The following is a 57671-nucleotide window of genomic DNA, read 5'->3' as shown; positions in this document are numbered from 1 at the left end:
TTAGGCACAGTTTTCCCGATCTGGTGGAAAGGCTGTTTCTCGAAAATCCGGTCCCAAATTATAATGGTACCTCATTGGAATGTGCCATTCGGTTCTATTTAGCGGATCTGGGAGCACATGAGTGGAGGCGCGATGCCTTCCGTACGCTGCTGCTGCACCTTTACGCTAAAAAATGCTACGCTGTGCTGCGTAACCCGGCCTTTATACATATCGTGGCTAATATCGCTGCATTTGGGAACAAAATGATAAGGCCTGTTGAAGAATGGAAAAAGGACAGCCTTACTGCCGAAGGGCAATTGGCATCGGTGATACGGCACTGCTTTGCAAAGTATGATGTGCCGGAGTTTATGGAATATGCCTTTGCCGATACGAACCGGATACACATGTATTGCTACATAAAGCTGGGCCGTGGTGACAGCGTACAGTCTTAGGGTATTATCCCTGATGGCTTTACGGCAAAAATGGCGCACGCGTTCCGGAACACGCCAAAGCATTTTACCATAGTGCAGGCGATACGGCGGGCACAAGCCATAGGCTGTCATGCAACACCTGCAAGGGCCGAAGCCGTAGCATGGGCGCATGAGCTGGAACGGTTCCAAAACCCGGTATTCGCGCTTGCTGTGATACGATTCGTATCTAAAGTGGAACAACACATAGCTTTTGACGAGCTGCAACGGGTGCTGGAATACCTGAACGCCATGTATGTGGCTGATAACGCGTACGATCTTAAGGGACGGACGTGGGTATCTATAGCTAAAAGGGCTGCTGAATACCATGCCGAACTTGCCAAAAGACGGGCGGCGGAACAGTTCAGCGACTGGGAGCTATGCACTGTTAAAGACTATGAGGTTGAAAAGGAAAGCGGTATCTTTAGGATGATGCAGCTGGGTACATCACAGGCATTGTATGATGAAGGCGCGGAACAGTCGCACTGCGTAGCCGACTATGCCTATGATTGTACCATTGGCAGCGTTGCGATATTCTCACTACGGAAGTACATTCCCGGCGAAGAGGGCTGCGACATCCTGGCAACGATAGAAGTAGCTATCGAAACCATGGCAATAGTACAGGCTAAGGCGAAATTCAATGATGAGCCTTCGGAAGAAGCGTTCGCCGTAATAATGGAATGGGCTAAAGCTGAAGGCCTGGCAAACCGGATCTGTTATGAAGAATATGATGATCCTGTACAGCCCGTGGAGCCGCTGCAGTACCAGGAAGGCCATTTGGTACCCGGGCGTGCAGCAGCACCGCCACCGCCACTACATGAGGAGCCGGTTTACTATAACAGGCAGCATTACACCTCCTCATCAGATGACGACAGCTGGAAATAAATTATCTTTTTTATAATAAAGATGATCATCTTAATGGCAAAGTGCAGCAGTACATCATAGCTGCTGCACTCACTAATTAAAATTTAAAAAATTATGGCAAAATTAAAACTAAGAGGCAAAGACCTCATCGAAATAGGATATCCGCAAAACAAGTCTATCAGCATTGCTATCGACATTATGCAGAAGCATTTTAAAAAGGAAACGAAGCCCAGGGCGCTCGCGATGCTGAAGGAAGTGTTGGATGATCCTTCAAAATACAAAGGTGACGGAACGTTCGGGAAAATTTCCGAAGCGCTGCTCGAAGCCAACAAGACAGAGGCACGCCAGCTGAACACGACACGTGCGCCCTTCACCATATTTGGCGAGAACGAAATTGAGGCAGGCGCCAAAGAGCAGCTCTTCACAGCACTAAAGCTCCCGATCTCGAAAGCCGGTGCATTAATGCCGGATGGACATTCGGGCTATGGGCTGCCTATTGGCGGTGTGCTGGCAACAGAGAATGCCGTGATACCCTACGGCGTTGGTGTAGACATAGGGTGCCGTATGTGCCTGAGTATTTTCGACATCAGCCCATCGTTCATTGAAGGGCATAAGGATAAGTATGCAGGCATACTCGAAACGCACACAAAATTCGGTCCTAGCGAAGTCCACCGAAGCCCCAATGACCACGAGATATTTGAGCGCGATGCGTTCAGGGAAATTCCGCTACTGAAAAAGCTCAAAACCAAAGCATTCCAGCAATTGGGTAGCTCCGGTGGAGGCAACCACTTTGTGGAGTTCGGCATTGTGGAAGTATTGGGAGAGGAAAATGAGTTCAATGTACCGCCTGGACAGTATGTGGGGGTGCTGTCGCACAGCGGGTCACGCGGTCTTGGCGCCAATGTGGCAAAGCAGTATACCGAGCTCGCCATGAAGCGAACGCCGTTGCCTAAAGAAGCGCGGCACCTGGGCTGGCTGGACCTTGATACCCACGACGGTCAGGAGTACTGGATCGCGATGAACCTCGCCGGCGATTATGCATCGGCGTGCCACCACGATATCCATAAGCGCATTGCAAAGGCTTTGGGCGAAAGGCCGCTGGCCATGATCGAGAACCACCACAATTTTGCGTGGAAGGAGATCGTAGATGGTCAGGAACTTATCGTGCACCGCAAAGGGGCAACACCAGCACAAAAGAACGTGCTGGGCATCATACCGGGTTCAATGACCGCGCCGGGCTATATCGTGCGGGGGAAGGGCAACCCGCTGTCGCTGAGTTCGGCGTCGCATGGTGCAGGCAGGCAAATGTCGCGTACTGTGGCCAAGCGTTCCATCACTCAAAGCGAGCTCAAAAAAGTGCTGAAAGATAATGGTGTAACGCTTCTTGGCGCAGGCCTCGACGAAGCCCCCATGGCCTATAAGGACATCAAAAAAGTCATGGCGCACCAAACAGAGCTGGTGGATGTGGTAGGTACTTTCCTCCCTAAGATCGTGAGGATGGACAGGGGATAGCTGTAGCACCTGCAAGGTTTTCAAAACCTTGAAAGTGTTTTTAACGAATTATAAATCAATCAACCTGCAAGGTCTCAAAGACCTTGCAGATTAATAAAGATCAATAACATGGGAATTTCTACCTACGAAGTGATGTACATCCAGGCAAAGGACAATTACCCTTACAATGTGGATGAATGCATCGAAAAGCTGCACTATGTGATCGCTGCCGACAGCGAACATACTGGTGCGCAGTTCCTGATGGGTAAAATATATGAGGAGCAGCTCGAGGACTACAAGCAGGCCGAGTATTATTACAGGATGGCGCTGTACGTTGACAACAGCTACCTGCCGGCGTATTACCAATATGCCGAAATGCTCATCAACCTTAACAGGATAGACGAGGCACTGAAGATTATTGCTCGGGAAAACTGTACCCGGTGCGGATATGGCGATGCTCGGATGCTTATCGGGATCTTTGTATGAAAAGTACGAAATGTACAGTACCGCGATCGATCGCTATACCGATGCTAAGAAAGCTGCCATGAATACCTACTACATGGAAAGCATGGACGACCACATAAAAAGGGTGAAAGACAAGCAGCGCCTGGATAAAAGATCCAGAAAGAAGGAAGCCAAAGCAAAGAAAGAGAAAAAGGCTTCATAAATATTCCAAACGCCAAAGGTTTTCAAACCTTTGGCGTTTATATTTTAATTCGCGTTCCTTATTTACCGGGGGATCAGGCGGCCTAATTCCTCCCCTTTTCATCAGGATACAGTTCATGTACCGGGTCGCTTTGCCAGTACTCTTTTGTATCGGCATCCAGTATGGTCAGCGGGCCTTTAAAAGCCGCACCGGTATCTACATTCCAAATATTGGCCTTTTGTACGGGCACGGTCTCCCCAATCCGGGTTACAGGCGTATGGCCGATAAAGATCTCTTTGTAATGCGTAAACCGCTTAGGGTACAGCGGGTCGTCATGTCCTATATTTGTATCCAGGCACAAGGCTGTTTCCCAAAGTGTCCTGTCCCAATAGAACATACGCGAAAAATATTCATTCTTAACCCCGTTCAGGTTGGTAAATCCGGCATGCACAAAAAGGCGGTTGTTATCATCGAGATAATAATCGGCAAGGCTTTCGAGAAAAAGGATGTGTACCTGCTTTTTATCATTGTCCAGCTTGTTGTAGCTATCCATGGTCATGCGACCGCCGTGGCTAAACCACTCTTCGCTATATTCGCCCGTTTTTAGCCATCGCATCAGCAGGTCGTCGTGGTTGCCACGTATGAAGATGCAGTCCTGTTCCGACTTCAGCCGCATAAGGTAGTCGATCACTTCGGGCGACTGCCCCCAGCCATCCACATAATCCCCCAGAAATATCAGGCGATCGGAACTGGTAACTTTCGCCCTATCCAAAATTTGCCTTATTGCCTTATAGCTTCCGTGAACGTCGCCAATAACTAAATTCCTGCCCATAGAAATAAATAAACTGAATTGTAAATTTAAACTTTTACGCACTAGTAAAGGTTTGAAATTTTGTGTATTTAAAAAATATTAACTTTAGAGCAAAACCAACGCTATGAAAAATAACTACTTACTGCTATCACTATTGTCCGCACTAACCGGCTACGGTCAGTTTCCACAGGGCTTTGAGAATAATGGTGACCAACTTTCGCCGGGATGGTCACAGTTAAACATTGCCGGTCCTCAGGCCTGGTGGAGAATATCTGAGGCAGGTAATACTCAGGAGCCTCCTTACGAAGGCAGCCGTGCGGCCTATCTCGCACCCGAAGATGTTGCAACAGGCACATCGGAAGACTGGCTGGTGACACTTCAATTCATTGTGCCGGAAAATGCCCAGTTCACTTTCTACTCAAGGCTTTTGCAGGAAGGTGACCAGGGGACAACCTACAGGCTGATGCTGCACCTGGGCAATACTCCCTCTGACCCTGCATCCTATATTCAATTGCAACATTGGACAGAATTACAAATTAATCCGGAACAATTGCAATATACGCCAGTTACAGTACCAATTCCGGCAATGTATAGCGGTATGCAGGCATACATTGCCTTTGTAATGAATGGCGATAATGGTGATGGTTGGCTTGTGGATGATGTGGGTATACAGGGAATTATGGGGAGTCAGGAAGTAAATATAAAAAGCAGCCTTTCATTTTACCCCAATCCTGTAAAAGACCGCCTTTTCATTACCGGAACTGATGAGGTGCTATCCCTGCATGTGGTTGACAGCAATGGCCGGGAGTGCATTACTAATTCAGGGAAAGGATTTATTGACATGAGCGGACTGGCAGCGGGATTGTATATCGTAAAGGCTGTTACGGCTAAAGGTACAGTGATCCGTAAAGTGCTTAAAGAGTAGTATCCTCGTCGCTAACGCTGTCGTATTTCATTTTACGTAAAACCCGCATGGCTTCCTTAAAAGACACATACACTTCCTGGTCGGGATAGGCTTTCAGGAGTGGCTTGGCTTCCCCGAGCCTGCGCTTGGCCTCGGTAAATCCGTTCAGGTGGCATATCATCAGGGTCGAAGGCAGGTTACGAAGGTCTTTCTGCTCACTTCCCGATAGTGGCACACCCTTCTCCAGCTTTGCCAGCAGCGCGACATTCGAATTATAAATGTGGAACATCATCTTCCGGTTGTATTGCGGCGGGTCGAACAATAGCGTGGTATCTATGGTATAATACCCATTTTCCCTGAAATTGATGCTTACTTCCTCCAGCGGGTAATAGCTTGTTTTGTCGTTCAGGCCGAGGGCCACATATTCGGTGATCGAAAAAGTATCGTCGGTATAGTCAATGCTTACTTCATCTAAAGCCGAGTAGAACAACTTGACCTGTTCGTTAATAAGCTCAATGTCCACACGCGAAAAATACGTTTTTCCCTTAACTACTTTTTTGTTTCCTGCCCAGCAGACGATGAACAGCTCCTGGAACACTTTATATTTGGCGGTCATGTCCTTATGGCGATTAGTAATGAAGTCCATCACGCCCTCCAGCGTATGCTCGATGCTGTTGCGAGAGCCATTCTCTATTTGGGCCACCACATCGGCATTGGCAAAGCTTTCATCATGCACATTTTCCATTTCTGCCGGAATGGAATTACTGCCCCTTCGCACAAACACCGCCCCTGCCGGGATAGTATACACTGCCTTTTTAAAATATGATGTGTTAGGATCCTGCTTGGGTTTTATCGTTACCAGCCCTACGACCTTGTCTTTCGCCAGGCTGGGGAATGGTACGTTTTCATATTGTATTGCCGGCGGGTTTTCGAGATAGGCATTGACCAGGTTCTGGATACGGCTATCGTCGTAGAAGTCGGTACCCGTTATGGCATTGTCCTGATCTTCCACCCCCACAACGATGTAGGAGTTGTTCGAGGGATTGGAATTGGACAGTGCGCAGATGTGCTTCACGAATTTTCCTTTGCCCTCCTTGGTATGCAGGTTCAGCTGGCGCTTCTTATCATAAAAGCTGCTCTCATCGTTGTGGGCCAGCAGGTTTTTTATAAGGAGGCGTTTATTTATCATGAAATTTCAGATTTCAAAATGTAGATCTCAGATTTTACGGGTAACCATTGTAGCACTGGCTTGTGCGGTGGGTAAAACAAGCATGTCCGCGATATTAACATGATATGGCCTTGTTACAACGAAGAGGATTATATCCGCAATATCTTCTGCTTTTAGCGGTTCCATGCCTTTATACACGTTTTCTGCCCTTTGCGTATCCCCTTTAAAGCGTACTTCGGAGAATTCGGTATTTACCATTCCGGGGTTTATCGCCCCTACGCGGATGCCGTACTGGTTAAGGTCCATGCGCATTCCCTGGTTGATGGCATCTACCGCATGTTTGGTGGCAGCGTATACATTGCCATTAGGATAGACTTCTTTCCCTGCAATTGACCCAATATTAATGATATGCCCCGCCCTGCGTTCCACCATACCGGGAATCACTTCTTTAGAAACATACAGCAGCCCTTTAATGTTGATGTCGATCATGGCATCCCAGTCGTCCACATCGCCGTTCTCAATCGGGTCGAGGCCGTGGGCATTGCCGGCATTGTTTATAAGGATATCGATATTTGCAAAGTCATCTGGGATGGATGCTATGGCGGCTTCCACGTCTTTTCGGTCGCGCACATCGAAATTAAGCGTATGCACTTTCGTCAGCGCCGAGAACTCGTCCTGCAATTCGGCCAGGCGGTCTTCCCTTCGCCCGCACAGTATGATCCTGAAATGATTTTTGGCCATCAGCCTTGCCGTCGCCCTGCCTATGCCGCTTGTTGCCCCTGTTATTAATGCTGTCTTCATTGTTATTTCAGATTTCAGATTTTTTGATTTGCTTCGCCAGTTCGGGCGTTGACCTCGGGTCAGATTGAGCTTCACTCAAACGTCAGATATTTCATCCCTGCGAAATTCCCCCTTTGGGAGTTAGGGGGCTGATTTAGAGGGCTTACGGAACCTTCGTCCCCATACTTTCCGTCCATATCGCGAACCAGTCCTCTAGGTCCAGTTGCAACTGCGTAGCTTTCATTTGTTGCTTTAACCTGTCAGTATTAGTAGAGCCAGTAACAGGAATTATTCCTGCCGGGTGCTGCATGATCCAGGCCAGCAAGATCACATCGGCGGTAGCTTCATATTTTTCCACCAGTTCCAAAAGCAGCAGCTTCAGGCGTTCCGACCGCTCTGTTTCCGCTTTGAATACCGAACCAATCGGGCTCCAGGCCAGCGGCTTTATCCCATTTACCTGCATCTGATCCAGGCTGCCGTCGAGCATCGGTTCAAAATGCGTGGCAGAAAACTCGATCTGGTTGCAGAACACCTCTGTGCGCGAACGGATGAGGTCGGTTTGGCTGCTGGTAAAGTTCGACACCCCGAACTCTTTTATCTTGCCTTCGCGTTTCAGCTTTTCCACAGCTTCGGCTATTTCATCCGGTTGCATGAGCGGGCTTGGGCGGTGCAGTAAAAGTATGTCAAGATGATCGGTCCGCAGGAATTTCAGCGAATTCTCGGCACTCCAAATAATGTAATCCTTCGAATAGTCATAATGCTTCACCTTGTTCTCACGGTCGCCCAATGTGTGCTGAATGCCACATTTGGATATCAGCTGTATGGTTTCGCGTGGTATGCCGCTTTCGGCGAATGCCCTGCCAAAATCTGCTTCCGTAGTATAGCCTCCGTAAATGTCGGCATGGTCAAAAGTGGTAATGCCATAACCGATGCATTCGTGCATCAGCTGTATCATTTGGGTAGTGTTGAAGTTGGCCAGCCACACGCCCCAGTTCATCGTTCCCGCAATTATAGGGGACAGGTTTACGCTCATCAGGATAGAATGTTATTTAAAGAGCCATAAAAATAGGAAAAATAGTATCGGCAATAGGATGGCCTGTGTACTTTCCTGTTAATGTTTAACAACTCGTTAACAAACCTAAAATATATTAAAAGTCTATTTGTTTCGTTAGCTTTACATCATTAAATTCACACCTCCAAAAAATTTCAGGACATGGATGAAAATAACGCAGCTTTAGACATAAGGGCTATCAACGAGAAAATAGAACGTGAAAGTGCCTTTGTCGACCTGCTCACAATGGAAATGAACAAGGTCATAGTAGGCCAGAAATATATGATCGAACGCTTGCTGATAGGGCTACTCGGGCAGGGGCACATATTGCTCGAAGGCGTACCCGGCCTTGCCAAAACGCTTGCCATTAATACGCTTTCGCAGGCAATACACGGTAGCTTCAGCCGCATACAGTTCACGCCCGACCTGCTTCCTGCCGATGTGGTGGGAACCATGATCTACAACATTAAGCAAAACGAGTTTACCATAAAGAAGGGCCCGATATTCGCCAACTTCGTCCTTGCGGACGAGATCAACCGTGCCCCTGCCAAAGTACAGAGCGCACTGCTGGAGGCCATGCAGGAAAAACAGGTGACCATTGGCGAAGAAACCTTCAGGCTGCAGCAGCCATTTTTGGTAATGGCCACGCAAAACCCGGTGGAACAGGAAGGGACCTACCCATTGCCGGAAGCGCAGGTGGACCGTTTCATGCTCAAAGCCGTTATCGATTACCCTAAAATGGATGAAGAGCGCCTGGTGATACGCCAGAACCTGAAAGGGGCATTTGAAAAAGTGAACCAGGTGGTTTCGATAGAGCAGATATTGCGCGCGCAGCAAACAGTTCGCGAAGTATATATGGACGAGAAGATCGAGAAATACATACTCGATATCGTGTTCGCTACCCGTTACCCCGAAAAATACAAGCTGGAAAAGATCAAGCCCTGGATCAGCTTTGGTTCCTCGCCAAGGGGAAGCATCAACCTTGCCGTGGCTGCCAAGTGCTACGCGTTCATCAAGCGACGTGGCTTCGTGATCCCCGAAGATGTTCGCGCTGTAGTATATGACGTATTGCGCCACAGGATAGGCATCACTTATGAGGCCGAAGCCGAGAACATCACCTCAATAGACATCATCAATAAGATCATTAATGAGGTTGAGGTACCATAGACCGTCATAAGGTCAAATGTCATAAGGTCTAAAAGCCTCGGCCACAACTTTATGACTTTACAAACTTTAGACTTTACGACTACCTATGGATACAAAAGAGATATTAAAAAAAGTCCGCAAAATAGAGATAAAGACCCGGAGGCTGAGCGATCACATCTTTTCGGGAGAATATCACACGTCGTTTAAGGGGCGGGGCATGACCTTTAGCGAGGTGCGCCAGTACCAGTTTGGGGATGATGTGCGTGCTATCGACTGGAACGTGACCGCACGCTATAACGAGCCTTACATAAAGGTTTTTGAGGAGGAACGCGAGCTGACGATGATGCTGATGGTGGATGTGAGCGGGTCGGAGAGCTTCGGGTCACAAACCCAATTCAAGAGGGACCTGGTGACGGAAATTGCCGCGACCATGGCATTCTCGGCTACGCAGAATAATGATAAAATAGGGCTGATACTCTTTTCGGATAAAATAGAACTGTATGTGCCGCCCAAAAAAGGGAAGTCGCATGTGCTGCGCATCATACGCGAGCTGATCGAATTTAAGCCGGAGAGCCAAAAGACCGACCTTTCTCAGGCGCTGAAGTTCCTCTCGGGCGTGCAGAAGAAAAAGGCCATCGTATTCCTGATATCCGACTTTATGGATGCCGGATATGAGCATACGCTGAAGATCGCTTCTAAAAAGCACGACATTACAGGCGTGAGGGTTCATGACATCCGCGAGGAAAAAATGCCCGACATCGGTTTTGTGGAAATGGCGGATGCCGAAACGGGCGAAGTGGTATCGGTAGATACCGGGTCAAAAGCCGTGCGGGTGCAGTATGAAAAACATTATGCCGAAAGGGTTCACTATTTTAGGGAAACCTTTAGCAGGTGCGGTGCCGGGACGGTGAGCGCACAGGTAGGGGGATCGTATGTGACCAAACTGCTGGGTTATTTTAAAAGCAGGGGTTAAAGGATATGGGAATACACAAAATAAAAATATACATAGGCATTTTACTGCTGGCAGCCACTACGGCTTTTGCGCAGCAGCCCGCCGTTCAGGCCAGTATCGACTCGACCAAGATAAGGATCGGGTCGCAGTTCAACCTTACGCTGAAGGCTACGGCCAATAAAGGCGCGAAGGTAAGCTTCCCGGCAGGTAAGAATTTCGGGCAGCTGGAAGTATTGGAAGCCTATCCGACCGATACCATAGAGAAGGATGGCCTGTATGAGCTGGTAAAAAAATACGGATTAACGCAGTTCGATTCCGGGAGGTACGAGATCCCGAAATTACCGGTCATCATCAATAACAAAACGTTCCAGACCACGCCGCTTACCATTGAGGTAAACAACATTGTAGTGGACACCCTGAAGCAGAAGCTGTACGACATCAAGCCCGTTATTGCGGCCGGATCGCGCAGCTGGCTATGGCTGTACATCCTGGGTGGCATTGTCGTTTTGGGCGGCATTGGCTATTTAGTTTTCCGTTATTACAAAAAGATCAAGCCCGTAAAAGAGGTAAAGCAGGAATATGTTTCGCCAAAGGAAAAGGCGCGCATCAGCTTTAACCGACTCGAAAGGGCCGACCTGCTGTCGAAAGGCGAAGTGAAGGAATACTACAGCGAACTGGCGAACATTGCCCGTACCTATCTGGAAGAGACCATCCGCATCCCGGCGATGGAAAGCACCACGACCGAACTCATTGATGCCATGCGCGAAGCCATTGCCCGCAAGGACATGCGTATTGATGAGTCGATTTACGAAGAACTGGAAAAAGTGCTCCGCAATGCCGACATGGCCAAATTTGCCCTTTCGCGTGCGGCCGACCACATCATCACGCAGGACAGGAGCAGGATTGAGAATACCATCAATGTCATCGACAAAAACCTCCCTGTTGAGGTGGAGCCAACAGAGCCATCGGAGGAAGAAAAAGCCAGACAGGCAGAGATACTATTGCAAAAGAAAAAGAGGCAGCGGGTACTTGCCATTAGTGGCGGAATAGTGGGACTGATCATAGGTATATCCATTTACATTGGCATTACCAGAGGGTTCGACTTCCTGAAGGATAACATCATTGGCCACCCTACCAAAGAACTGCTCGATGCGGAATGGGTAAAGAGTGAATATGGCATACCGCCAGTGACCATTGAAACGCCAAAGGTACTGAAGCGGAATAATGAAGTGTACAAATACATTTCGAAAGAAGCGGCGCAGAACATCAGCGAAATGCAGCTGTTCGAGTATGGCTCATTGTTTGATAACTTCCATATTGGGGTCGCGACGACCGTGTACAAGCAGCCTGTGGACATTGACCTCTTTAAACTGTTTGATGCTACCGCGAAAGATTGGGAATCGAGGGGAGCGACCGGCATCCTCCAAAAACAGGAAGGCTTTAAGACCGGAAAAGGTACGGAAGGCCTGCGTGCTTACGGAACCATGACCCTGCCGGACCCTATTACCAAGGAAAAGAAAAGGGCTGCGTATGAGATAATGTATTTCAAGCAGCAGCAGGGCCTTCAGCAGGTGATCATCATCCACGAAGAAAATGACCGCTATGCCAAAGATATTACAGAGCGCATCAAAAGATCCATAGAGTTTACCCAGGAAAAAGAGGAGGGGCAGCAAGGCCCTGACGGCCAACAGGGTGACGGGCAAGATGACGTCCAGCAATCGGATAACCAACAGCAACCATGAGCGAGATAACATTTCTACATCCCGGGTTTTTTTGGCTGCTGCTATTGCTTCCGTTAGCTGCGGGCTGGCATTTCCTGAAAAGGAAGCAACAGTCGGCTACACTGCGCATCAGTTCGGTGCAGGGCTTTAAGGCCGCGCCGTCGCTCAAGGCAAAACTAAAGCCGGCATTGTTCATCATCAGGCTTTTAGCGATGGCATGCATGATCGTGGCGCTGGCCCGTCCGCGCACTGCCGATGTGAGCAGTAAGGCGGGATCGGTAAACGGGATCGACATTGTGCTTGCCGCCGATGTTTCGAGCAGTATGCTCGCAAAAGACCTGAAGCCCAATCGCTTTGATGCCCTGAAAAAGACCGCTGCCGAATTTGTGGAGGCACGTACAAACGACCGCATAGGGCTGGTATTGTATGCTGCCGAGGCCTATACCAAAATACCCGTTACCAGCGACAAGCAGTTGGTAAAGCAGGCAATAGAGTCGATAGAGTTTGGCAACCTAATGATAAAGGACGGTACAGCCATAGGCACCGGACTGGCAACCGCCGTAAACCGCCTAAAGGAGAGCAAAGCTAAGAGCCGCATCATTATCCTGTTAACGGATGGTGTGAACAATGGCGGGTCTATAGAACCGAAAACTGCCGCTTCCATCGCCAAAGAATACGGGCTTAAAGTGTACACCATCGGTATTGGTACTAACGGCAATGCCGAATTTCCGTGGCAGGTTGACCCTTTTAGCGGGGAGATCATCTACAAAATGGCGCCCGTGAAGATCGACGAGCAGCTGCTGGAGGACATTGCCAAAGAAACGGGGGGCAGGTATTTCCGTGCGACCGACAACAACAGGCTGGCTGAGATCTATAAGGAGATCGACAAATTGGAAACCAGTGAGATCCCTGAGTTGAAATATTTTAATTACGAGGAAAAATTCCGCATTTTTGTGTGGGCCGCGCTTGGGCTGTTAGTCCTTGAAGCGGTACTGCGCCGGACATTATACCGAAGCTTTATTTAACATGTACGTATTCGATCAACCCCTATATTTCTATCTTCTGGCCATCATCCCGGTGCTGGCAGGGCTGTATGCGTACGACCTGTACTGGAAAAAGAAAAAACAGCGCGAATTCGGTAGCCCTGAGATCGTAGAAAGGCTTTCTCCGGAACGTTCGGCATTCAAATCGGGACTAAAGTTCATCATCATGCTATTGGTGATAACAGGACTGGTACTGGCGTTGGTCAACCCAAGGGCCGGTATGCGGAAGGAAATAGTAAAGACCCAGGGTGCCGACATCGTATTTGCGATAGATGTATCGCTGAGTATGCTTGCCGAGGACGTTGCACCAAACCGCCTCGAAAAAAGCAAGCAGATCGTATCGCAGATCATGAAGCAGCTGGGCGCCGACAGGGTGGGAATAATCGGCTATGCCGGAAGCGCTTTCCCCGTACTGCCGATAACCAATGACTATAGCGTGGCAAAAATGCTGCTGGAAGGCATGGATACTGACATGGTATCGTCGCAGGGCACAGCCATTAACGAGGCGCTGATGATGTCGGCCTCCTATTTTGACGACCCTAAGGCGGGCAAGATGGTAATATTGCTTTCTGATGGTGAGGACCACGGGCAGGACAGTTTTAGCGCTGCCGAGGACCTGGCAGAAAAAGGCATCAAAATGGTTACAGTGGGTATTGGAACTGAAAAGGGTGGCAACATCCCATTAAAGCGCAACGGCGTGACAGAGAGCTTTAAACGCGATAGTGAAGGGCAGATCGTGACCACGAAACTCTTTCCCGCACCATTAAAGGATTTGGCGAAAGCGACAGGCGGCGGCTATGTATCTGGCAACGATAGCCGCGAGGTGGCCGACTATGTGGCCAAGGCGTTGGAGAACATAGACAAAAAAGGATTTGCGTCGAGGCAGATATCGGATTATGATTCGCAATACCAATGGCTCCTGGGCGCGGCACTATTGTTGCTGGTGCTGGACATGTTCCTTTTAGAGCGCAAAACAGCATGGGTAAAGGAACTAAACCTTTTTAACGAGAAAGAATCATGAAGGGACTGATGATGGCGCTGCTGCTTTTTATCGGGGTTGCTGCTTTCGCGCAAAAGCCCGACAATGACATGGCGCGCGGCAACGAGGAATATAAGAACAAGGCGTACCGCAATGCGGAGGCCGATTACAGGATATCGATATCGAAAGAACCGGCTAAGGCATCGGCAGATTATAACCTGGGCAATGCCATATATGAGCAAAAACAGTACAGCGAGGCCCTAATAGCCTATGCGCGGGCGGTAGATAAGGCTGTGACCAAGCCGGATAAGCACAAGGCCTGGCACAATATGGGCAATGTGTTCATGAAAGCGAAGGATTATCAAAAGGCCGTGGAGGCGTATAAAAATGCGCTGCGCAACGACCCGCTGGACGATGAAACGCGCTACAACTATGCCCTCGCTAAAGAGATGCTGGACAAGAACCCTCCTAAGCCGCCAAAACAGGACGACCGCAAGGACCCGCCGAAAGACGATAAGGAGGATAACAAAAGCAATGCCCAGAAAAACCGTGGCGACAGTGGCGAGAAAGCCGACGGCGGTGGCAGCAAGGATACCCCCCAGCCGAAAGGCGGTGGTGAGGGCGCACAGCAAACTAAGGGTGGCGCCGATGAAAAAGGCGATCCCAAACCGGCCAAGGACGACCCATCCAAACAACGAATGGAGAGCCTGCTGGACGCAATGAACAACGAGGAGAAAAAAGTGCAGGACAGGGTAAAAGGTGTGCGGGTCAAGGCACAGCCCAAGAAGCAGGAGAAGGATTGGTAAGCCTCTCCCCGGCCCTCTCAGGTTGCTTCGTCGTTCCTCCTCGCAATGACAGTTCCGGCATAGTTGTGTGCCAGGATTCAGATAAGTTTGTGTAATTCCGCTTTATTGGAAACGTTTGATGATGAAACAAATTGAGGTTTGTATTTTTAAATAATGAAGATATATATAGCATTCATAGTATTTTTTTGCTTCCAGGGGATCTATGCCCAGGTGGAGTTTAAGGCTATTCCCGAAAGGACCACGCTTGGCATCAACGAAACCATGAAACTGGAATTCACCATGAACGAGGATGGTGACAACTTTAACCCACCATCGTTCAAAGGCTTTAATGTTTCGGGGCCGATACAGTCGTTCAACTACCTCTGGGTAAATAAAAAACAGACGTATAATAAGGTTTATACTTACTTCCTGACCCCAACCTCGCGCGGGACATTTACCATTGGGCAGGCTACCATCGAAATAAAGAACAGGGTATATAAGACCATTCCGTTCAAAGTGACCGTGACGGGTGCTGTTGGCAATGGCATGGCCGGAAACCCCAACGCGCCCAACAGCAAGCAGATGCAAAAGGCGCTGGGCAATGTGCAGCTTGTGGCTGAGGTAAGCAATACCAACCCCTACATCAACGAGCCGGTAAATGTGGTATACAAGCTGTATGTGAAGGTAGGTACGGGCGTACGCACGTGGGACAAGGCCGACAACCCGCAGTACCCCGATTTTTGGAGCCAGGTGGAGGATGTGCCGAAAGACCGGCAATCAGTACAGCAGGGTATGTTCAAGGGCGAAATGCATAATTATGTGGTGTTGCGCAGGGCGGTACTTTACCCGCAGAAGAGCGGAAAGATCGAACTGGACCCCATGACGGCATCGCTCGCATTGGAGATCCCTACAGGCCGTCAGGACCGTTTTGGCAATGATGCCTTTACGGTAGAGAACAAGATGGTCTCTACAGGAAATACGGTCGTGAATGTGAAACCGCTTCCGGAACAGGGACGCCCTGCAAATTTCAGCGGGGCGGTGGGAAGCTTTACGTTCAAGGCGACCCCATCAAAAACCACGCTGTCCAATGGCGAGTCGCTCAAGCTGGAAGTATCAGTGACCGGCAAGGGCAATATGAAGCTGTTCCGCCTGCCAAAGCCATCAGCACCTAAAGAACTGGAGTTATTCGATCCCGAGCATTCCGAAAATATTGCCGTTCCACTTAGCGGAATGGAAGGGAATATGGCGGATAATTATACCATCGTTCCCCACAAGAAGGGAAAATTTGCCATACAGGGGCTGTCGTTCTCATGGTTCGACCCGAAATTGCAGACCTATCGCACTATGGCTTTTGATAACATCATGGTGGATGTACTGAGCGTGCCTGCGGGTGGCGTAAACCCAACTGACAGCGCATCGGAAAGCGGAAAAGGAGCACCGGAAGCCCGCGAGCCTTTCCGTACTATCGCCGGAAGTACTTCGCTTAAGGCTATTGGCAGTAGCGGTTTCTTGGGCTCAGTGCTTTTCTGGATATTGCTCGTACTGCCGTTCCTGCTGATGCCGGTAGTTATTTTCGCAACGAAGAAAAAACAGGCTTACGACGGTGATGTAAAAGGCAACAGGGTAAGGGAAACGAACAAGCTGGCGAAGAAATTCCTGGCGGAGGCCAAGAACCATTTGGGAAGCAAGGAGCAATTTTACATGCACCTGGAAAAGGCGCTGCACAACTTCCTCAAGGCGAAACTGAACATAGAGACCGCTGAAATGAGCAGGCAGAACGTCAGGGAGCTTTTGCTCTCGCGCAATGCGGACAGCGACACCGTGAATGATCTCCTGAAGATAATGGACAATTGTGAGTTTGCGAGGTATGCGCCGTCAACGGGTACGGCCATGCAGCAGGACTATGATAATGCGGTGGCGGTGGTAACGGCTTTGGAGAAGCAGATGTAGATTTTACCACTATTGGTTTTTAACCACAAGGTGCACAAAGTTTTTTCACAAGGCTCACAAGCTGTACGGATAATTAGAATTGAATTCAAAACCTAAGGCCCCCGGCCATTAATGATGAAAAACATATTATACCTACTATTATTCCTCTCGCAGGCAGTGCTTGCACAGGCGGAGTATGTTAAGAATAATGAAGTGCTTGTTTTTTCGTTTAAAACGAATAAAGGCAAAAAGGTCGTTTTGGCGAAAGATATGGGAGACAAATACCTTGTATACCGCTTTGGCACGAAGGACAAAATAGAGATGGAATTCCCAGGTGACATAAAGAACAGCTGGTCTAAATTTAAATACAGCTACTACCGCAGGGGCGGAGGCAAAGCCAATGCAGGAGTAGAGATACAAAATATCATTTTTGAAAATAACGGTTTCAAGTATGTTATTTATTACAATTATTCGGCTGAAGAGGATGAACAGACGGTTGGGGTTTTGGTAATGAACGAAGCTAACGGGAAAGATATCAAAATCGTTGGCGATACCGATACCGTTGAGGGATCATTAATGGAAATAAGGGAAGGCGGCCTGCTTGAAATGGCAGACGAAATGTATTGATATGATCGAAATGAAAAACTTAGCATACATACTACTATTCTTAACGCAGGCATTGTTCGCGCAGGATGCGTTTGATAAAGGGAATGAGCAATTCCGCCAGGGACAGTACCCACAGGCAGCCGCGACTTATGAAGGCATAATAAAAGGCGGCCAGGAGTCGGCGGAATTGTACTTTAACCTTGGTAATGCTTATTTTAAGCAGGAGAAAGTCGCACCCGCCATTTACAATTATGAAAAAGCATTGTTGCTCGATCCGGGGAATAAAGATATTGAGATCAATCTTGGGTATGCACGCGAGCGTATTAAAGACAACATCGAACCTGTAGCCCAACCCGGGCTTGGCGGATTCATGAGTGGTCTTTCGGGGATGTACCATTACGATAGCTGGGGGTGGATAGCTATTGTATGCGCCTTTCTTACCCTGGCATTGTTCGCGGGCTATTACATAACGAAGAAAACTGCCCTTAAGCGCAGCTTTTTTGCCGGAATGGCGGTCATGGCCGTTGTTTTGCTTTTAAGTCTCACGGCGGGGTTCTATGCAAGTTCTGTGGCTGAAAATGAGCATCCGGCAATTGTGTTCAGCGACATGGTGCAGGTAAAGGTGCAACCCTCGGCACAGGGCGATGATACGTTCCTTCTCCATGCGGGGATCAAGGTTTACGTATTGGAAACCAAAGAACAGTGGCAAAAAGTGCGTATGCCTGATGCTAGTGAAGGTTGGGTACCGTCGGAGGCGATCAGGCAGTTAGCCCCCTAATCCCAAAGGGGAATAAAATGCTCACAGCCGACAGTATGAGCGTAGCTCGATCTGAGATCTGGAATTACTCCCTGAACCAATCCTCGAACACCGGGAATATATACGTTGAAACTTCTACCAATGGGTAAAAAAATAAAGAACCGTCAAGGGTTTCTTTCTTTACAAGACCGTGGTCAAAATTCAGCTTCAGGAAGAAGTTGAGCAGCACACTGACCACGAGCACCATACGCATTGACCCGAATACGCCGCCGAGCACTCGGTTCATCAGTCCCAATCCCGAATAATCGGCCAGTTTGGTAAAAACTTTCGCCAGCAGCGTAATGCCTATCACTACAGCCAGAAAGGTTATGGCAAATGCAATGATACCCGCGGTCGCAGGATCATCGGACAATGTGCCTTCAAGCAGGTTGGCAGTAAGCTGGGAGAATTTTATCGCAATAAATAATCCGGCAATAAGTGATACCAGCGATGCCAGCTCTACGAATAGCCCTTTCCAAAAACCCTTTATGAGCCCATAGATCAAAAGCCCGCCGAGTATGATGTCGATTCCTGTCATATGGCAAAGTTACGGGTTCATTTGTAAAATAAATGGTAAAACCTGTAAGGCCTTAAAAAACATCGGTGGATCGTTCTATTCGAGGCTCCCCGGACCCAATTGGCCTGCCATTAACTTTCAAGTCACTATCTTTGCAGCTTAACTATTTGAAATGTCAAGAGACGAACAACTGAAAGAACGCTGGCAACAGCTTGTAACGATACTATCTGACCGTTTTGCCGACGGCGATACCCTGGACCTCGATGCCATCATTTACCTGATCGGCGTGCAGGAGCTGGGACAATTCAATAAGAAATTCAAAAAGGACGAAAAGGTAAACCTGATGCATATTGCCATCTGCCGCCTGCTCGAGCCTTATGGCTATTATGAATTTGATTATTTTGACGCTGACGGATGGCCCCACTACAACGTTAAGGAGGAGCTGCCGCCGCTAAAGGCAGGTGAGCAAAGCATATTGATGAAAGGCGCTATCGTGGATTATTTTTTGGAGAAGGGCCTTATCAAATAAAAAAACCTGTGCACATAATGAGCACAGGTTTCCACCAACTTAAAACCAAACCAATTTTTTAGACGAAGGTCTACATTGTTAACGGCAGTGTTGCCTTGTTATTTAAAAATTGAGGTAAAGGGAGGGATTTTGGCGGTAAACGCTTGTTCCGGGCCAAATAATGCCTTCTGTCAACGCTCATGTCAACGCCCTTAACGCTTATTTTAACGTAGCTTCTCGATACATTTACGTTACTATTAATTGATCAAAACGTAATTGGCTATGAGAATTATTACCCCCATCGTTTCCGCTGTTATTGCTTTTGCCGTGTTGCCACAGGCTGCATCGGCACAGGATTTTAATACCCTCCGGAACCAGAAAGGCTTTGAAGTGTCGCAAAATAACGGCGTGCTTTCAAAGCTTACCCGATGGCAAAGCAAGCTGCCACAAAAAAAAATGCTGCACGACCCGCAGCAAAAAATGATGGCACAGCTAGGCATTCGCCAAATGGGCTTTTCGACAATGGATACAAGCTACGAATTCTACGGCGGGCTTACCAGCAAGGGCAACGATGTACCGCTTGCCTCGGTGACCGATGTTGATGGTAACACGTACATAACCGGTGGCAGCGGTAACAGCGACCATCCGGGAGGAGATTATTTTACGATAAAAGTTGGCCCTGCAGGAACAGTGCTTTGGGAAACCCGCGAAGCTACCCCACAATATGCCGTTGAAACCGGGATGGCATTGCTTATTGACAACAACGGCGACCTGGTGGCCTCGGGCATTCACTGGAACGGCAATGATATGGACATCAAGACCATAAAATATAACACTGCCACAGGAGCAAAACTGTGGACATCCATATATGAAGGCCCCGGCGAAGGTGTCGACATTCCTGCAGCCATCACATCAGATGCAAGCGGTAATATTTTCATTACCGGCATTAGCTATTCGGGCAACTCAATAGACTACATTACGCTCAAGTATAATGCCGACGGCACCGAAGCCTGGAATGTCCGCGAGGACGGTCCCGGCGAAGGCAGCTGGAACGAGGCCACGGCGATCGCCGTGGATAACTCAGGGAATGTGATCGTTACCGGCTACAGCCCCGATCCCGACGGCTGGCTGAACTACCACACGGTAAAGTACGGCCCAACCGGAACCGAACTATGGTCACAAGCCTATAATTACGCCAGTAACCATCCGGATAATCCGTCAGATGTGACCAACTCCATTCCGCATGGTGTGGCGGCAGATGCTGATGGCAATATTTATGTTACGGGTATGTTCGATACTTTCATAGGACATGCGGGTACGATCAAGTACAATGCAGCAGGTGTGCAGCAATGGGTAGGCGAATACAGGGCCGATGAGGAGAGTACGAGTGGCTATGCCATTGCTGTAAATGACAACAAAATTTATGTGGCTGGGCTCCACAGGGGTGGTTTTTCTACCGATGGCAATGTGCTCATCTCCTATGAACCTGATGGTACCGAGAACTGGGACCGCGCTACAACAGACCTTATCGAAGCCGTGAACGCACAGCTTTTATTTGACATTGATGGCAATATAATAGTAGCGGCGAACGGAATGACCCCGGGAGCTGAAGAATGGGAGCAGAATGTAGCAGCACGTGTTAAGAAATATTCCCAGGCAGGCACTTTGCTGGGCGAGGCGGCCTTTGTGATCGATACGTCACAAGGTACGGCCAGCATGGGGGATATGGCCGGAGCAGGGGTTGATGCGGCAGGCAATGCCTACATGGTGGTAAATTCCTATTACAGCGCACAGGGGGCAGTGGTTGAGACCGTAAGATCAGCCTTTGGTGCCACCGCACCGGAAACCGACTGGAACGAGGTTTATACCAACATGGGCAACCCGAACGCTTCGATGCTTTACTCTTTTTCGGATAATAACAACGGGACCATTTCTACAGGGGAATATCACACCTTTGCCGACAATATGCTTACTACAACTTACTTTGTTGTAAAGCACAGCCAAAACGGCACGATCGCATGGGAGAACGTTTTCAATGCAGCGAATGGCAATGCGTTTAACGGCATCATAGGCCGTGCCGATAAGGAAGGTAACATATTCGTATGCCTGCTTCCTGACCTTGATCAGACCGCCCTTACCGTAAAGAAATTCTCGCCTGCGGGGACAGAGCTTTGGGAGACAGAGATCGAACTGGATGCTCCCGCGGTATATGTAATGGAAACTGGGAATGATGGGTCATTATACCTGGGTGGAACAGCTTTTGAAAATGCGTCCGCAGCGCATGCGTCGTTCGTCGCCGTAAAGCTGAACGCATCCGGGACTATAGCATGGACGAATTATTCGGACACAGGAACATCTACAGATAACATTTATGTGATCAATGGCGGAAGCGTAAGCCACAACGGCGAGCTCATCCTTGCCGGGCGTTCGGGTTCAGGCAATTTTATGTCGCAGCAGGTAAATGCTACCGTGGTAAAATTCAATGCCGACGGAACCCCGGGATGGGTGGCCGAGGCGCTGATAGAGGGTTCCAACTCGTCGGGGACCAACCTGCTCATCGACAGCAGCGGTGCCATCTACATGAACGGTTACGCTGAGAACGCTGATACTTTTTACACCAATATTATCACGGCAAAAATAGAGGCGGACGGCAGCTTGGCATGGAGCCACGAATTTGGCGATGCCCAAAGGGACGAACGCTCTTATAAAGTAAAACGATTCTCCGATGGTTCGATCGCGGTCATAGGCTACAGCATCGATCCACTCATAGGAGACATCCATAACGTATTGGTAAAATATGACACAGACGGGAATGAGGTTTGGGACTTTGCCTCGGAGGATATGCGCTATTATAACGACTTCATCATCGATGGCTCAGACAATTGCTTCATCATGGACCAGCAGATCATTGACCCGTTCCCGCATAAGATCTACCTTGCCCCCTTCCCGATCGCTACCTTGATCACGGTGGATACCCTGGGCAATGGAGAGGAGCAATTTTTCGTAGGGCCGGAATATGCCGAATTCTATGGTGAGGCACTCGTGGCCCATCCGGACGACAGGCTGCTATTGGGCGGGAACGCAGGCAACCAGGCATTTTACGAAGGCATCTATTTTTTCGAAACAGAGCATGACGCTCTTAGTGTTGAAGATATTGCTAACCCGGTTCGAGATAAAAATGTTTTAGGGCAAAACTTTCCTAATCCCGTTATTGATAAGACCGAGATACCTTTTTATCTTGTAAATGGTGGTAAGGCAGTGCTGAAGCTGTACAACGGCCAGGGCAGGCTGGTAACAGAAATAGCCAATTACACATTTGCTTCAGGTAACAACATCGTAGAATTTGATGCATCGGGACTATCCGAAGGCATATATTATTACCAGATAACGGCCGGCAAATTCAAACAGGCCCGCAAAATGGTAGTGGGCAGGAAATAGACAAGTTAGTTATCCCTTTTTTATAAAAGATCCCCCTCGCTGTAATAGTTTGGAGGATCTTCATATTTATACACGGGCGGATCGTTTAAACCGCGATACTGTCGATCGCTTTTTGCAGGGCAATGTCTTTCAGGTTAGGCATGTTCACACCTTCGGCACGCACAACGGTAATATCGGTAACGCCGATAAAGTTCAACACCTTCTCGAGGTACGGGGCGCCAAAATCAAAATCCTTCATTGGCCCTTCGGAATATATGGCGCCCGACGCCACCGCAAGGTATACCTGCTTGTTCGTAATAAGGCCCTGTACGCCATTTTCGCCATAGGTAAAAGCAACGCCGGGACGCACCACATTGTCCAGCCAGCTTTTCAGGGTCGACGGGATGCCGAAATTGAACAGCGGTACGCCAATAACGATGATGTCAGCCTCCTTAACCTGCTGTACCGCTCTATTAGAACGCACAAGGGCTTCATCATCAGATGGGGCAGCAGCCGAACGGGTTACTTTTATCAGGTTCTCCCCAAGATGCGGGAACTGGTCTTTGGCCACATTAATCTCGGTTATGCTACTGCCGGGATGTTCTGCGACCAGCTTTTCCAAGATCGCATTGCCCAATTTGATACTTATAGAATTATTGCCGCTCGGGCTGGATATTACATGCAATATATTTTTCATGGTTTTACGTATTGTTATTCATGGCAAAATTACGTAGCTTTGATAACCAAAAGTAAGTACTATACATAAGGTAACTACTTACCTTTTAGTAACCGTAAAGAATATGGAAACAACTATCGAAGCCCCATTAAAGCTAAAACCCATGTCGGCCTCTGAATGCCAGGGCAGACTTACCGCCGTGGGCGATGCCTTGTATGTAATAGGAGGGAAGTGGAAACTGCGCATCATCATCGCGCTGAATGAAGGGCACCATCGCTTTAACGAATTGCAGCGTGTCATTAATGGCATTTCGGCCAAAGTGCTCTCGCAGGAATTAAAAGACCTGGAGATAAATGGCCTGGTAGAACGCCGCGTACATGCCGATATTCCCGTAGTAGTGGAATACCTGCCTACGCCCTATAGCCATACACTGAAAAATGTGCTGGAAGCACTGGGCAATTGGGGCATGCAGCACCGGCAGAAATTGCGTGAGGAAGGTAGCAAATAACCTACGCCGCTTCTTTACCAAACTTCTTTAGCATTTTATAATGTGACTTTAAGGCTGAAAAGAATGTTGGGTTTTCGGTATACGGCAAGCCAAATTCCAGTGCCGTTTCTTTAACGATCTTCCCTATTTTACCATAATGGATGTGGCATACTTTGGGGAACAAGTGATGCTCGATCTGTCGGTTCAGTCCGCCCAGGAAAAACGCCGCCATTGGGCAGCCCGAAGCAAAATTTGCCGTGGTACGCATCTGGTGTTCGGCCCACGCCTCTTCCATATTGCCTGTACTATCGGGCGTAGGAAAGTCGGTTCCCTCAACCACGTGTGCCAACTGGAATACTAAGCCCATAGTAAGCCCCTGCGCAAAATGCATCACCAAAAAACCGATAAGGAACTGCCACCAGGCAATGTCCAGCACGAGTAGTGGAAGCACGATAAAAAGGAAATAATAAATGCCCTTATAAAAGAACAGGTTGAAATATTCCACTTTCGGATGGTTATTCTCCTGTTGGCCTACCTTCGCCTGGAAGAACTTCTTATAATCCTTACGGAAAGCCCAGGAGATGGAGGCCAGGCAATACAGCGGGAAGGCATACCAGTGCTGGTAGCGTTGTAAACGGTTTATAGGGTCTTCATCAGAAATGCGTATAAGCCCCGGCGCGACATCAATATCCTCATCATGCCCGGGAATATTGGTATAGGTATGGTGTACCACGTTATGCGTAATGCTCCATACGTAAGGGCTCGCGCCTAAAAGGTTGAATATGGCACTAAATACCTTATTAGTAGTTTTGTTCGATGAAAACGACCCGTGTATGGCGTCATGGCACACATTGAAACCGACAAATGCTTTGGCCATCCCGAGTACTATCGCCAAAACAAACATGGACCAGATCGTAAAGGAATTAGAAATAATAAGGGCATATAGCCCAAAGAATACTGTTAGGAATATGGCTGTTTTTGTCCACATGCCGGAATTGGCATTTGGAGATGTTTCCGTATCCTTAAAATATTGATTAACCCTCTTTCGGGTGGTTGCCAGGAAAGGTGTCCGGGCAGCGTTGTTGAATTTCAATGTAACCATGTTGTTGGAAAGCCGCAACATCATTGCTGTCCAATCGGTATGATTCTGAGCTTTTTATAAGAAATGCTGTGTCGGAATACCGAATCTTTGGCAGCGAATCCTTTTTCGTTGAAGTACTATATATAACGCTAAAATAGTGCCAATAGTTTGATTTCAATATAATTAACAGATTATCTCCTTTCCTTTTGGCTTATAAGCACGACATCCTCCTTCGTAATAGCATAAACCACATCTTCTTCACCCGGCTCCATTACATATGTTCCCGTAAATTCCCCAAAGGCGGGCAGTATCATCTGGCTTTGGCTGCGAAAAAAACACGGCAGCTTTAGGAATTGCCGCCCCAAGCCTTCCAGTAAGACCGCAGGGTGGATATGTCCGGATAGCGTGAAATAGTTTTTGCGTACCTCAGGGTCGTGCGTAAGCAGGAAGCCATCAAGCAGCCACTCGCTTACGACAGTAATGCCGAGCTCGTAATATTTGTGCGGTGAAATAATGTCGTGGTTACCGGCCACCAAAACGATCGGTATTTGTGCACGCCCTACCCATTCCTCAAATAACTGCCATTCGTTATTCAGCGTACTGTGAAATAGGTCTCCCAAAAAACAGATGCTTTCTGGGTTGAAATACGCTACCACGCTATCCAGCTTCATGAAGTTGCGAAACATAGCATTGCCCGGCAGCGCCGACCCGAACTTTCTGAAGTGCGATATCTTACCAAGGTGTACGTCGCTTATCAGGACCATGCGTTTTTCCACCCAGTACAATGCCCCGGAGCAGTGCAGGACAAAAGCACGGTTGTTTATTTGGATCTCGAGGGTCATATATACTAACTTAGCAATAAGCCTCCATGGTTTGTATGTGCCTCAGAGATAAATCAATATATTTTGTTTCGGCAAAGAATAAACCTTTTTTACGGTCATTCCAATTTTGCAGTTCTTTATAAACTATTTCTTTGTCATACGAATTCTCATTACAGGCTATGAAATCTACAGAAGATAAAAGTTCCAGGGCAAATTCGGAATAGAAGCCGTTTAAAAATTTAATGGTTTGACCCGCAATCCCGAACAACTTTTCATTACCTTCCACATATTCTTTCACTACAGGGTACCCGTCAGCAACTAAAGTGAGCGGATCAAAAGGTTTTTTATCCATATCGCTATATCCCATTATATAGCTCCCGTTTAATGCATTTAGCACATAGCGTACTTTACCTGAATAGGGGCCATAGAATTTCGGTTCAAATTTCAGCTTAAAATATTCCTGCGCCCCAAACCTTTGGAGGAAGTAACAAATTTTTTCGCTTGAAAATTCCGACACAAATTCACCGTTTCTTACCAAATCATATAACACATAAAGCAACAGTGCACGTCCGTCTGTTAGCTTAACTCTCTCCTTTGTAAGATGTTCCCTGATTTTCAATGTCGGCTCATAAACGTATACCTTTATATCAAACTCAGATAATTTATCCTCAATCAGCTTTTTTATTTTTTGCCAGTCCAAGCCGCCATTACCAGCTCCTAATGGTGGTATAGCAATGCTCCTGATGTCATTTTCCCTGATTACTTCTGCTAAATTATCGAGGCCTTTTTCGATATAGATATATTCTGATGATTTTCTCCAATCCTGTTTTGTTGGAAAATTTATAATCAGTTTTTCACCAGAATCAATGTTGCTGTCTTTAAATACAAAGGACTTCCCAATTTCTATTTCTTTTTGCTTACATGCTTCAAGATATGCTTTATAATTATTAGGATATGCCTTCTTAAACTGCAATGCAATACCTTTACCCATCACACCAACGGTATTAACCGTATTGACTAATGCATCGGCTTTACTTTCTAAAATATTTCCTGTTATGTATTCGATCATAATTAGTAATATTCATTAGGAATTACCCTAATTTTATTTTGTTCTGCACCCAGGTCAATCAAGGTTTGTTTTGAATACTCATCATAACAACCAAAACCAGATATCAGGTCAGGTGAAATATCTGAACCGACTAAAAATTCAGATTGCTTTTTTCTCTTTAGGTCCAGATTTTCATTACCTCCCCAATATGGTGTAGCCACAGCGCCCCAATCAATAATATTTACCAATTCATTTATCCTGTCTTTGTCATAGAAAGATGTAAAATGGTCTGTCGCATGCCCGTTAGTAAAATAAAATTCCTGCTGTTCCTTTACAACTTCGATCAGTGAACATTTAAGATATATGATTTCCTTTGAATCTACAGGCCGTTCAACAAAATTACCTCCTATTTTCATCACATATAGCATTGGCATTTTCTTCCCAAAATAAAAAGGTATAAAATCCCCTAATGTAATTGTGGGTGACCCATAAGATAAAATATCTCCATTATCAATGGACACTATCTTATCTGCCCTGGTTTATAAGACTAAGGTCTCCAATATTTACAAAATTTTTATTAGCGTTAACTGAGTTCTTATGAGTGATGCCATATTGCAATGTATGAGGTATATTATGAACATGTGTCATACGATATATATTGACTTCTTCTAACCTCATCAGGATATTTTAATCCAAAGATATAAAATTCTACTTCATATAACTCGCTGTCATTTTCTTTATCCTTTCCGCAAGTGTTTCGCTGGAAAGCCTTTCACGCAGGCGGTCGGTAATGATCGGGAAACTGAACGGCGTTGGCTTTTCGCACTGCTTCCACACGATCTCCTGCTGCTGTATTCGCTCAAGGGCAAGGATCAGGCGGCCTTCTTCGAGCTGGTGCTCAAAGGTTTCGCGATAGGCTTGCTGAAATAACAGGTTGTCGGGCTCGTGATCGCGGAACACTTCAAAGATAAGCTGCGAACCGCTTTGCAGGTGCTTGGTCTTAACTACTTTTCCCGGATAGCCGGTAAACACCAACCCTGCGATAACAGCGATGTCCCTGAATTTGCGCCGCGCCATTTCGGTAGCATTAAGGCTCGCCTGCAGGTCATGGTGCAGGTGCTGTGGCGTGAACAGCTCGTTGTCGAGTACCTGCTGCATATAGATCTCCTGGTCGGACAGCAGTTCAAAACCGTAATCGTTATATGCCAGTGAAAAGCTTATCGGCGTGAGCAGACTGATGCGGTACGCCATCAGGCTGGCCAGTGCCTCATGTACAAAACGTCCCTCAAACGGATAAAATATGGCGTGATATCCTTCACGCGTCTTGAACGTTTCTATCAAAAACTCCCCTGCATTAGGGATGATAGATTCTTTTCGCTGCCGTTTGAACATGGGCGCGAGGGCATGCATTTCCTTCGACATGTTGTCGGTATTGGCGGCATACAGCTCTTCCCGCAGCAATTCGCTCATTTGGGCTGAGAGCGTCAGCCTGCCACCCATCCAGGTAGCGTGGCGTGCCTTGGCACCGGGATCGGCACGGCGCACGATCACCTCGGTATTCTTTACGCGGTGCAACTCTAACTTGCGCCCTGCAAAGATAAATACATCGCCGGGATTCATCTTGGATACGAACCATTCTTCAATAGTGCCAATGTAGCCCCCGCCCAAAAATTTCACTACCATAGTAGCATCGCCTACTATTGTCCCCATCTGCATACGGTGGCGCAAAGCAACGGCCTTGCTGTTCACCTTAAACTTTCCGTCCGGCTCTATTTCGACTTTCTTATACTCATCATACGCCTGCAGGCTCTGGCTTCCTTTCGAAATGAAGTTCAGGCAAAACTGCCAGTCATCCTCATTCATCCCCTGAAAGCAGAAGGTGCTTTTTACCTCATGGAAGATCTCGTCGGGATAAAATCCGTCGCTTACCGCCAAGGTCACAAGGTATTGTACCAGAACGTCCCAACTGTTCAGGTACGGCACACGGTCTTCCACGACCGTTTCCTTTACCGCACGCCGCAGGGCAGATGCTTCAGCCAATTCAATAGCATGTGTCGCAAGAAAGTAAATATTACTTTCCTGTCCCGGCCGGTGTCCGCTCCTCCCGGCACGTTGCAGGAAGCGTGCCACGCCTTTGGGACCACCTATCTGAATTACGGTTTCCACGGGGGCGAAATCCACACCAAGGTCGAGGCTCGAGGTGCACACTACCGCCCGAAGCTGTTCATCGCGGATGGCCTGTTCCACCCACTGCCTTGTCTCACGGCTGATGCTGCCGTGGTGCATGGCCATGTCGCCGGCAAACTCGGGATACTTTTCCAGCAATGCCTGGAACCATATTTCGCAGGCGGAACGTACATTGGTAAACACCAGTGTCGTCCTGCTTTTTTTAATGATCTTCGCTACTTCATGGATCAGGTGGAGGCCCATGTGTCCGCGCCAGGGGTAAGCATCCATCTTTTCGGGGATGACCGAAATGACATTGATGCGCTTGTTGATGTGCGCCCTTATCATTACCGAATTCTCCAACGCTTCGGAGTTTGGGCCAAGCAAAACTTCCATGGCCTGCTGCAGGTTGCCGATGGTTGCCGATATGCCCCAGATGCGCATTTTCGGCGCTATGACTTTCAGGCGTGAAAGCGCAAGTTCGGTCTGTACGCCGCGCTTGGTGCCGAGCAGCTCATGCCATTCGTCCACAATAATGGCTGAGCAGTTTTTAAATACCGCGTCATAACCTTTAGAAGCCAGCATCAGCTGCATGCTTTCGGGAGTCGTTACCAGCAGGTCGGGCATTTTTGTTTTTTGCCTGCTGCGTTCGGATGATGTGGTATCGCCTGTGCGGATGCCAACAGTTAATTGTGTCCCGAGGTCGTCGGCCACACGTTCGGCAGCCTGTTTTATTTCTATGGATAACGCGCGCAATGGAGTTATCCAGATGGCTTTCAGGCCGGGCTTATGCTTCGTTTTGTATTCAGGGTTCTTTTTAATGTAGTCGAGAACGATCGGCAGCCACAGGGCATAGGTTTTCCCGCTGCCCGTCGGGGCATTCAGCACGCCGTGCTTCCCTTGCAGGAAGGCGGTCCAGGTTTGTGTCTGGAACGGGAAAGGCTTCCAGTTTTTAGACTCAAACCATGCGTTCGCTATGTCGAAGAGTTGTTCTCTGTTCATTTATTATTGACTTGTATTTTGTCCTCTCCCCAACCCTCTCCCAAGGAGAGGGGCAACTTCACTCGTATATACTTACTCATTCTGATTAGGACCTGAATGGGTCGTCATCGCTCCCCTCTACTTGGGAGAGGGGTCGGGGGGTGAGGTCTACTTCGGTATCATTGCTTTCAGGTCGTCCAGTGTGTTGGCTTCCTCAATGGTTTTATCGGTACGCCAGCGCAGGATGCGCGGAAAACGGGTCGCTACGCCGCTCTTATGCCGCCCGGACAGCGATATGCCTTCAAAGCCTATCTCGAATACCAGCTTAGGCGTTACACTACGCACAGGGCCAAACCTGTCCAGCGTGTTCTTCTTTATAAAATCATCCACCATACGAAATTCGGCATCGGTCAACCCGCTGTAGGCTTTCGCGAAAGTGACAAGCTCCTTTGTGCCGTCTTCCTTTGTTTCCCAAAGAGCAAAAGTATAATCGGTAAACAGTGTTGCCCTCCGGCCGCTGCCCCGCATGGCATAGGTAAGTACCGCATCGATGGAAAATGGATCGAGCTTCCATTTCCACCAGTCGCCTTTTTTGCGGCCCACCAGGTAAGGCGAGTCTTTACGTTTGAACATCAGGCCTTCGCTGCGCAATTCCCGCGCCTTTTCGCGTTCCATTATGATATCGTCCCAACAGCCGAAATCTACCTGTTCAGAAATTTGCAACGGTAGTTCATAGTCCTTTACGGTTTCATATAATTCCTCCAAAAGCTGCCTGCGTTCTGAATAAGGTTTTTGGCGTATGTCCTCGCCCTTCCATTCCAGCAGGTCATACGCCTTAATGATAACCGGCGTTTTTTTGAGCAGTGCTGCCGAAACGGTTTTCCGCCCAATGCGTGTCTGCAGGTCGTTAAAGCTGCCGATGTTGCCGTCTACCCACGGAAGGATCTCCCCATCGATTACCGTACCATCCGGGATAATACCCAAAAAGCTGTTAAGCTCAGGATATTTATCGGTTACCAGTTCCTCGCCGCGGCTCCACACATACAATCCTCCATTGCGGATGATTGTCTGCGAACGGATACCGTCCCACTTGTGTTCGGCAGCCCAGTCGGCGCAGTTGCCCAGGCTTTCCGGATCGCCTTCTATGGCATATGCCAGATAGAACGGATACGGCTTCGACAGGTAATCCTCTGCCCGTTCCTCCATCACCAGGTTTTGGAATGTAATGCGGTTGGGGTCCCATTCGCCCATTAATTTATAAGCAAGCAGATCCTCATCCACTCCTGTAGCTTTAGAGAGCGCACGGGTCATTAGTTTTTGGCTTACACCGATGCGGAAGCTGCCTGTAATGAGTTTCGTGAACACAAAGCGCTCGTAATAATTCAGCGCAAGCCAGTTGGTATGCAGGTAGTTGCGCTTCTCTTCGTCGGTTTTCTTTTTGAGGGCGATCATCTCCTGTACATATTCCGTCAAGGTCCTTTCCGAATTATCCTTCGACGCCGGAATGACCAATGCAATGGTCTCTGCCAGATCGCCTACAATGTGGTATGAGTCCTCAAACAGCCACAACGGGATGTTGGCCAGTTCAGCTGCCCATATACGCAATAGTGTAGTGTTTACCGGGCGCGGCGGACGACGGTGCGAAAGGATGGCGATCGTCCATACCCTGTCGGCATCGCCTGCATTGCGAAAGTATTCCGTAAGGGCATCTACCTTTACAGAAGTCTTGTTGGAGCTATCCAGCGCTTTTATGAGTTCGGCAAAATTTTTCATCTACTCGTCTGCATTTTCATCCGCGATCTCTGCCGGGGTTTTCGTTTCTGTATCGCCCTCGTCGCCTTCATATTGGGTCTGCTCGGTTCGCGCATCATACCCCTGTTCGCGCAGGTAGGCACTAAAAATATCGCTGTATCCGTGTGTGCAGATGATCTTCTCTGCTCCGGTAGCCTTAATACTCTCTAGCAATCCCTGGAAATCGCAGTGGTCACTTAGCACAAACCCTTTGTCAATAGCCCTCCGTCTTCTTGCCCCGCGAAACGCCATCCACCCGCTTGCCGAACCGGTTACATAAGGTGTCATCTTCCGTATCCAGATGCTGCCGTGCGCGCTGGGCGGGGCAAGGACGATACTGCCTGCAAAGTCTTCTTTCTTTACAAGGCTGGTCACGCGGGTTGTTTCCGGGAAATCGACCATGGTGCGGAGTACTTCCGTCATGTTCTCTACAGCACCGTGGGTATAGATTCGACCTATCGATGGGTCCAGGAATTTCAGTAAGCGCTGTGCCTTGCCCAGGGTATAACCGAAAAGTATCGAGGTACGCCCATCGGCTTTATTCTGTGCCCACCAGTTGTTTACATCGGTCATTACCTCATTCTGGGGTGTCCATTTAAAAGCGGGCAGCCCAAAAGTGTTCTCTGTAATAAAAGTGTGGCACTTTACTACCTCATAAGGTGTAGATATGCCGTCATCCTCTGTTTTGTAATCCCCTGTAAAGACCCAAACCTCACCTTTATGTTCTACCCGTATCTGCGCACTGCCAATGATATGGCCTGCAGGGTGAAAGGAAAATTTCACGCCATTGATCGTAAACGTTTCGTTCCAGTCCTTCCCCGTTACCACAATATCGCCAAGGCGGTGTTTTATGATGGGAACATTCATGTTGTGGGTAATATAATGCTTGTGCCCCCAGCGGGAGTGGTCACTATGGCCGTGGGTAATAATGGCATTATCCACAGGCTTCCACGGGTCGAGGTACACGTTGGCCTGTGCGCAGTAAATGCCTTTGTCGTTAAAAGCCAGCAGTGGTTGTCTCATAGTTTTGGTGCCTGACTTATAAAGTTACAAAGGGTTGTGTTTTGATGGATGGGAGTTGAGGGAAGTTTAACGTTTGTTTGCCGCATCCAAAGCCTGCTATTTTGTAAATCGAAATTTTCGCTACCTTTACCCTAAACACCAGAATTTATGGAAACCAGGCAGGAACTCACCGATAAGATCTTAAAGATAACGGTACTGATACAGGAAAAATATCCCGAGTTGTCCAAATACCTGGGCGAGGTACAGGAAACCCTTCCATCATTTGAGCACCCGCATGTAGAGGCCGAAGATCTGGCCAAATACTACCAGACCCTCGAAGAAATGCTAAAGGATTACCTGCTGGAACATCCGGAACTTGGTTAGTTTCGGGTTCAGGGTTTAGAGTTCAGGGTTGATAATAGGAACGAACGAACAGAACAGAATAAGGAATGAGTGAGTACGTACTGTCGGCACGTCTCGCTTCCCTCTCCTTGGGACAGGGGTTGGGGAGAGAGTACTGATCAGCAAGAGGAGGATCACCCTATCATCACCCCATCCTTAAACAATACCGGTACTTCCTCCGTATTGTCCTCGCTGATAGTGTTCGCTTTGAATACATAAGTTTTGTCATACAGGGTATTCCCGATAAAGAATGTCACCATGAATTGGTTGTCCAACACCAGTACACCATCCTCGATCAGTTCGATCTTCAGGGCAGATACCGGCGGGACTTCCTGAAAAGCATGGCGCAGCATCGACGTTTTACGTGGTTCACCATCAATAATACCCGACGCGCTACTCACGACAATGCCATTCTCAAGCGCGAAATCACTATCGTTGATCAGGTAAGCATACCATGTTTTCTGCATAAAGTCGTCATTCCATTCCTGCACTGCCGCCATATATACGTTTTCTACTATCGGGATGATGATATCTTTTTTCATATTTCTTTAAGATAGGATGCTAAAGGCGTTTAGTACCTTTATTAATAAAAATAAATTTTATGAAAAGCATGCAATTGCTGTGCCTTGCTGCCTTTATGTTCATTGGCTGCAAAGATGGCGAAAAACCCACAGCTATACAAGATGCCCAGATCGACACTGTTGCGGTACCTAACGAAATTGCTCATGATAAAGCTGCTTCAGGATGGATGGGGAAATATTCCGGCACCCTGCCTTGCTGGAATGACTGCGACGGCCTGAAAACCGAGATCGAGGTGCGCAGCGACAGCACGTATACGTTATCATTACAGGCATTGGGCCAGGAAGACAAGCCAAGGCTGTTCAATGGTACATACCATTATGACACCATAAAAAGCACTATTACGCTGGATGCGGAAGGCGACCACCTCAAATTCCTTATCCGTGATGGCATGCTCAAAAAGCTCGATAAATTCGGCGACCCGGAGCAAGGTGCACCACAGGAACAGTACCTTTTGAAAAGGGTTGAATAATAAAATTATTCAGCAGGAGTATACGTACCGTCACCTCTCCAAAGGAGAGGGCCGGGGAGAGGACTATCCGGCAAGAGTGTAGCTATTCCCTCTCCTTTGAAGAGGGGTTAGGCCTATATACTCGACTTAAACTGCTCCAGGAACCTCACGTCGTTCTCATAGAACATACGGATGTCGCTTATCTGGTACAGGAGCATAGCTATGCGCTCAATACCCATACCAAAGGCAAAGCCATTGTATTTGGCCGCATCGATGCCACAATTTTTAAGTACGTTCGGGTCTACCATGCCGCATCCCATGATCTCAAGCCAGCCGGTACCCTTGGTAATGCGGTAGTCGGTCTCGGTTTTCAGCCCCCAGTAAATATCCACCTCGGCGCTTGGCTCGGTGAAGGGAAAGTAGGACGGGCGCAGGCGTATCTTGCTCTTGCCGAACATTTCTTTTGTGAAATATAAAAGCGTTTGCTTTAGGTCGGCAAACGAAACGTCCTTATCAATGTAAAGCCCCTCTACCTGGTGGAAGATGCAGTGTGAACGTGAGGATATCGCTTCGTTGCGGAACACCCTGCCCGGCGAAATGGTGCGGATCGGCGGTTTGTTATTTTCCATATAGCGCACCTGTACAGATGAGGTATGTGTACGCAAAAGTACGTCCGGGTTGGTCTGGATGAAGAATGTATCCTGCATGTCCCTTGCCGGATGGTATTCCGGAAGGTTCAGCGCGGTAAAGTTATGCCAGTCGTCCTCGATCTCCGGCCCTTCGGAAACGTTAAAGCCGATGTTAGAAAAGATGTCGATGATCTGGTTCTTTACAATGGATATAGGGTGGCGGGATCCCACTTGGAACGGCTCGCCAGGGCGCGTAAGGTCGCCGTAAAGGCTTTTGCTCTGCTCCTTGCTGTCCATTTCCTCCTGAATGGCCGTTACCTTGTCCTGCGCGGCATTCTTCAGGCTGTTGATCACCTGCCCGAATTCCTTCTTCATGTCGTTAGGCACATTCCTGAACTCGGCCAAAAAATCGTTAAGCACGCCTTTTTTACCCAGGAACTTTATCCTGAAGGCTTCCAGTTCTTCTTTAGTTTGTGCTTTATACGCTTCTGCTTCGGCTATGTAGCCCTTTATTTTGTCAATCATCAGTGTACTTTAGTAAGTGCGCAAATTTAGTGATTTTACCCAGCAAATCGGCAATTGCGATCTATAATTTACCTTAGCTTATCATTCGTCAGGATACTCAAGCACTTGCTGTGGGACCATTCTTTTTTGCGACCACGCGAACATTGCGGGAAAACCATAATTAAGAAGCTCCAGCCCCATCTTACGTATGATCAGATCTTTTTGCATTATCAAGTTTTTAAAAGTAAGATCTTTGGATTTCCGGAAAGGAAAAGGGAAATTATGGTCTTGGCCCTTTCCGCATTTTTTCCAATAAGGGATCTTCGTACTTTGCTTTGTGTGGAAGGATGTCATTGGTGGCATCGTTGGGAACGGTCATGGAAAGTACGTAGTGCTTTATCTTCCATTCTTTGCCTTCTTTTTCAAGAATGCCCGAGCCACGGCAGCCTTTCATCCAGGTATCCAGAAGTTCGTCGAACCAGGCAACTTTTCCGTCTTTGCTAAAGTAGATGTTGCGCTCCAACGCTTTAAAGTCCCACGCCTTGCCACGGTCGAAATACGGTTTTGAAAAAGCAACAAAGGCTTTCCTGTCCCAGTTCTCGGTCGCATCGGTACCAATGTAGCGGCCGTCTTCGGAAATTTTGCCGAAATAGCCATTGAAATCTCCGTTAGCAGCAGCGGCATGCCAGTCGTTCAATAATATATTGATCGCCTTTTTCTCTTTTGCAGTATCGATGGCATCGCTTTTTGTCGTAAAATATCCGGCGGAAGCTGTTGCGGCGACAAATAAAAGGAGGTATATCTTTTTCATGGAATAACTTTTTTATAAAGATATAACTATCTGCCTAATACTCAAAAAAACATTACCCCAGCATTTCATTGTGCTGTGAGATGTCGAGCCCCTGGTGCTCGGCTTCTTCGGATACGCGGAGGGGAATGAAGAAGTTTGTGACTTTGTACAGCAGCATAGCCCCGAAGAAGGAGAATACCGCAACAAGTACCAACGCGGCCATGTGATGCCCGAAGACACTCCACCCGCCGTGCAGGAGGCTTGCGTTTTCTCCCTCGGCAAAGATGGCCGTGAGTATCATTCCCATGATGCCGCCTACGCCGTGACAGGCAAATACATCCAGGGTATCGTCTATTTTTTTGAGGGACCTCCAGTTGACCATGAGGTTGGAAACTATTGCTGCGGCAAACCCGAAGAAGATGCTTTTGGGTACCGACACGAACCCGGCCGCCGGGGTAATGGCGACCAGTCCCACAACAGCCCCGATGCAGCAGCCCAAGGCCGATACCTTTCGTCCGTTGATCCTGTCGAAGAATGCCCACGTGAGCATGGCCGAAGCCGAGGCGATGGTAGTGGTCGCAAAGGCCATGGCCGCGGTATGGTTAGCCGCCAGCGCCGATCCGGCATTGAACCCGAACCACCCGAACCATAGCATTCCTGTACCAAGCAATACGAACGGTATGTTGGTAGGGATGTATTCTAAATTTTTGCGTTTTCCAAGAACGAGTACACCTGCAATGGCGGCAAACCCGGCGCTCATGTGAACGACGGTCCCGCCGGCAAAGTCCTTCACGCCAAAGTAGCTCCCCAAAAGCCCATTAGGATGCCATACCATGTGGCACAGCGGGGCATATATGAATATTGAGAACAGGCAGATGAATAGCAGGAACGAGATGAAGCGGATACGCTCGGCCAGTGCGCCGGTAATGATGGCGGGGGTAATGATGGCGAACTTCATCTGGAAGAGCGCGAAGAGTATGAAAGGTATAGTGGTAGCCATTTTTACATGAGGATGTTCATCAACGTGATCGAAAAAAGCAAAGTCGGACGGGGAGCCGATGATCCCGTAGTAAGCGCCATTGATCGTAATGCCTATGGGGTTGCCAAAGCTCAGGCTAAACCCGATCGTTACCCAAAGCAGGCTGATGACACCTAAACAGATAAAACTCTTCAGCATGGTGGATATCACGTTCTTTTTACCGACCATGCCTCCGTAAAAAAAGGCAAGTCCCGGGGTCATGAGCAAAACGAGGCAGGAGGCTGTGAGCAGCCAGGCTACATCGGCAGGTATAATGGCATCGGTGGAGTTGAATTGGGACGTCGACGCTACAACTGTTTTATGCTCCCAGCACAATCCCGTAATCGCAATGGCGGTGGTTATCGCAAATGCGGCAATCCAGCGCTTTTCTAATTTTTTCTCCATGACCCCTTTTTTTATGGGGATAAAGTTAGGTATTAATGCAAAACAGGAAACTTATCCTTTTATTTTTAAGGGTAATTCAAAATTCAAACAGGATAAATATGTTTAAATTAAGATTTATCATTTGTTGCAATAAAATTTTCCTATATGCATTATAAAGTGAAGCTGTAAGAAAGTATGCATGCATAAAAAGTTGATAAGTTAATACCATGTTAAAGCATTATATTGAAAAATTTCATAACATTGTAGTAATCAATCATAAATCGACCCGATGCACACATTACACCACACCGTAGAAGACGTTAAGCTTTTTGAGGCCATTGCCGACATCGCTTTCATTGCCGGACAAAAAGGATTTTGCTCCGGTGACTCCAGGGAGGACATTGCCGAGATCATCCGTTGGAGCAAGGAATTTGAAGCCATCCACGAGGACACCGACTGGGATGATACCGACTATACTACCGCTATCGAAGCCTTTGCCGCTAATAAGATGAGGGTGGGGATGTAGCTCACTTCTTTAATTTAGGTTTATTACAAGTCCCAGAAGAAAGTGGTCGATGGTGCTGGAGTTTGCATTTTCGTATGTGAACTCCAAACTTTCATATTCATGCCAAATATGATCATCTTCATTTTGTTCAGAAAAGAATAGGGAGGGCAATTGCCAAATTTCCGCAACAAAATATTCATTATCTATAAGGTTCTGCATTATAGTCCTCTCAATGTTGCGTAATGCAATATGATTTGGGTTAGAAAACACGATGCTTCCAAAATTTTTATAATTACTGGCGTCTCGGTACAGATAGTTTAGTTTTATGTTCATTTAAGATTTGTTTTCAAATCAAAAATAAGCTATCTCATATCAATTCACCTAGAATTGGCCTCAAACATTCTTTCTTATAAACAATATGATCAGCCATGCCTAATATTCGGCAAATCGACTTAAACCAACCTTAAAGCAGCGGCTTGATGTGCCACATTAAGAGGTTGGATACCTTAACCGTTGGCGCAGGCAGAAAAAAAGATCAATGTCAGATAAAAAAATCCCACTCCTCAAAAACCTGCTGACATACTGTTGTCACAATGTGCCGATACCTTTGCTGTATAAACCAAATAAAAGTACATATCATGGAAACAATTGCAACAGCTACAGTAATTACACCCGAGGCCTATTTGGCGCTTTGGCAGGGACACAGGGGACTCACACGCCGCGTTATCGAGGCTTTCCCTGAAAAGGAATTATTCAGCTTCTCGATAGGAGGGATGCGCACCTTTGCCGTACTCGCCATGGAAATGACTGACCTTGCCAATCCCGGAATGGAAGGCATCGTGACAGGTGAATGGAAGGATATGAACAGCCTGCCGCACAGCTCGGGCGAAGGAATGCCCGAAAGTAAGGAGGAACTATTGGTACTGTGGGATGAGACCACAGCGAAGATCGACCGTTTGTGGGAAAAGCTGGAGTCGCAGGACTTTCAAAAGCAGATAGTCGCCTTTGGAATGTTCCCCGGCACGGTGGCCAGCACGCTCCAGTACTTTCTGGATAACGAGATACACCACCGCGGGCAGGGCTATGTATACCTGCGTGCCCTGGGCATCGAACCGCCTGCCTTTTGGGACAGGTAACATAAAAAAGTGATAAGCCTCATATTTTTGAGGCTTTTTTTATTGGACGCCAATGTTATAGATGTAAAAATTATTTTTTTGATGTGACGAGCGTCATGTTGCGGTCCATATTGGTCGCCGACCTTTGTGGTATAATACTTAAATACTTTAGGTCATGAGCTATTATCAAAAAAATTTAGACGGATATATAAGGGGGTTCATGGGGTTTAATGCCCTTGCGGTGATGGTACAAAGCTGCATTGGCGGCATTGCCGCCATGATGGTGCTGCAAAATGGTTCCACCCCTGCCCAAATGGTACAATTGTTCTTTGTGGTGATCCTTGCCAGCGGCTTTAATGGCGCGGTACTGTCACAGCAAAAGCCAAAATTGGTATTCGACCTGCTATTGCTAAGCGTTATCGGCAACAGCCTTATTGCTATAGTGAATGCTTTTATATAAAATGTGCCAACATCTAATTGGTGGAAAAGCCGTACAGTGATGTGCGGCTTTTTGTTTGATAAGGCACTGATATAAAAAACCCGCTCCATTTTGCATGAAGCGGGTCTTGTAGCCCCCTTTGAATTTAAATCCAACTATTTTGTGGCAGATCTGGAGGGTATCGCAAATTTAAAAGCACTATAATACAGGTGTTCTCTTTTATTCCTTTAGGGGGCTGTATCTGGATGATTTTTGAAAAGAATTGTGAGACTACGAATTGATATGTAGTTTTTGATTAATACCCGCCAACGTATTATCCAAAAAAAATGATTTTGACAAATATTATATATTAAAGAACATTTAAGGCATATCACGACATGTTGTCACACAGATTATTATGGAACAATATTTGTAATTTATTAACTAAATATTTGTAATAAACTTTATGTATGGCGATTTTAACTAGAAGCAGATTAAATTCATTAACAGAGCAGAAATTAGGAACAGTACTTTTCAGTAGAACAATCACCGAGGCCAAAGCCGAATCCAAAAGCGCAGCTGCCGTAACAGTTTTTTTGTCTCACAGTCATGATGATTTAGATAATATTGATATTAATCGAGTTGTCGTTTTGTTGCGTCGGACTGGAGTTCGCATCTATGTCGACTCGCTAGATTCTTCGTTGCCTCCATTTACTAGTGATGCAACAGCAAAGAAAATTAAAAGTGAAATTCAAGCTAATAAAAAGTTCATACTTGTTGCAACTAATAGAGCCATTTTGTCACGTTGGTGTAATTGGGAGCTAGGATATGGTGATGCATATAAATACCTAAAAGATATTGCTATAATACCATTAGCAGATAATTCTACTTCATGGACTGGAAATGAATATCTAAAAATATATCCAAGAATTGAGGAAAGCGAAAATCTACCAGAAGTGATAAAGGTAATTTTTCCAGCAGGAAATTCGCTTAGTTTGTCAGACTGGTTATTATCTTAATTCAACATATTATATGAAATTCAATAAAGAAACAGAATACTTTATCACAAAATACGTAAAAGCACTTCGCGAAAATAATGCCGTCATTTTTGCAGGCGCAGGCATGTCAGTGTCAGAAGGATTTTTCGATTGGAAAAAACTTTTAAAACCTATTGCCGATCGAATGGGTTTAGACATGGAAGAGGAACAACATAATTTAACTGCCCTTGCTCAAATGTTTGTTGATAGCCAAGGAGGAGTAAGAGGAGAATTAGACCAAATATTAGTCGATGAATACGGGAAAGTCAAATTATCAATTTCAGAAAATCACCGAATTCTAGCTCGTCTTCCAATACAAATATATTGGACAACAAATTATGACCGTTTAATTGAAACAGCACTCACAGAGCAAAATAAGACTCCAGATGTGAAAAAAGCCCAAGGTGATTTGACTACAAATTTGCCTAAGAGGGACGCAATAATTTATAAAATGCATGGTGATATTGGAACCGTCACTGAAACAGTGTTAACCAAACATGAGTACGAAGATTACAATAATACTCGGGAGCTATTCAGCAACGCTTTTAAAAGTGATTATGTTGCGAGAACCTTTTTATTTATCGGCTTTAGTTTTGCCGATCCAAACCTTGACTACTTAATTAGTAGGATTCGTTTAACACTTGGCAAAAACATCAAGCCTGATTATTACTTTATAAAAAAAGATTCAGACGGAGACAAACAGAAGCGTCAAGAGTTAAAAGCAAATTCCCTGAAGGTATATGGTTTAAATGCAGTATGGATAGATGATTATAGCGATATTACCAAAATTTTACGTGAAATTGAAACTCGTCTTCTGCGTAACACAGTTCTAATATCAGGAAGTGCCGAGCATTATGGAGACTTTTCTCATGAAAGTGCCACAGAGTTTATTCATGACTTAAGTAAAGAAATCTCTCAAAATTCGTACAAGATTTTGACGGGTTTCGGATTAGGTGTTGGAAGTGCTGTAATAAATGGTGTGCTTGATAATATGCAGTCTGAACGAAATCAAAATCTGGATAACTATTTGATCATGCGCCCTTTTCCTCAAATTAAAACAAAAGGAAAGGAAATAAAGGAATTATGGACTGATTACAGAAAGAGGTTTATCCCTCATGCTGGTATAGCAATTTTTATATTCGGTAATAAAATAAACAAATCAACCGGTGAAATTATCGCGGCCGATGGGATGTTAGAAGAATTTGACATTGCTATAAAAAGCGGATTAAAAGTTGTTCCTGTAGGAGCAACAGGATTTACCTCCTCTGAGCTTTGGAAAAAAGTTGCTGATGAATTCGAAATGTTCTATGAAGAAAATGATGTTTTAAAAGAAGACTTTATGCGATTAAATGATAATACCCTGTCTAACGCAGAATTAATCACTGCGATCCTAAAAATTATTAACCATCTAAATATAAAATAATGGCAGTTACGCGAAAAGTATTCTACAGTTTTCACTACGCTAACGACAGTTGGAGGGTAAGCCAAGTGCGCCATATCGGCCATATCGAAGATAATCCAGCAGCAACACCCAACAAATGGGAAGAAGTTAAAGGCAAAGGTGCAAATGCAATTCAAAGCTGGATTGACGATAATATGACAGGAAGAACCTGTCTTGTTGTATTAATTGGAAGTGCCACTGCTGGAAGAAAATGGATAAATTATGAAATAAAAAAAGCTTGGGATGAAGGAAAAGGAGTTGTCGGAATTAATATCCATCGACTAAAAAATAGTCAAGGACTACAGGCGGTTCAGGGAGCAAATCCATTTGCGAATTTTACTGTAGAGAAAATTGGTTTGAACAAAATTGTTAAATGCTATAATCCACCATATACGGATAGTAAATTGGCGTATGATTACATAAAGCAAAATATTGAAGGCTGGATAGAAGAAGCAATTACGATTAGAAAAAATTACTAGCGAAGCGCTGCCGATGCGACTTTTTAATTGTCTTATGTTGTTGCAAAGACGTTTATCATATTAAAAATTTGACTTTGCCAGACGCTAATCTCAGTAGCGACAGCAATGGAAATCACGCTGCAATTTTTGGCTGTAATGACATCTTCTTGTAAATAGTGCCCGCTATTGTTTGAGTTTGTGGTACCAGGATATACCAATGCAACTTTACTGGCATTATAATATTCATGATACACATACATCTGTCTTAGATCAGCCGGAGAAGGATTATAACCATTGAGGTTTTTCCATTTGGTATCAAGAACAATATTGCCCTTATCCGTCTTTATAAAGATGTCTGGCCTCATACATGTTCTTCGTCCATTTTCAGGTTTCCAGAAGTATTTTGAAGTTTGCGCGGTGATTGTTGTCCCTGGTTCTTTGTTTTTCCTTAAACTAACGTAAACAAATTGTTCCCAAAGCAAGTTCATGTCAAACATCAAAGCCAGGACATGATTTTTTCCTTTAGCGACGTCAGGATGGAACTGCAATAAAAGTAGCTTTGCAATTTCAATAGCTCCTCTGTACTGTTCGCTTTTGCGGTTGAAAACCAATTTTTCAAACGTAGTTTCAGAAACCTTCATGTCTTGCATTTCCGGAAAATTGAGCAACAGTGAACCAATCCTGCTTTGTAAACCAGTATTGGTATTTATTTTCCCGAGCAATTTGATTGCTTTGTATAATATGAAATGAAGTTTATGATTTACATCATAATGCGTGTGCTTGACATAGAACCGTTCATGATGAATTAGGTTTTGTTGTAGGTGCTTCCCGAACTGTAAACTTCCTTTTAATGCGGTTACGTTTCCTTCTTTTCGCCTGTATTGTTTAATCAGACCTGAATGTAGTAGATTTTCAACCTCTCTTGTAAATAGTTCAAAATACAAATCTAAGACTGTATTTGGTTTAATATTTAGCTTGCCCGAACTTGGGGATTTAATATCGAATGTTCCAACTGCTTTTAGCATTCCAATTAATCGATTTCTCCAAAGCGTTGCGTCAGTTTCATTTTTATCTGCTTTAGGTAATACTTCAATTAATATATTGCCGACCTGGATCACTCCAACATGCTCATTAAATTGTATGCCGTGATAGATTAACTTATAGTATGGAATACCATCCCCATGATACCGTTCCAAGGCATTGAATTGTTCTTCAGTGATTCTATTGTCGCCAATGTCATACCGAAGGATCTCATGTTCGAAAACGGTTATATGATGCATTGTTTTATCCAATTACGCTACCTTTCATTAAAAGTCGGATTGCCTTACCGAAATCCATGGCTACGTCTTGCTGGTCTATTGAAAGTATTGATGATTCATCGCTACGGTAATCAATGATTCGGTAAACCTCCTTTTCATCGAAATCACCTGATCCTTCGTAATCAAAATCGGCAAACGAATACGACGATTTATCCCATTCTTTCTTGCTGATGAAACCTTTGCCCAGCACTAAACCAATTTTGCCGTAATCCCCAAAGAAATATTCTTGTAGCAGAGGAATAATGCATTTATAAAACGATTCTACTATAGTTTCTTCATCTTTATTAATAAAATAGGAATGACCAATGGCATGATCACGGTCGAGTAATTTTTCTATACGGTGGTTGATTGTCTTTAGAATCTCAGATGCCTGGTAGCCGTAAACCTCATATTCAAGCTCCGGCAATTTGTATTTGGGCGGCATTTCTTCAAAACTGAATCTTCTTCGCAGAGCTGTGTCGAGTGCTTCGACGCTGCGGTCGGCTGTGTTCATTGTGCCAATGATATAAAGATTATCTGGAACGCCAAATTTCTGTTTGCTGTATGGCAATGTTATCTCTAGTGCTTCGTCCTGACCGATGCGTTTATCTTGCTCGATTAATGTTATTAGTTCTCCGAAAATTTGAGAAACATTTCCACGATTTATTTCGTCAATAATAAGAACGTATTTCTTCTCCTGAGCATCACCAGGATCTGATGAGTTGAAATAATCTTCCAACACTTCAATTTTGACATCGTTATTGTAAAATTCATATATTGTCTGCTGTGATATTTTTTTTCGAATAAAAACATCAGGTGCAGCATTCAAATCAGTGGCCAGCCATTTTACGTTACGAAATTGATAATTGTCAATTTCTTGCGAGTCGTCATAAAAATACTCCCCTGTAATTACTCCAATTGCGTCAATAATGTTGTTGCCTTTTGTTATAAACACAATGTCGCCAACTTTCATATTTTGAAAGATGAACACGGCCTGTATTACGTACTTGCTTTCGGCTACAAGTTCTGGATAATCCTGTTTAAACTTATCCCTGAAAGGTTTCCAATCTTTGATTCCTTTAAGTGCAGTAAAATCCTTATCATCTCCCCAACCTAAAAAAATTAAATTGTTTTTTATACTCCAATTGTGCTTTTCGGGTCTGTGCTTACCACCCAGGCTCATTTTGTAAAAATCTTTGCTGCCAAAGTCAATTTCAGTAGTTCTTTCGATATTACCAGAAACTCCAGTAGCTAAATTCGCGATACTCTTGAATATACCGTCTTTGATTTCATACTTTAATGACTCTTTTTCGGTTGCATCATCTGTTTCCTCACTATCCAGAACTGGTTTTATCCCTTCTATAAAATCTTCATAACTCATGCTTTGGTGAAAAGTTGTGAAAACAATTCTTCCTTCAGTGAGCCTTTTATCAAATTGTTTTTTAACTTCTTCCCTATTGGTCCAGCTTAATTTCTTTTCTTCTTCTTCATCGATAATTTGAAGTGCTTTGTCAATCGAATGGTATGTTTTTCCTGTTCCTGGAGGGCCAAAAAGTATTTGATTTAACGTGGGTTTTTTGTCTATGCTCATGTCATCAGGATTTGTTTCAGACTCATTTATTTTCATTCCAAGCAGCATCCAGAAAAATATCTGTTTCAAGTAGGTATTACTGCTTTCCACTAACTGAACTATTTCTTTATTCTTACTTATTTGATTGGTTTCATTTAAATATATATCAAAGTCATTCTTTAAAACATATTCCAATCGCTCAAAATGTTTCGGTGCATCTACCGCAGTAAAATCTTCTGGAAACAGTGCGCGAGTGAATCTATACAATACAGACCACTTATTCTCGCCAATTAGTTCATGTGCTTTTGTAAAAACAACTTGCTTGTCACTACTGGTTAATAAATCGAATAGTAATTGCGGATTCTGACGAACTTTGGCATTTATTTCAGATCGGCGATTTACAGTGATTAACTGTTGCTGAATTCTTGAAAAGCCATTATAACTTTCAAATAAATATCTATTTAGAAAATCATCATCCTTTTTAATAATAAACTTATAGTCTTTATTTAGGGCATCGTAAGTAGGATATTTTTTTATTGAAGCAAAACTTTTAATCTGTTTCATTGCTTCTGAGTACTCCCTCAAATCCCTGTACCAATCCCAACTTTCAACACCTTCATTCTCTGCAAATTCATCAAAATATTGCTGTAGTGTTTTAGCATGCATTATTTCTTTTGCCGTATACAATAAAAAGTCTTGCGTTATCCAGTTCCAGTGTTGTTCATTTAGAGTTCCAACTTCAAAAATTTGTTTAAATGGTTTTTGATCTACGTGACTTTTTTTCAGATTTGATTTTACAAACTGGTAAAACATCTGGTTGAACTGAAAAGCTCTAAAACCTTTTTTTGGAATCGTTATGTTTAGATTCAAATGCTCAAAAGCCGGAGACGATTCGCTATCGTAGGGCGTGAACATTTCTGGAGCAAACAGACTTAAAAAAAGACTGACTTTAGGATAACTGCTGAGGTTAAATTTAGTCTGGTCGGTTAAGTAAACATCACTGCTAATTATTTTCCGGATTAGTTGTAAATCATCTGTTGTTATGTATTCATCCTGATAGCGAACAATGGTTTGCAAAAAGTTGATTCCTTTTACCTTTGTCGTCGGATCAAATAAAATCTTTTGTGATTCAATAATCTTTGCTTTAATTTCTGCATCGGTATTATCAAGATTAACATTTGCCTCAAACCATTTGATAAAATTAAACTTATAAATCTCCTTGGATTTAAGCCAGTCGGTTTCATTTATCGCGCGGTTGTATTTTCCAATCAACGGACTTAGTTTGCTTCCGTCAATATAAGGTATTTCTTCTTTTGGAAGAACTATAAAACCCAATGCTTTAAGATATTTGTTTGTTGGCTCTCCACCTCCGGGCTGCCAAAGATATTCACCCGTTGCATATTCATGCGCTAAGCGAATAATATTTTTAGGAGGATATATTTCTCCATTATAGTATAAATCATATCCTGTTGAAGGTCGCTCTTTCGATTCTCCATCATATAGATTCTTCATTGCCCGTATTACATGCGCGCGGGTAATTTTTGTAGGTTCAAATGCCATAAATTATTCTTTGTTTAATAATTTAATTTCCCACCCGTTATTTGAATGTGAATTTATATCCACTATTTGTGGAAGATTTAAAGCGTTCGTTGCAAATTGGATTTGTTAAAATTGCTCACGATAATAAAAAATATTTCATTCGAATTAGTAAATTATACCCTTACTAATTTCATTAATGGTTCGAAAGAATATAAAGCAGGTCTTCTCCCTGCCGATTGATGTTTTGTAACTAATAAACCTTTCTCGACAAGTCTTTTGGTAAATTTTGCTGCTGTAGGCCCAGGTATCCCACTATTAGAAGTAAATTTATTATTTCTGAATACTGGCGTTGTAAATACGAAATCTAATGCATTTACGCTCCATTTAGATGCAAGAACTTCTGAAAAAATTTCTTTCATTTCTTCATACAGGTTTCTTATGCTTTCAGCTATTTCAAGATTTCTTATTGCTTGTTTTTCAGTAGCAATAAGAAAAAATCTACACCAACCTTCCCAGTCATCTGTTTCAGATACTTTTCTCATTGTATCAATATATAAATCTTTATTTTCTTCTAAATAACCACTAATATAAAAGTGGGGTTCGCTTATAATTCCTGATTTCCATAAATAAAGAGTTATTAACATTCTTCCAATACGTCCATTACCATCTTGAAAAGGATGTAGAGATTCAAATTCTAAATGCATTAAAGCTGTCTTTATTAAGGCGGGGTGTTTACTGTTTGCTAGATAGTCAAATAGTTTATCCAATCCTTCTTCCAGTTTTTCATGACTTATGGGAACAAATAATATATTCTTTTTTAATTTGTCGGCCAAATAGTTTTGTTCAGACTTAAATTTCCCAGGAGCCTTATTAGCTCCTCTTCCTTGGGTCAATAGTTGCTGATGCATGGTGCGAATAAAACTTCGAGAAAATTCATATCCGTCAAGCATTCCCTTTTGTGCATTTTTAAGAGCTCGTTGATATAAATAAGTTTCAATTACATCTGATCTAAAATGATTTGGATTTGAATTTCCTTCATCTTCATCTGCTTCGAATTGCATTATTTCATCCATAGTACTTATAGTACCTTCAATTCTAGAGGAAATTACAGCTTCCTGATTTCGCAAAGGTGCTAATAGTATTTCACTATTATGCATATTTTTAAGCATCTGATCATATCTTGCCAATGCGTCAGTGGCCCGAATTAGTTCGTCGAGAAATTTTGAATAATCCAGCTCAATTGGTGGGAATTTGTCGTAATGATAGTAAACTGCATTCTCTAAATTTAATTCCATAACATTGATTTTGTGTATCAAATATATCAATTATTTACACACAAAGCAATTTGATGATACTAATTTAGTTTATATTATATACAAGCGCATCATCTAATATATCAATAATATTGACTTACTCCTTCAGAGAGTTTTTCTATCATTCATATTAATATTCGTATATCATTTCAATTGAATTATATAATTCAACAGTTATTGAATAATCAATATGTCCTTGTATATCATATTTAAGAAATTATATCATTCAACAGTTTTTGAATAATCAATATGATATTCAAATGTCCTTGTATATCATATTTAAGGTAATTATATCATTCAACAGTTATTGAATAATCAATATGATATTCAAATGTCCTTGTATATTATATTTAAGGTAATTATATCATTCAACAGTTATTGAATAATCAATATGATATTCAAATGTCCTTGTATATCATATTTAAGGCAATTATATCATTCAACAGTTATGAATAGTCAATATGATATTCAAATGTCCTTGTATATCATATTTAAGGCAATTACATATTCAACAGTTATTGAATAATCAACAAGGTAACTTATGATTACATCTAAATTGACCTTATTTAAATGATGAATATTTTGTTAAAATAGATATATTTGTTTCTAAACCAAATAAATACGATCATGTCTATTTATCAAGAAATTTTAAATTGGTCTCAAAATAGACCCAATTTTATAAGAGATGCTCTGAGGAGAACTATTTGCAATCCAACGATTACACAAACTGACATCAATGAACTGATTCTCTTACTAAAAAAGGAAAATGATGATACCACTGTTACCATTGATGCCCTGCCTATTGATATTACACATATTCCAACAACAATAAATTCAGGTGCGATTTATCCTAAATTAATTAGTATTAAAAATCCAATAAATATTTGTGCATTATATAATAAAGCGCATTTACAATTTTCAAACAATGGATTGACAGCCGTATATGGTAATAACGGTTCTGGAAAATCAAGTTATTCGAGAATTTTAAAAAAATTGTGTTGGAGTAGAAATCCTGGTATCGAATTAAAAAGAAATGTATTTACTCCATCACCAAATCAACAACAGGTTGAATTTCTGGTGCAAGTCAACGGTTTAAATACTAGTTTCCAATGGTCTGAAAATCTACCAACTCATCCATCATTAAGTTCTATTTATATATTTGACAATGATTGTGGGGATGTATATATAAATAAAGAAAACCCAACGGAGTATAAACCTACTGGGATTGATGTATTAGAAAGGCTTATCTCCATTCTAACTAATATGTCTCAAAATTTAAGTCATGAGATATCAAGATATAATACTCAAAAACCACGATTAGATCCACCATTAAACTCAACTAACAGTGGTCAATGGTATGCAAATTTCGAAATTCTATCACGAGTTGATGTTGATAGTTATATTCAATTTAGTGAAGCAGATTCCACCCGAAAACAGGAAGTATTTAACTTACTAAGCACACAAAATCCACAACAAAATATTTCTAATTTAAGAAATCTTAAAAATCGGATAGAAAACTACGAACAACAATTTAGAAATATAGAAGAGTTCTTTAACGATCAAAGTATCGATGACCTTAAGCTTTTAAGAAATAGGTATGAAAGTACGAAACAAGCATATGAAATCGCAACAGCTGAACTGAGCTCAGTTAATACTATTGAAGGGTTCGGTTCTGATCCATGGAGAACACTTTGGGAAGCTGCTAAAAACTTTGCGCATAGTAATGGTATGTCTGATGGCCAAAGTTTCCCATCAAGTGCGTCATTGGAGAAATGTGTTCTGTGCCAACAGGAATTAGATGAAGTAGCACAACAAAGGTTACAAAGTTTTAATCAGTTTATTTTAAATGATGTTTCAACACAAAGAAGTTCACTCCAGAATGAAATACAAAGAAGAGTTTCAACATACACATCATTAACTGTCCCTCCCTTTGAAAATTTCACAGAACTCACAAATTATATTACTGATTTCCAGAGCCAACATTCCACATTTACGGAATGTATTAATTTTCTAAAACAATCAGTAATAAATTACCTCCAAACTGGAGGTGAGATCGTTATTAGCCTGAACAAGGTTTCATCTATTATCAATTCTTTGATACCAACCATTGATAGACAATTAGAGGAACAAAATCAATTATTACAAAATAGAAATGCCTTAGTTATAGAGTTTAACGAGTTAACAGCAAGAGAGTTTTTATGGAATGAGAAAGCGAACATATTACAATATGTCGATGAAGTAAAATATAAAAACTGGATAAATAGGTGTCAATCACAATTAAACACTAGTATCGTCTCCCGAAAAATAGGAGAATTAATGGAAGATCAAGCAGTTAATTTACAACATCAAGAGTTTGTTAACCATCTACGATTTTTTAATCAGGACTTAGCGTCTAAGGTATTATTGTCTAAAACAAGAACTACTCAAGGTAGTACTTACCAAAAATGTGGATTGAACGGGATAGCAGATTCTATAAACTCAGTATTGAGTGAAGGGGAGCAAAAGATAATTGCATTATCTAATTTTTTAGCGGAGTGTACGATTGATGGTAGAAAAAACTCCGTAATTTTTGATGATCCTGTCACCTCATTAGATATGGATTATAGAGATTTAATTGCGAAGAAAATTGTAGAATTATCACGTGACAGACAAATAGTAGTACTTACACATGATTTATCATTTTTACGTTTGCTACTTGATACACATAATGAAATTATCCCATATCCTTGTCATATAATAGGCATTGATAAATACAATGGAATAAGTGGTATAGTTACTGACGAGATTCCCTATTTAGTGAAAAATGTACAAGAGAGGATTGACTCTATTAAAAGAATTTTGACTGATCATGATGCTTTGTCTATAGCAGATGCTCACGGAAAGGAAACAAAATTAGATTCAGCTCGAAAGAGGTTTAGAATGCTATTAGAACGATCTGTTGAGGAAATCTTATCAAATAAGACCTATGAGCGTTTCTCTAAAAACATACATTTAAAAAAAGGAAATCTGTCAAGCTATATCGTGACGGAACAATCTGATGTTGATTTTCTCCTAAATTTATTTGGAAAGTATTCTATTACCGAGCATGACGGAGGAACTTCGACCATACCACTGTTACCTAGTAAAACTGTTATAGAACAAGATATAAGAGATTATTCGACCTGGAAGGATTCTTTTAAAACTAAACTTAGTGCCTTTAAAGCTTCCTACAATTAAATTGAATAATCTATATAGGATTTTACATTTAGAGGCAATATATTCGCCTTATCACTTCAACAAACAGATTAAGTAAAATAAAATCCCGGTTAATACTAGATTTTTTTATAAGTTAAATCTTATGATAATACTACAATACCCATTTCAATTATTTCCCGTAGGGTAGACTTGGTGAGTTGCTCATTTAATTGTTCAAAATAATCATCTTCGAGTAAAAAATAAACAAAATTTCCTCTGTTAAGTTTACTTGGGACTTGATTTAATTGATTTTTAACCGCACAATTTTCATCCTCACAATTTAATTTTCTGATATTTTCAATATCGATTAATAGGGATGTCATCTCACATGACAATTGAGTAGTATCATCAACTGAATAATTAAAATCTTTAGAGGGCTGCATATTATGCATCCGGTCTAACAATACTATTTGAAAGGTCTTAGTTAAATCCCAAAATCCTATAACTCTACCAAGACCTGTTGAAATTTGAAATTGAAAGAAAGGAAATTCCTCATCATTTTCTATAACTTCCTTCTTAATCCAGTTAAAGTCTGTTCGTTGATAGGGAACCGCTTGGCCATTCCAGTTTATCTTATGGTATCTATATGCATTTTTTAACTGATGGTTCTTGTCAAAATCTTCAATCTTTATTTTAGAAAGAGTTTGCATCCTCTCAATTAAAGATAAAAACCATTTAGGTTCTGCTTCACCTAAACCGAAATATTTTATTTGGTTAAAATATTCAAACGAGAATGCCCATTTATAATCATCAGTGGAAACAATTCGCCCTAATACAGGATGCTTAACATCTACAACATTATTTATTACAGGTGCTCTCATAATCTGTTAATCCAACCTAGCAGCATAATAATCCTGCATTAACACAGGATCGATTATATCTTCACATCGTGAATAAGAAGAATATCCTTTTCTAGCATTTATCCAAGGGTCTTCATTATGAGTCATATTTTCTAATTGGGTTGAGCTAAACTGTGCATAGGATTCCAAGATACTATCAATATGTAGTTTTTCTTCATTCGTTAAGCATGAAATATTCTCCACATTTACAATATCCTCAAAATCCATTTCACTATATAAATTTTTGCGATCTTTATATAGATCGTAAATTGTTCTATTTACAGGTCCATGTATCCAAGCTTGAAAATCATCTTCAAAGATTTTACTTTTATTGAAAGCTAAATGCCATGCTTGTACGTAATATAGAAGCTTTTGATGCTTTAAAGTATCTAAATGATTAATCCCTTCAGACTTTAATCTAAAAATGATATAATCAGATACTGCTACAACATTTGCCATATATAGAGTCTTAGTTTTTGCAAAGATAATGAATTTTAATTATCTGAGACTTAGATGATATGAATTGTGAAACGGGATAAAATTTATGAGAACTTAATATTAATTACCGTCATTCTCTATTTCATCTCTCTCATCCTCAACGGCATCACATTCTTCTATTTACTACCAGTTATCCCATTGACAAACGTATCGACGAAATTCAAGATTTTATTCAATATTCTATCACCAACCTCTTTTGATTTAAGAACACTTGGTCTTCCTTCTATCCTTAAATCCAATATATCATTTCGAATTGGTTCGCGCTCAGCAAACAAATAATTCTCGATCAGCTTTTCTGTTTTTTCTACAGAAAGGTTTTCATCCTCTATAAGCACTTTCAAGGCTTTCTCCTGTTCTTCATTCCAGAATTTCTCAAACTCTTCAGGAATAGCATCTGTATCCTCTATATTTGGTAAGCTTTCCTGTATGAACTTTTCAATTAAGTCGCGCTTACTTCTTAGTGACACATCCGTATTTAAGAGATTGAATATTTCCTCATTAATGCTGTTTTTATCTTTTGCGTTTTGTTTTGCTTTAATAAGCAATTGGAGTATGTAAGTTACATTTATAGTATCTCTCCTGATAAGCTCCAACTCAAAATCGATATCGTTCAGGATAGAGGTTTTTTCTGTAGTAGGATTTCCACTAATAGTCTCTTTTAAATCTAAATATTTACTCGTGTATCCGTCAAAAAGCTGTTGCTCGATATCAAGATCTTCCCATGTAAATTCTGTGTAGTGGCTCATCTTTTTATGTAAACGTATCATTGCCCTGAAAGCCAATATAAATTTCAACTTATCTTCTTCACTATAGAGATCATCTACACTATCAACATGCGGCACGATATCTATTAATTTCTGAGCTGCCTGGTTAAATTTTTCAACATAGGTTTCGTACGGCTCAACAATAATTTCATCAATAGCTTCCTTGTTGCTAAATAGTGCTATTGCTTCGTCTGTTTTATCTTTTAAGTTGCGAAAGCATACTATATTTCCTTGTGTTTTATTTTTGTCTAAAATTCGGTTAGTACGGCTAAAAGCCTGTATCAGCCCATGATACTGAAGATTCTTGTCGACATACAATGTATTAAGAAATTTACTATCAAAGCCTGTAAGGAACATATTAGCGACGAGCAGTATGTCTGCCTCATTGTTTTTAGATTTCTTTGCAACAGCATTATAATAGTTATAAAAGCCCTCAGTGTCCCGAACATTCTCTGCCATACCAAACATATTATTAAAATCATGGACATAACGTTCTAAAAGTTCACGTCTGTGAGGTGTATAGCTATATTCAGCTTGCGGTTCAGCAGCAATATTATATTCCTTTATTACATTACTTTCTAATTCCTCCTCATTTTGAGCATAGCTAAAAATAGTTGTAACTCTCAAATTGTGCTCACCTTGAAGCTTTTTGCGGTTGAATATCTCATAGTACTGAATTACAGCGTCGATATCCTGGACACACATCATGGCGCAAAAGTTCCTGCTTTGCGTTTTTTGATCATGGTGTTGGATAATATAATCAACAATGGCTTCTTTGCGCTTAGGAGATTCATATACTTCTATTTCATCGATCTCTTCGACCTTCAGGTCTATGATATGTTCTTTCTGCTTAAACGTCTGGATATATTCAACTGAAAACTTTAGCACATTTTCATCCCTGATAGCATCAGTAATTACATATTTATGTAAGCATTTGCCAAACAGGCTGGAGGTTGTTTTCTCTCCATTTGCGTTTTCTGCCAATATTGGTGTCCCAGTAAAACCAAAAAGCTGAATATTGGTAAAATAGTCTACAATATTACTATGGGTATCGCCAAACTGCGAACGGTGACATTCGTCAAATATGAAGACCATACGGAGATCCTTTATGGTTTTCATTTTAGAAAGGTTCCTGCCTGATATGGCGTTATTCAGCTTTTGGATAGTCGTAACGATGATTCTAATATTGGGGTCATTAAATTTTTGTATTAAGTCGTCTGTATTAGTAGCGGAACTAACGGAGCCTTTGCTAAACTTATCGTACTCCTGGTTGGTTTGATAATCCAGGTCTTTTCTGTCTACTACAAAGACAACTTTTTTAATTGTGGGGATTTTAGACAAGATCTGACTGGCCTTAAAACTGGTTAATGTCTTACCGCTACCGGTAGTATGCCATATGTAGCCATTCTTTTCAATGTTATAGCCATTCAATATTTGGTTGTCAGAAACTTTCTTAATAATACTCTCCACCGCATAGTACTGATAGGGACGCATCACCATTAACCTTTTGTCAGTTTCATTCAGAACAATGTATTTGCAAATCATTTTACTGACGTGACAAGGCTCCAGAAAGGCATCAGTAAATCCGTTCAGTATATTATTTAGGGGGTTATTATTCTCGTCCGTCCAGTGGAAGGTCTGGAGATATTCCTGCCGATTCGTTCCGAAATTACTAAAGTACTTGGTGTTAACCCCATTGCTGATAATGAATAATTGTACAAAATGGAATAACCCTTTACCCGCGCCAAAGCTGTGTTTTTGATAGCGGTTAATCTGGTCAAAAGCCTCCTTCATTTCCAAGCCTACTCTTTTAAGCTCTATCTGTACTAAAGGCAAGCCATTGATAAGGATGGTTACATCATACCGGTTACTATATTTTCCTTCCTGCTCAATCTGGTTTATAACCTGGTATTCATTCTGGCACCAATGTTCAACATTTAGAAATTCAAAATATAGGTTGTCTCCATTATCCCTGATTATATGCTGACGCTCTCGTAGTGTCTTGGCCTTTTCAAAAACAGAACCCTTATTAAGAATGTTCATTACCTTGTCAAATTCAGCATCGCTAAGCGTAACGTTATTGTGTTTTTCGAGCTGCGCTTTGAGATTAATAATTAACGATTTCTCATTTGAAATCGAAATGTATTTATACCCTAGCTTTTGTAATTGTGTAATTAGCTTTTCTTCTAAAACCTGTTCGGATTGCTTACTCAAAATAATTATGAATTAGGAGATTGGTGTTTGTTAACAAATTTAACAAAATAAGCATCACTGCAAACAAACCTCCTAATTCATATTACTAATTATCTCAATGTTTTAAACATTTGCTCAATAGCCTTTTTTTTCTGTTCCATGTTAGGGTGTACATAAAGGTTTAGTGTAGTGCTTATGTTGGAATGTCCAAGAAGGACGCTTACCGTCTTATAATCGCAATTACTTTCAATGCATCGAGTGGCAAAACTATGTCGGAGTCCATGAAATTTGAGTTCTGGCATCTTTAAATCTCTCATCAGATTCTTATAGTAGCTTCTATAGGTCCGGGGTTCTGTGGGTTTGGCATCGTTCGTCAAGACAAAAAATGATGGATTTACAATTTTCTTGAAAGGCTTGAGTATGCGCAGTAAGTCTTTGCTAAGTGGTATTTCTCGGATTGAATTCTTGGTTTTTGGCGTATCAAGTATTAGTTCAGTCCGCCGGATACCACCTTCAATAACATAAATCCGCTGTATAGTACGTCTTACATTTATCACACCGCTATCGGTATCGATATCCTCCCAGGTAAGCGCGCATATTTCGCCAATACGGATACCCGAACTTAAACAGAGATAGACGCCCAGGTTACGAAATGTAAAATGCTCCTGTATGTAACTCATTATCTTTTTTTGATCGGCACGGCTTAACACTTCCATAGCTTGGCTTTCCCGAATGGTAGGGAACTGGATATCAAATGGAGCATAAGTAGTCCATTTCTTTTTTGCTCCAAACTTAAGTATCATTTTAAGCACAATCAGTATATCCTTAATAGTTTTCTGACTCAGGCCGGAGTCCAATTTTTGTAAAACAAAGGACTGTACATCTGTTTCTTCAATTTCTTTCTTTTGCCCAAAGGCAGGTAATAAGTGGTTCTCGGTAAGGAGTAAATAGGCTGCGTAGCTTGATTTCTTTACATACTGTTTTTTATCTGCTTTCCACAGATCGATAATTTCAGAAATTGGTTTTTGCTGGTTCATTTTATTTGATTAAAGAATTAAAATAACAAAGGAAGTAGAAAGCAAATAAATATTTTAGTATTTGAATTGAGGACCAAAAGTTTCTCCAATCTAATCAATCAGAGATTAAAAATCTATTGTTCCTAATTTGAGATTTCCCGGGTTTGAGGGAGAGTGGGAAACAAAAAAGATGGAGGATTTTATTGATATACTTTCTGGAATTGCATTGCAATCTGAAGATATTTCAGAAGATTCGTCTGGAACACTTATTTTGCGGGGCATAAATATTACAGAAGGATTCATTCGACATAATAAAGAAATTAATAGATATTATCCTAAAGAAATTGAGCCAAAAATTCAAAAATATGTTCTTAAAGAGAAAGACTTAGTTTTAGGAATGGATGGTTCTAAGGTCGGAAAAAATGTTGCCTTAATTACAGGCTCAGAGTCTAATTCTATTCTGATTCAAAGAGTTGCTCGAATAAGAGCGCTTAAGAATGCAGATATAGATTACATCTTTCAGAAATTTTTTTCAAAGAAATTTCAAGACTATGTAGATGTAGTGAATACTAGTTCAGGAATTCCGCATATAAGTTTGAAACAAATAAAAGATTTTCAAACTAGTTTTCCGGCAACTCTTATTGAACAGCAAAAAATTGCTTCTTTTTTATCTTTAATTGATGAAAGAATCCAAACCCAAAACAAAATAATTGGAAACTTAAAAGTTCAAATGTTAGGATTGCAAGAGAAGATATTCAGACGAAAAATTAAGATGAAAGATGAAAAAGGCAATATTTTTCCTGAATGGGAATTAAAAAATGGAGGAGAGCTATTTTCCAGCGTATCAAACAAAAGTCACAATTCTGATTTGCCAATTTTAGCAATTACTCAGGATCAAGGTGCCGTTCCACGGGATTCGATTGATTATCAAATTTCAGTCACTGATAAGAGCGTTGAAAGTTACAAAGTAGTAGAAATCGGCGATTTCATCATTAGTTTAAGAAGCTTCCAAGGAGGTATTGAGTATTCAGATTATAAAGGAATTTGTAGTCCAGCCTATATC

54 protein-coding genes (1 of these 54 running past the window's edge) are annotated in these 57671 nt (G+C 43.4%); 28 read left to right on the top strand and 26 right to left on the bottom strand.

Annotated elements, in window-relative coordinates:
* From ACT6R0_RS18430 to ACT6R0_RS18410, 5 genes are all read left to right on the top strand, one after another.
* On the top strand, positions 1 to 431 hold the 3' portion of the coding sequence (locus tag ACT6R0_RS18430; protein ID WP_444654896.1) for a hypothetical protein. Its footprint begins 34 nt before the window's first position; 431 of the gene's 465 nt are visible here — the last part of the coding sequence; its start codon lies off the left edge, out of view; its stop codon occupies positions 429 to 431.
* A 30-nt stretch (positions 432 to 461) separates the two neighbouring features.
* On the top strand, positions 462 to 1331 hold the full coding sequence (locus ACT6R0_RS18425; RefSeq protein ID WP_444654898.1) for a PcfJ domain-containing protein: 870 nt from the start codon (positions 462 to 464) through the stop codon (positions 1329 to 1331).
* 93 nt (positions 1332 to 1424) lie between these two features.
* Complete coding sequence (locus ACT6R0_RS18420; RefSeq protein WP_444654899.1) at positions 1425 to 2822, top strand: RtcB family protein; 1398 nt, start codon at positions 1425 to 1427, stop codon at positions 2820 to 2822.
* 108 nt (positions 2823 to 2930) lie between these two features.
* Positions 2931 to 3287 (top strand): hypothetical protein, encoded by a 357-nt coding sequence (locus ACT6R0_RS18415; protein WP_444654901.1) that lies wholly within the window; start codon positions 2931 to 2933, stop codon positions 3285 to 3287.
* A 10-nt stretch (positions 3288 to 3297) separates the two neighbouring features.
* Positions 3298 to 3468 carry a hypothetical protein gene (locus ACT6R0_RS18410; protein ID WP_444654903.1) on the top strand — a complete coding sequence of 57 codons (171 nt, stop codon included), beginning with the start codon at positions 3298 to 3300 and terminating at the stop codon, positions 3466 to 3468.
* Positions 3469 to 3550: 82 nt separating this feature from the next.
* Here ACT6R0_RS18410 and ACT6R0_RS18405 read toward each other — a convergent pair whose 3' ends face one another.
* On the bottom strand, positions 3551 to 4279 hold the full coding sequence (locus tag ACT6R0_RS18405; protein ID WP_444654905.1) for a metallophosphoesterase family protein: 729 nt from the start codon (positions 4277 to 4279) through the stop codon (positions 3551 to 3553).
* A 103-nt stretch (positions 4280 to 4382) separates the two neighbouring features.
* On the opposite strand from ACT6R0_RS18405, the gene ACT6R0_RS18400 reads away from it, so the two are divergent.
* Positions 4383 to 5183, top strand: coding sequence for a choice-of-anchor J domain-containing protein (locus tag ACT6R0_RS18400; protein WP_444654907.1), 801 nt, complete (start codon positions 4383 to 4385; stop codon positions 5181 to 5183).
* Here ACT6R0_RS18400 and ACT6R0_RS18395 read toward each other — a convergent pair.
* From ACT6R0_RS18395 to ACT6R0_RS18385, 3 genes are all read right to left on the bottom strand, one after another.
* The gene (locus tag ACT6R0_RS18395; RefSeq protein ID WP_444654908.1) at positions 5173 to 6351 is read right to left on the bottom strand and encodes an ATP-binding protein; all 1179 of its coding nucleotides are present in this window, start codon (positions 6349 to 6351) and stop codon (positions 5173 to 5175) included. The genes ACT6R0_RS18400 and ACT6R0_RS18395 overlap by 11 nt on opposite strands.
* Positions 6352 to 6378: 27 nt before the next feature.
* Positions 6379 to 7131 carry an SDR family NAD(P)-dependent oxidoreductase gene (locus ACT6R0_RS18390; RefSeq protein ID WP_444654910.1) on the bottom strand — a complete coding sequence of 251 codons (753 nt, stop codon included), beginning with the start codon at positions 7129 to 7131 and terminating at the stop codon, positions 6379 to 6381.
* A gap of 142 nt (positions 7132 to 7273) precedes the next feature.
* Complete coding sequence (locus ACT6R0_RS18385) at positions 7274 to 8146, bottom strand: aldo/keto reductase (RefSeq protein WP_444655162.1); 873 nt, start codon at positions 8144 to 8146, stop codon at positions 7274 to 7276.
* 177 nt (positions 8147 to 8323) lie between these two features.
* Between ACT6R0_RS18385 and ACT6R0_RS18380 the strand changes: the two genes are divergently transcribed.
* From ACT6R0_RS18380 to ACT6R0_RS18340, 9 genes are all read left to right on the top strand, one after another.
* A complete protein-coding gene (locus ACT6R0_RS18380; protein WP_444654911.1) occupies positions 8324 to 9328 on the top strand; it encodes an AAA family ATPase in 1005 nt (334 codons plus the stop codon).
* Positions 9329 to 9413: 85 nt separating this feature from the next.
* Positions 9414 to 10280, top strand: coding sequence for a DUF58 domain-containing protein (locus ACT6R0_RS18375; protein WP_444654913.1), 867 nt, complete (start codon positions 9414 to 9416; stop codon positions 10278 to 10280).
* Positions 10281 to 10285: 5 nt separating this feature from the next.
* Positions 10286 to 12001, top strand: a complete 1716-nt coding sequence (locus ACT6R0_RS18370; protein ID WP_444654915.1) for a BatD family protein — start codon at positions 10286 to 10288, stop codon at positions 11999 to 12001.
* Positions 11998 to 13005, top strand: coding sequence for a vWA domain-containing protein (locus tag ACT6R0_RS18365; RefSeq protein WP_444654916.1), 1008 nt, complete (start codon positions 11998 to 12000; stop codon positions 13003 to 13005). Before ACT6R0_RS18370 ends, ACT6R0_RS18365 begins: the two co-directional genes overlap by 4 nt.
* A gap of 1 nt (position 13006) precedes the next feature.
* A complete protein-coding gene (locus tag ACT6R0_RS18360; RefSeq protein ID WP_444654918.1) occupies positions 13007 to 14044 on the top strand; it encodes a VWA domain-containing protein in 1038 nt (345 codons plus the stop codon).
* Entirely contained in the window at positions 14041 to 14808 is a 768-nt protein-coding gene (locus ACT6R0_RS18355) for a tetratricopeptide repeat protein (protein ID WP_444654919.1), read from the top strand. Before ACT6R0_RS18360 ends, ACT6R0_RS18355 begins: the two co-directional genes overlap by 4 nt.
* Positions 14809 to 14961: 153 nt before the next feature.
* Positions 14962 to 16737: a BatD family protein gene (locus ACT6R0_RS18350; protein WP_444654921.1), complete on the top strand. Its 1776-nt coding sequence runs from the start codon at positions 14962 to 14964 to the stop codon at positions 16735 to 16737.
* A gap of 114 nt (positions 16738 to 16851) precedes the next feature.
* The gene (locus tag ACT6R0_RS18345) at positions 16852 to 17343 is read left to right on the top strand and encodes a hypothetical protein (RefSeq protein ID WP_444654922.1); all 492 of its coding nucleotides are present in this window, start codon (positions 16852 to 16854) and stop codon (positions 17341 to 17343) included.
* 10 nt (positions 17344 to 17353) lie between these two features.
* Positions 17354 to 18100 carry a tetratricopeptide repeat protein gene (locus tag ACT6R0_RS18340; RefSeq protein WP_444654924.1) on the top strand — a complete coding sequence of 249 codons (747 nt, stop codon included), beginning with the start codon at positions 17354 to 17356 and terminating at the stop codon, positions 18098 to 18100.
* Between the two features lie 64 nt (positions 18101 to 18164).
* Here ACT6R0_RS18340 and ACT6R0_RS18335 read toward each other — a convergent pair whose 3' ends face one another.
* Entirely contained in the window at positions 18165 to 18656 is a 492-nt protein-coding gene (locus tag ACT6R0_RS18335; RefSeq protein WP_444654925.1) for a CvpA family protein, read from the bottom strand.
* A gap of 151 nt (positions 18657 to 18807) precedes the next feature.
* Here ACT6R0_RS18335 and ACT6R0_RS18330 point away from each other — a divergent pair, with 151 nt between their 5' ends.
* Together ACT6R0_RS18330 and ACT6R0_RS18325 are read left to right on the top strand one after the other, a co-directional pair.
* Positions 18808 to 19164, top strand: a complete 357-nt coding sequence (locus ACT6R0_RS18330) for a hypothetical protein (protein WP_444654927.1) — start codon at positions 18808 to 18810, stop codon at positions 19162 to 19164.
* Between the two features lie 261 nt (positions 19165 to 19425).
* On the top strand, positions 19426 to 22581 hold the full coding sequence (locus ACT6R0_RS18325; protein WP_444654928.1) for a T9SS type A sorting domain-containing protein: 3156 nt from the start codon (positions 19426 to 19428) through the stop codon (positions 22579 to 22581).
* A gap of 85 nt (positions 22582 to 22666) precedes the next feature.
* On the opposite strand, the gene ACT6R0_RS18320 is transcribed toward ACT6R0_RS18325, so the two are convergent.
* Positions 22667 to 23257 (bottom strand): FMN-dependent NADH-azoreductase, encoded by a 591-nt coding sequence (locus ACT6R0_RS18320; protein ID WP_444654930.1) that lies wholly within the window; start codon positions 23255 to 23257, stop codon positions 22667 to 22669.
* Positions 23258 to 23360: 103 nt separating this feature from the next.
* Between ACT6R0_RS18320 and ACT6R0_RS18315 the strand changes: the two genes are divergently transcribed.
* Entirely contained in the window at positions 23361 to 23744 is a 384-nt protein-coding gene (locus tag ACT6R0_RS18315; protein ID WP_444654932.1) for a winged helix-turn-helix transcriptional regulator, read from the top strand.
* A 1-nt stretch (position 23745) separates the two neighbouring features.
* On the opposite strand, the gene ACT6R0_RS18310 is transcribed toward ACT6R0_RS18315, so the two are convergent.
* The 7 genes from ACT6R0_RS18310 to ACT6R0_RS18280 all read right to left on the bottom strand — a co-directional run bounded on the left by ACT6R0_RS18310 (position 23746) and on the right by ACT6R0_RS18280 (position 32634).
* Positions 23746 to 24825 carry a fatty acid desaturase family protein gene (locus ACT6R0_RS18310; protein WP_444654934.1) on the bottom strand — a complete coding sequence of 360 codons (1080 nt, stop codon included), beginning with the start codon at positions 24823 to 24825 and terminating at the stop codon, positions 23746 to 23748.
* Positions 24826 to 24995: 170 nt separating this feature from the next.
* On the bottom strand, positions 24996 to 25646 hold the full coding sequence (gene pdeM, locus ACT6R0_RS18305) for a ligase-associated DNA damage response endonuclease PdeM (RefSeq protein ID WP_444654936.1): 651 nt from the start codon (positions 25644 to 25646) through the stop codon (positions 24996 to 24998).
* Positions 25647 to 25656: 10 nt separating this feature from the next.
* Positions 25657 to 26694, bottom strand: a complete 1038-nt coding sequence (darG, locus tag ACT6R0_RS18300) for a type II toxin-antitoxin system antitoxin DNA ADP-ribosyl glycohydrolase DarG (protein WP_444654938.1) — start codon at positions 26692 to 26694, stop codon at positions 25657 to 25659.
* 2 nt (positions 26695 to 26696) lie between these two features.
* Positions 26697 to 27194, bottom strand: coding sequence for a DUF4433 domain-containing protein (locus ACT6R0_RS18295; RefSeq protein ID WP_444654940.1), 498 nt, complete (start codon positions 27192 to 27194; stop codon positions 26697 to 26699).
* Between the two features lie 187 nt (positions 27195 to 27381).
* Positions 27382 to 29841: a ligase-associated DNA damage response DEXH box helicase gene (locus tag ACT6R0_RS18290; RefSeq protein ID WP_444654941.1), complete on the bottom strand. Its 2460-nt coding sequence runs from the start codon at positions 29839 to 29841 to the stop codon at positions 27382 to 27384.
* Positions 29842 to 29988: 147 nt separating this feature from the next.
* Positions 29989 to 31593, bottom strand: a complete 1605-nt coding sequence (locus ACT6R0_RS18285; RefSeq protein WP_444654942.1) for an ATP-dependent DNA ligase — start codon at positions 31591 to 31593, stop codon at positions 29989 to 29991.
* Complete coding sequence (locus ACT6R0_RS18280) at positions 31594 to 32634, bottom strand: ligase-associated DNA damage response exonuclease (RefSeq protein WP_444654943.1); 1041 nt, start codon at positions 32632 to 32634, stop codon at positions 31594 to 31596.
* A gap of 147 nt (positions 32635 to 32781) precedes the next feature.
* Between ACT6R0_RS18280 and ACT6R0_RS18275 the strand changes: the two genes are divergently transcribed.
* On the top strand, positions 32782 to 32997 hold the full coding sequence (locus ACT6R0_RS18275; protein ID WP_444654945.1) for a hypothetical protein: 216 nt from the start codon (positions 32782 to 32784) through the stop codon (positions 32995 to 32997).
* Between the two features lie 152 nt (positions 32998 to 33149).
* On the opposite strand, the gene ACT6R0_RS18270 is transcribed toward ACT6R0_RS18275, so the two are convergent.
* On the bottom strand, positions 33150 to 33557 hold the full coding sequence (locus ACT6R0_RS18270) for a hypothetical protein (RefSeq protein WP_444654946.1): 408 nt from the start codon (positions 33555 to 33557) through the stop codon (positions 33150 to 33152).
* 59 nt (positions 33558 to 33616) lie between these two features.
* Here ACT6R0_RS18270 and ACT6R0_RS18265 point away from each other — a divergent pair, with 59 nt between their 5' ends.
* The gene (locus ACT6R0_RS18265) at positions 33617 to 34066 is read left to right on the top strand and encodes a copper resistance protein NlpE (RefSeq protein WP_444654947.1); all 450 of its coding nucleotides are present in this window, start codon (positions 33617 to 33619) and stop codon (positions 34064 to 34066) included.
* A gap of 113 nt (positions 34067 to 34179) precedes the next feature.
* On the opposite strand, the gene pheS is transcribed toward ACT6R0_RS18265, so the two are convergent.
* The 4 genes from pheS to ACT6R0_RS18245 all read right to left on the bottom strand — a co-directional run bounded on the left by pheS (position 34180) and on the right by ACT6R0_RS18245 (position 37391).
* A complete protein-coding gene (pheS, locus tag ACT6R0_RS18260) occupies positions 34180 to 35199 on the bottom strand; it encodes a phenylalanine--tRNA ligase subunit alpha (RefSeq protein ID WP_444654948.1) in 1020 nt (339 codons plus the stop codon).
* Between the two features lie 81 nt (positions 35200 to 35280).
* Positions 35281 to 35406 (bottom strand): hypothetical protein, encoded by a 126-nt coding sequence (locus tag ACT6R0_RS18255; protein WP_444654949.1) that lies wholly within the window; start codon positions 35404 to 35406, stop codon positions 35281 to 35283.
* 52 nt (positions 35407 to 35458) lie between these two features.
* Positions 35459 to 35989 (bottom strand): nuclear transport factor 2 family protein, encoded by a 531-nt coding sequence (locus tag ACT6R0_RS18250; protein ID WP_444654951.1) that lies wholly within the window; start codon positions 35987 to 35989, stop codon positions 35459 to 35461.
* A gap of 52 nt (positions 35990 to 36041) precedes the next feature.
* Positions 36042 to 37391 (bottom strand): ammonium transporter, encoded by a 1350-nt coding sequence (locus ACT6R0_RS18245; protein ID WP_444654953.1) that lies wholly within the window; start codon positions 37389 to 37391, stop codon positions 36042 to 36044.
* 268 nt (positions 37392 to 37659) lie between these two features.
* On the opposite strand from ACT6R0_RS18245, the gene ACT6R0_RS18240 reads away from it, so the two are divergent.
* Positions 37660 to 37896: a hypothetical protein gene (locus tag ACT6R0_RS18240; RefSeq protein WP_444654954.1), complete on the top strand. Its 237-nt coding sequence runs from the start codon at positions 37660 to 37662 to the stop codon at positions 37894 to 37896.
* A 9-nt stretch (positions 37897 to 37905) separates the two neighbouring features.
* On the opposite strand, the gene ACT6R0_RS18235 is transcribed toward ACT6R0_RS18240, so the two are convergent.
* A complete protein-coding gene (locus ACT6R0_RS18235) occupies positions 37906 to 38208 on the bottom strand; it encodes a hypothetical protein (protein ID WP_444654955.1) in 303 nt (100 codons plus the stop codon).
* Between the two features lie 305 nt (positions 38209 to 38513).
* Here ACT6R0_RS18235 and ACT6R0_RS18230 point away from each other — a divergent pair, with 305 nt between their 5' ends.
* The 5 genes from ACT6R0_RS18230 to ACT6R0_RS18210 all read left to right on the top strand — a co-directional run bounded on the left by ACT6R0_RS18230 (position 38514) and on the right by ACT6R0_RS18210 (position 42365).
* Entirely contained in the window at positions 38514 to 39011 is a 498-nt protein-coding gene (locus ACT6R0_RS18230; protein ID WP_444654957.1) for a DinB family protein, read from the top strand.
* A 154-nt stretch (positions 39012 to 39165) separates the two neighbouring features.
* Positions 39166 to 39450 (top strand): hypothetical protein, encoded by a 285-nt coding sequence (locus ACT6R0_RS18225; protein ID WP_444654958.1) that lies wholly within the window; start codon positions 39166 to 39168, stop codon positions 39448 to 39450.
* Between the two features lie 428 nt (positions 39451 to 39878).
* A complete protein-coding gene (locus tag ACT6R0_RS18220; RefSeq protein WP_444654959.1) occupies positions 39879 to 40427 on the top strand; it encodes a toll/interleukin-1 receptor domain-containing protein in 549 nt (182 codons plus the stop codon).
* Positions 40428 to 40440: 13 nt separating this feature from the next.
* A complete protein-coding gene (locus ACT6R0_RS18215) occupies positions 40441 to 41868 on the top strand; it encodes an SIR2 family protein (protein WP_444654961.1) in 1428 nt (475 codons plus the stop codon).
* Positions 41868 to 42365, top strand: coding sequence for a TIR domain-containing protein (locus tag ACT6R0_RS18210; RefSeq protein ID WP_444654962.1), 498 nt, complete (start codon positions 41868 to 41870; stop codon positions 42363 to 42365). Before ACT6R0_RS18215 ends, ACT6R0_RS18210 begins: the two co-directional genes overlap by 1 nt.
* Positions 42366 to 42397: 32 nt before the next feature.
* On the opposite strand, the gene ACT6R0_RS18205 is transcribed toward ACT6R0_RS18210, so the two are convergent.
* The 3 genes from ACT6R0_RS18205 to ACT6R0_RS18195 all read right to left on the bottom strand — a co-directional run bounded on the left by ACT6R0_RS18205 (position 42398) and on the right by ACT6R0_RS18195 (position 48046).
* Positions 42398 to 43624: an McrC family protein gene (locus ACT6R0_RS18205; RefSeq protein ID WP_444654963.1), complete on the bottom strand. Its 1227-nt coding sequence runs from the start codon at positions 43622 to 43624 to the stop codon at positions 42398 to 42400.
* 4 nt (positions 43625 to 43628) lie between these two features.
* A complete protein-coding gene (locus tag ACT6R0_RS18200) occupies positions 43629 to 46772 on the bottom strand; it encodes an AAA family ATPase (RefSeq protein ID WP_444654964.1) in 3144 nt (1047 codons plus the stop codon).
* A 152-nt stretch (positions 46773 to 46924) separates the two neighbouring features.
* Positions 46925 to 48046 (bottom strand): Fic family protein, encoded by a 1122-nt coding sequence (locus ACT6R0_RS18195; RefSeq protein WP_444654966.1) that lies wholly within the window; start codon positions 48044 to 48046, stop codon positions 46925 to 46927.
* Between the two features lie 645 nt (positions 48047 to 48691).
* Between ACT6R0_RS18195 and ACT6R0_RS18190 the strand changes: the two genes are divergently transcribed.
* Positions 48692 to 51280: an AAA family ATPase gene (locus tag ACT6R0_RS18190; protein ID WP_444654967.1), complete on the top strand. Its 2589-nt coding sequence runs from the start codon at positions 48692 to 48694 to the stop codon at positions 51278 to 51280.
* Between the two features lie 119 nt (positions 51281 to 51399).
* On the opposite strand, the gene ACT6R0_RS18185 is transcribed toward ACT6R0_RS18190, so the two are convergent.
* From ACT6R0_RS18185 to ACT6R0_RS18170, 4 genes are all read right to left on the bottom strand, one after another.
* Positions 51400 to 52119 (bottom strand): hypothetical protein, encoded by a 720-nt coding sequence (locus ACT6R0_RS18185; protein WP_444654968.1) that lies wholly within the window; start codon positions 52117 to 52119, stop codon positions 51400 to 51402.
* A gap of 6 nt (positions 52120 to 52125) precedes the next feature.
* Positions 52126 to 52596, bottom strand: a complete 471-nt coding sequence (locus tag ACT6R0_RS18180; RefSeq protein WP_444654969.1) for a Panacea domain-containing protein — start codon at positions 52594 to 52596, stop codon at positions 52126 to 52128.
* Positions 52597 to 52751: 155 nt separating this feature from the next.
* Positions 52752 to 55613 (bottom strand): type I restriction endonuclease subunit R, encoded by a 2862-nt coding sequence (locus ACT6R0_RS18175; protein ID WP_444654971.1) that lies wholly within the window; start codon positions 55611 to 55613, stop codon positions 52752 to 52754.
* 89 nt (positions 55614 to 55702) lie between these two features.
* The gene (locus ACT6R0_RS18170) at positions 55703 to 56629 is read right to left on the bottom strand and encodes a tyrosine-type recombinase/integrase (RefSeq protein ID WP_444654972.1); all 927 of its coding nucleotides are present in this window, start codon (positions 56627 to 56629) and stop codon (positions 55703 to 55705) included.
* 127 nt (positions 56630 to 56756) lie between these two features.
* Between ACT6R0_RS18170 and ACT6R0_RS18165 the strand changes: the two genes are divergently transcribed.
* The coding region (locus ACT6R0_RS18165; RefSeq protein WP_444667435.1) for a restriction endonuclease subunit S at positions 56757 to 57671 on the top strand (915 nt) is incomplete at its 3' end.

Source organism: Flavobacterium sp., assembly GCF_052437795.1.
Taxonomy (GTDB): Bacteria; Bacteroidota; Bacteroidia; order Flavobacteriales; family Flavobacteriaceae; genus Flavobacterium.
This window is presented reverse-complemented; position numbering and strand designations above follow the sequence as displayed.

What these genes read in the sequence shown, in the direction of transcription:
- ACT6R0_RS18245 (WP_444654953.1), bottom strand. Translation starts at nt 37,391, where the DNA reads ATGGAGAAAAAATTAGAAAAGCGCTGGATTGCCGCATTTGCGATAACC.
- ACT6R0_RS18185 (WP_444654968.1), bottom strand. Translation starts at nt 52,119, where the DNA reads ATGAGAGCACCTGTAATAAATAATGTTGTAGATGTTAAGCATCCTGTA.
- ACT6R0_RS18280 (WP_444654943.1), bottom strand. Translation starts at nt 32,634, where the DNA reads ATGAGACAACCACTGCTGGCTTTTAACGACAAAGGCATTTACTGCGCA.
- ACT6R0_RS18205 (WP_444654963.1), bottom strand. Translation starts at nt 43,624, where the DNA reads ATGCATCATATAACCGTTTTCGAACATGAGATCCTTCGGTATGACATT.
- ACT6R0_RS18355 (WP_444654919.1), top strand. Translation starts at nt 14,041, where the DNA reads ATGAAGGGACTGATGATGGCGCTGCTGCTTTTTATCGGGGTTGCTGCT.
- ACT6R0_RS18235 (WP_444654955.1), bottom strand. Translation starts at nt 38,208, where the DNA reads ATGAACATAAAACTAAACTATCTGTACCGAGACGCCAGTAATTATAAA.
- ACT6R0_RS18365 (WP_444654916.1), top strand. Translation starts at nt 11,998, where the DNA reads ATGAGCGAGATAACATTTCTACATCCCGGGTTTTTTTGGCTGCTGCTA.
- ACT6R0_RS18255 (WP_444654949.1), bottom strand. Translation starts at nt 35,406, where the DNA reads ATGCAAAAAGATCTGATCATACGTAAGATGGGGCTGGAGCTTCTTAAT.
- ACT6R0_RS18325 (WP_444654928.1), top strand. Translation starts at nt 19,426, where the DNA reads ATGAGAATTATTACCCCCATCGTTTCCGCTGTTATTGCTTTTGCCGTG.
- darG (WP_444654938.1), bottom strand. Translation starts at nt 26,694, where the DNA reads ATGATCGAATACATAACAGGAAATATTTTAGAAAGTAAAGCCGATGCA.
- ACT6R0_RS18370 (WP_444654915.1), top strand. Translation starts at nt 10,286, where the DNA reads ATGGGAATACACAAAATAAAAATATACATAGGCATTTTACTGCTGGCA.
- ACT6R0_RS18390 (WP_444654910.1), bottom strand. Translation starts at nt 7,131, where the DNA reads ATGAAGACAGCATTAATAACAGGGGCAACAAGCGGCATAGGCAGGGCG.
- ACT6R0_RS18265 (WP_444654947.1), top strand. Translation starts at nt 33,617, where the DNA reads ATGAAAAGCATGCAATTGCTGTGCCTTGCTGCCTTTATGTTCATTGGC.
- ACT6R0_RS18420 (WP_444654899.1), top strand. Translation starts at nt 1,425, where the DNA reads ATGGCAAAATTAAAACTAAGAGGCAAAGACCTCATCGAAATAGGATAT.
- ACT6R0_RS18405 (WP_444654905.1), bottom strand. Translation starts at nt 4,279, where the DNA reads ATGGGCAGGAATTTAGTTATTGGCGACGTTCACGGAAGCTATAAGGCA.
- ACT6R0_RS18220 (WP_444654959.1), top strand. Translation starts at nt 39,879, where the DNA reads ATGGCGATTTTAACTAGAAGCAGATTAAATTCATTAACAGAGCAGAAA.
- ACT6R0_RS18275 (WP_444654945.1), top strand. Translation starts at nt 32,782, where the DNA reads ATGGAAACCAGGCAGGAACTCACCGATAAGATCTTAAAGATAACGGTA.
- ACT6R0_RS18200 (WP_444654964.1), bottom strand. Translation starts at nt 46,772, where the DNA reads ATGGCATTTGAACCTACAAAAATTACCCGCGCGCATGTAATACGGGCA.
- ACT6R0_RS18345 (WP_444654922.1), top strand. Translation starts at nt 16,852, where the DNA reads ATGAAAAACATATTATACCTACTATTATTCCTCTCGCAGGCAGTGCTT.
- ACT6R0_RS18395 (WP_444654908.1), bottom strand. Translation starts at nt 6,351, where the DNA reads ATGATAAATAAACGCCTCCTTATAAAAAACCTGCTGGCCCACAACGAT.
- ACT6R0_RS18315 (WP_444654932.1), top strand. Translation starts at nt 23,361, where the DNA reads ATGGAAACAACTATCGAAGCCCCATTAAAGCTAAAACCCATGTCGGCC.
- ACT6R0_RS18330 (WP_444654927.1), top strand. Translation starts at nt 18,808, where the DNA reads ATGTCAAGAGACGAACAACTGAAAGAACGCTGGCAACAGCTTGTAACG.
- ACT6R0_RS18180 (WP_444654969.1), bottom strand. Translation starts at nt 52,596, where the DNA reads ATGGCAAATGTTGTAGCAGTATCTGATTATATCATTTTTAGATTAAAG.
- ACT6R0_RS18335 (WP_444654925.1), bottom strand. Translation starts at nt 18,656, where the DNA reads ATGACAGGAATCGACATCATACTCGGCGGGCTTTTGATCTATGGGCTC.
- ACT6R0_RS18225 (WP_444654958.1), top strand. Translation starts at nt 39,166, where the DNA reads ATGAGCTATTATCAAAAAAATTTAGACGGATATATAAGGGGGTTCATG.
- ACT6R0_RS18240 (WP_444654954.1), top strand. Translation starts at nt 37,660, where the DNA reads ATGCACACATTACACCACACCGTAGAAGACGTTAAGCTTTTTGAGGCC.
- ACT6R0_RS18400 (WP_444654907.1), top strand. Translation starts at nt 4,383, where the DNA reads ATGAAAAATAACTACTTACTGCTATCACTATTGTCCGCACTAACCGGC.
- ACT6R0_RS18190 (WP_444654967.1), top strand. Translation starts at nt 48,692, where the DNA reads ATGTCTATTTATCAAGAAATTTTAAATTGGTCTCAAAATAGACCCAAT.
- pdeM (WP_444654936.1), bottom strand. Translation starts at nt 25,646, where the DNA reads ATGACCCTCGAGATCCAAATAAACAACCGTGCTTTTGTCCTGCACTGC.
- ACT6R0_RS18410 (WP_444654903.1), top strand. Translation starts at nt 3,298, where the DNA reads ATGTACAGTACCGCGATCGATCGCTATACCGATGCTAAGAAAGCTGCC.
- ACT6R0_RS18375 (WP_444654913.1), top strand. Translation starts at nt 9,414, where the DNA reads ATGGATACAAAAGAGATATTAAAAAAAGTCCGCAAAATAGAGATAAAG.
- ACT6R0_RS18415 (WP_444654901.1), top strand. Translation starts at nt 2,931, where the DNA reads ATGGGAATTTCTACCTACGAAGTGATGTACATCCAGGCAAAGGACAAT.
- ACT6R0_RS18290 (WP_444654941.1), bottom strand. Translation starts at nt 29,841, where the DNA reads ATGAACAGAGAACAACTCTTCGACATAGCGAACGCATGGTTTGAGTCT.
- ACT6R0_RS18210 (WP_444654962.1), top strand. Translation starts at nt 41,868, where the DNA reads ATGGCAGTTACGCGAAAAGTATTCTACAGTTTTCACTACGCTAACGAC.
- ACT6R0_RS18380 (WP_444654911.1), top strand. Translation starts at nt 8,324, where the DNA reads ATGGATGAAAATAACGCAGCTTTAGACATAAGGGCTATCAACGAGAAA.
- ACT6R0_RS18360 (WP_444654918.1), top strand. Translation starts at nt 13,007, where the DNA reads ATGTACGTATTCGATCAACCCCTATATTTCTATCTTCTGGCCATCATC.
- ACT6R0_RS18215 (WP_444654961.1), top strand. Translation starts at nt 40,441, where the DNA reads ATGAAATTCAATAAAGAAACAGAATACTTTATCACAAAATACGTAAAA.
- ACT6R0_RS18310 (WP_444654934.1), bottom strand. Translation starts at nt 24,825, where the DNA reads ATGGTTACATTGAAATTCAACAACGCTGCCCGGACACCTTTCCTGGCA.
- ACT6R0_RS18170 (WP_444654972.1), bottom strand. Translation starts at nt 56,629, where the DNA reads ATGAACCAGCAAAAACCAATTTCTGAAATTATCGATCTGTGGAAAGCA.
- ACT6R0_RS18195 (WP_444654966.1), bottom strand. Translation starts at nt 48,046, where the DNA reads ATGGAATTAAATTTAGAGAATGCAGTTTACTATCATTACGACAAATTC.
- ACT6R0_RS18350 (WP_444654921.1), top strand. Translation starts at nt 14,962, where the DNA reads ATGAAGATATATATAGCATTCATAGTATTTTTTTGCTTCCAGGGGATC.
- ACT6R0_RS18320 (WP_444654930.1), bottom strand. Translation starts at nt 23,257, where the DNA reads ATGAAAAATATATTGCATGTAATATCCAGCCCGAGCGGCAATAATTCT.
- ACT6R0_RS18340 (WP_444654924.1), top strand. Translation starts at nt 17,354, where the DNA reads ATGAAAAACTTAGCATACATACTACTATTCTTAACGCAGGCATTGTTC.
- ACT6R0_RS18270 (WP_444654946.1), bottom strand. Translation starts at nt 33,557, where the DNA reads ATGAAAAAAGATATCATCATCCCGATAGTAGAAAACGTATATATGGCG.
- pheS (WP_444654948.1), bottom strand. Translation starts at nt 35,199, where the DNA reads ATGATTGACAAAATAAAGGGCTACATAGCCGAAGCAGAAGCGTATAAA.
- ACT6R0_RS18425 (WP_444654898.1), top strand. Translation starts at nt 462, where the DNA reads ATGGCGCACGCGTTCCGGAACACGCCAAAGCATTTTACCATAGTGCAG.
- ACT6R0_RS18285 (WP_444654942.1), bottom strand. Translation starts at nt 31,593, where the DNA reads ATGAAAAATTTTGCCGAACTCATAAAAGCGCTGGATAGCTCCAACAAG.
- ACT6R0_RS18250 (WP_444654951.1), bottom strand. Translation starts at nt 35,989, where the DNA reads ATGAAAAAGATATACCTCCTTTTATTTGTCGCCGCAACAGCTTCCGCC.
- ACT6R0_RS18230 (WP_444654957.1), top strand. Translation starts at nt 38,514, where the DNA reads ATGGAAACAATTGCAACAGCTACAGTAATTACACCCGAGGCCTATTTG.